At 50.3% G+C, this 57671-nt stretch carries 53 protein-coding genes and 1 pseudogene (1 of these 54 running past the window's edge); 19 read left to right on the top strand and 35 right to left on the bottom strand.

All coding sequences use genetic code 11. The annotated features are described in order from the left end of the window. Window positions 1-66: the beginning of a glycosyltransferase gene (locus tag NXS99_RS06335; RefSeq protein ID WP_259287820.1), read on the bottom strand. It extends 1878 nt beyond the left edge of the window; 66 of the gene's 1944 nt are visible here — the first part of the coding sequence; the start codon lies at window positions 64-66; the stop codon falls past the left edge of the window. A gap of 306 nt (window positions 67-372) precedes the next feature. On the opposite strand from NXS99_RS06335, the gene NXS99_RS06330 reads away from it, so the two are divergent. Beyond that, window positions 373-1734: a DUF5129 domain-containing protein gene (locus NXS99_RS06330; RefSeq protein ID WP_259287819.1), complete on the top strand. Its 1362-nt coding sequence runs from the start codon at window positions 373-375 to the stop codon at window positions 1732-1734. Between the two features lie 235 nt (window positions 1735-1969). On the opposite strand, the gene NXS99_RS06325 is transcribed toward NXS99_RS06330, so the two are convergent. The 3 genes from NXS99_RS06325 to NXS99_RS09190 form a co-directional block, all read right to left on the bottom strand. Further along, a complete protein-coding gene (locus tag NXS99_RS06325) occupies window positions 1970-2488 on the bottom strand; it encodes a phosphatase PAP2 family protein (RefSeq protein WP_259287818.1) in 519 nt (172 codons plus the stop codon). A gap of 12 nt (window positions 2489-2500) precedes the next feature. After that, window positions 2501-3664: a UDP-galactopyranose mutase gene (glf, locus tag NXS99_RS06320; RefSeq protein WP_259287817.1), complete on the bottom strand. Its 1164-nt coding sequence runs from the start codon at window positions 3662-3664 to the stop codon at window positions 2501-2503. A gap of 380 nt (window positions 3665-4044) precedes the next feature. Next, a complete protein-coding gene (locus NXS99_RS09190) occupies window positions 4045-4197 on the bottom strand; it encodes an IS3 family transposase (protein ID WP_396124829.1) in 153 nt (50 codons plus the stop codon). Window positions 4198-4955: 758 nt separating this feature from the next. On the opposite strand from NXS99_RS09190, the gene NXS99_RS06315 reads away from it, so the two are divergent. The 3 genes from NXS99_RS06315 (at window position 4956) to NXS99_RS06305 (ending at window position 9741) form a co-directional block, all read left to right on the top strand. After that, window positions 4956-5096: a hypothetical protein gene (locus NXS99_RS06315; protein ID WP_259287816.1), complete on the top strand. Its 141-nt coding sequence runs from the start codon at window positions 4956-4958 to the stop codon at window positions 5094-5096. Window positions 5097-6555: 1459 nt separating this feature from the next. Beyond that, a complete protein-coding gene (locus NXS99_RS06310; protein ID WP_259287815.1) occupies window positions 6556-7185 on the top strand; it encodes a DM13 domain-containing protein in 630 nt (209 codons plus the stop codon). 600 nt (window positions 7186-7785) lie between these two features. Beyond that, on the top strand, window positions 7786-9741 hold the full coding sequence (locus NXS99_RS06305; RefSeq protein WP_259287814.1) for an N-acetylmuramoyl-L-alanine amidase: 1956 nt from the start codon (window positions 7786-7788) through the stop codon (window positions 9739-9741). A 235-nt stretch (window positions 9742-9976) separates the two neighbouring features. Here the strand turns inward: NXS99_RS06305 and NXS99_RS06300 are convergent, their stop codons facing one another. The 3 genes from NXS99_RS06300 to serS all read right to left on the bottom strand — a co-directional run bounded on the left by NXS99_RS06300 (window position 9977) and on the right by serS (window position 12995). After that, complete coding sequence (locus tag NXS99_RS06300; protein WP_259287813.1) at window positions 9977-10780, bottom strand: HAD family hydrolase; 804 nt, start codon at window positions 10778-10780, stop codon at window positions 9977-9979. Between the two features lie 40 nt (window positions 10781-10820). After that, entirely contained in the window at window positions 10821-11669 is an 849-nt protein-coding gene (locus NXS99_RS06295; protein ID WP_259287896.1) for a 1-acyl-sn-glycerol-3-phosphate acyltransferase, read from the bottom strand. 66 nt (window positions 11670-11735) lie between these two features. Then, on the bottom strand, window positions 11736-12995 hold the full coding sequence (serS, locus tag NXS99_RS06290; protein ID WP_259287812.1) for a serine--tRNA ligase: 1260 nt from the start codon (window positions 12993-12995) through the stop codon (window positions 11736-11738). Window positions 12996-13088: 93 nt separating this feature from the next. Between serS and NXS99_RS06285 the strand changes: the two genes are divergently transcribed. Beyond that, window positions 13089-13838, top strand: coding sequence for a GntR family transcriptional regulator (locus tag NXS99_RS06285; RefSeq protein ID WP_259287811.1), 750 nt, complete (start codon window positions 13089-13091; stop codon window positions 13836-13838). Between the two features lie 7 nt (window positions 13839-13845). Continuing rightward, window positions 13846-14883, top strand: coding sequence for a septum formation family protein (locus tag NXS99_RS06280; RefSeq protein ID WP_259287810.1), 1038 nt, complete (start codon window positions 13846-13848; stop codon window positions 14881-14883). A 320-nt stretch (window positions 14884-15203) separates the two neighbouring features. Here NXS99_RS06280 and NXS99_RS06275 read toward each other — a convergent pair whose 3' ends face one another. After that, a complete protein-coding gene (locus tag NXS99_RS06275) occupies window positions 15204-15890 on the bottom strand; it encodes a histidine phosphatase family protein (RefSeq protein ID WP_259287809.1) in 687 nt (228 codons plus the stop codon). A 60-nt stretch (window positions 15891-15950) separates the two neighbouring features. After that, window positions 15951-17009: a prephenate dehydratase gene (gene pheA, locus NXS99_RS06270; RefSeq protein ID WP_259287808.1), complete on the bottom strand. Its 1059-nt coding sequence runs from the start codon at window positions 17007-17009 to the stop codon at window positions 15951-15953. A gap of 43 nt (window positions 17010-17052) precedes the next feature. Between pheA and NXS99_RS06265 the strand changes: the two genes are divergently transcribed. The 4 genes from NXS99_RS06265 to NXS99_RS06250 all read left to right on the top strand — a co-directional run bounded on the left by NXS99_RS06265 (window position 17053) and on the right by NXS99_RS06250 (window position 20844). Then, window positions 17053-18210: an amidase gene (locus NXS99_RS06265; RefSeq protein ID WP_259287807.1), complete on the top strand. Its 1158-nt coding sequence runs from the start codon at window positions 17053-17055 to the stop codon at window positions 18208-18210. Window positions 18211-18262: 52 nt separating this feature from the next. Continuing rightward, window positions 18263-19561, top strand: a complete 1299-nt coding sequence (locus NXS99_RS06260; RefSeq protein WP_259287806.1) for an LCP family protein — start codon at window positions 18263-18265, stop codon at window positions 19559-19561. A gap of 186 nt (window positions 19562-19747) precedes the next feature. Further along, window positions 19748-20641 (top strand): SPFH domain-containing protein, encoded by an 894-nt coding sequence (locus NXS99_RS06255; RefSeq protein ID WP_259287805.1) that lies wholly within the window; start codon window positions 19748-19750, stop codon window positions 20639-20641. Further along, entirely contained in the window at window positions 20641-20844 is a 204-nt protein-coding gene (locus NXS99_RS06250; RefSeq protein ID WP_259287804.1) for a hypothetical protein, read from the top strand. Before NXS99_RS06255 ends, NXS99_RS06250 begins: the two co-directional genes overlap by 1 nt. A 46-nt stretch (window positions 20845-20890) precedes the next feature. Here NXS99_RS06250 and NXS99_RS06245 read toward each other — a convergent pair whose 3' ends face one another. The 7 genes from NXS99_RS06245 to NXS99_RS06215 all read right to left on the bottom strand — a co-directional run bounded on the left by NXS99_RS06245 (window position 20891) and on the right by NXS99_RS06215 (window position 30532). Then, entirely contained in the window at window positions 20891-22399 is a 1509-nt protein-coding gene (locus tag NXS99_RS06245) for a sodium:alanine symporter family protein (protein WP_259287803.1), read from the bottom strand. Between the two features lie 468 nt (window positions 22400-22867). After that, window positions 22868-23782 carry a DUF5926 family protein gene (locus tag NXS99_RS06240; protein ID WP_259287802.1) on the bottom strand — a complete coding sequence of 305 codons (915 nt, stop codon included), beginning with the start codon at window positions 23780-23782 and terminating at the stop codon, window positions 22868-22870. A 207-nt stretch (window positions 23783-23989) separates the two neighbouring features. After that, entirely contained in the window at window positions 23990-24946 is a 957-nt protein-coding gene (locus NXS99_RS06235; protein WP_259287801.1) for an L-lactate dehydrogenase, read from the bottom strand. A 221-nt stretch (window positions 24947-25167) separates the two neighbouring features. Further along, window positions 25168-28110 carry a type I DNA topoisomerase gene (gene topA / locus NXS99_RS06230; RefSeq protein ID WP_259287800.1) on the bottom strand — a complete coding sequence of 981 codons (2943 nt, stop codon included), beginning with the start codon at window positions 28108-28110 and terminating at the stop codon, window positions 25168-25170. A 633-nt stretch (window positions 28111-28743) separates the two neighbouring features. Next, window positions 28744-28947, bottom strand: a complete 204-nt coding sequence (locus NXS99_RS06225) for a cold-shock protein (protein ID WP_259287799.1) — start codon at window positions 28945-28947, stop codon at window positions 28744-28746. Window positions 28948-29579: 632 nt separating this feature from the next. Further along, on the bottom strand, window positions 29580-29783 hold the full coding sequence (locus tag NXS99_RS06220; RefSeq protein ID WP_259287798.1) for a cold-shock protein: 204 nt from the start codon (window positions 29781-29783) through the stop codon (window positions 29580-29582). 545 nt (window positions 29784-30328) lie between these two features. Next, on the bottom strand, window positions 30329-30532 hold the full coding sequence (locus NXS99_RS06215) for a cold-shock protein (RefSeq protein ID WP_259287797.1): 204 nt from the start codon (window positions 30530-30532) through the stop codon (window positions 30329-30331). Between the two features lie 426 nt (window positions 30533-30958). On the opposite strand from NXS99_RS06215, the gene NXS99_RS06210 reads away from it, so the two are divergent. After that, the gene (locus tag NXS99_RS06210; protein ID WP_259287796.1) at window positions 30959-33346 is read left to right on the top strand and encodes a Zn-binding domain-containing protein; all 2388 of its coding nucleotides are present in this window, start codon (window positions 30959-30961) and stop codon (window positions 33344-33346) included. Window positions 33347-33401: 55 nt separating this feature from the next. Here the strand turns inward: NXS99_RS06210 and NXS99_RS06205 are convergent, their stop codons facing one another. From NXS99_RS06205 to ssd, 7 genes are all read right to left on the bottom strand, one after another. Continuing rightward, entirely contained in the window at window positions 33402-33716 is a 315-nt protein-coding gene (locus tag NXS99_RS06205; RefSeq protein ID WP_259287795.1) for an Rv3654c family TadE-like protein, read from the bottom strand. Next, window positions 33713-34042 carry a hypothetical protein gene (locus NXS99_RS06200; RefSeq protein WP_259287794.1) on the bottom strand — a complete coding sequence of 110 codons (330 nt, stop codon included), beginning with the start codon at window positions 34040-34042 and terminating at the stop codon, window positions 33713-33715. Before NXS99_RS06200 ends, NXS99_RS06205 begins: the two co-directional genes overlap by 4 nt. A 14-nt stretch (window positions 34043-34056) precedes the next feature. Beyond that, the gene (locus NXS99_RS06195) at window positions 34057-34230 is read right to left on the bottom strand and encodes a DUF4244 domain-containing protein (protein ID WP_259287895.1); all 174 of its coding nucleotides are present in this window, start codon (window positions 34228-34230) and stop codon (window positions 34057-34059) included. A 356-nt stretch (window positions 34231-34586) separates the two neighbouring features. Next, on the bottom strand, window positions 34587-35168 hold the full coding sequence (locus NXS99_RS06190; protein WP_259287793.1) for a type II secretion system F family protein: 582 nt from the start codon (window positions 35166-35168) through the stop codon (window positions 34587-34589). 1 nt (window position 35169) lies between these two features. After that, window positions 35170-35991, bottom strand: coding sequence for a type II secretion system F family protein (locus NXS99_RS06185; protein WP_259287792.1), 822 nt, complete (start codon window positions 35989-35991; stop codon window positions 35170-35172). Beyond that, window positions 35988-37130 (bottom strand): TadA family conjugal transfer-associated ATPase, encoded by a 1143-nt coding sequence (locus tag NXS99_RS06180; protein ID WP_259287791.1) that lies wholly within the window; start codon window positions 37128-37130, stop codon window positions 35988-35990. Before NXS99_RS06180 ends, NXS99_RS06185 begins: the two co-directional genes overlap by 4 nt. After that, a complete protein-coding gene (gene ssd, locus NXS99_RS06175; RefSeq protein ID WP_259287790.1) occupies window positions 37127-38194 on the bottom strand; it encodes a septum site-determining protein Ssd in 1068 nt (355 codons plus the stop codon). The genes NXS99_RS06180 and ssd overlap by 4 nt, the downstream gene beginning before the upstream one ends. A 679-nt stretch (window positions 38195-38873) precedes the next feature. Between ssd and NXS99_RS06170 the strand changes: the two genes are divergently transcribed. Next, entirely contained in the window at window positions 38874-39770 is an 897-nt protein-coding gene (locus tag NXS99_RS06170; RefSeq protein WP_259287789.1) for an HAD family phosphatase, read from the top strand. Window positions 39771-39968: 198 nt separating this feature from the next. Here NXS99_RS06170 and NXS99_RS06165 read toward each other — a convergent pair whose 3' ends face one another. Beyond that, a complete protein-coding gene (locus NXS99_RS06165; protein ID WP_259287788.1) occupies window positions 39969-40547 on the bottom strand; it encodes a hypothetical protein in 579 nt (192 codons plus the stop codon). A gap of 221 nt (window positions 40548-40768) precedes the next feature. Between NXS99_RS06165 and NXS99_RS06160 the strand changes: the two genes are divergently transcribed. Continuing rightward, window positions 40769-41269 carry a phage holin family protein gene (locus NXS99_RS06160; RefSeq protein ID WP_259287787.1) on the top strand — a complete coding sequence of 167 codons (501 nt, stop codon included), beginning with the start codon at window positions 40769-40771 and terminating at the stop codon, window positions 41267-41269. A gap of 79 nt (window positions 41270-41348) precedes the next feature. After that, a complete protein-coding gene (locus NXS99_RS06155) occupies window positions 41349-42314 on the top strand; it encodes an alpha/beta fold hydrolase (RefSeq protein WP_259287786.1) in 966 nt (321 codons plus the stop codon). 33 nt (window positions 42315-42347) lie between these two features. Here the strand turns inward: NXS99_RS06155 and NXS99_RS06150 are convergent, their stop codons facing one another. The 4 genes from NXS99_RS06150 to nth are packed head-to-tail and all read right to left on the bottom strand — an operon-like array spanning window position 42348 to window position 45606. Beyond that, window positions 42348-43553, bottom strand: coding sequence for a MarP family serine protease (locus NXS99_RS06150; protein WP_259287785.1), 1206 nt, complete (start codon window positions 43551-43553; stop codon window positions 42348-42350). A gap of 3 nt (window positions 43554-43556) precedes the next feature. Next, on the bottom strand, window positions 43557-44270 hold the full coding sequence (locus NXS99_RS06145; protein WP_259287784.1) for a CoA pyrophosphatase: 714 nt from the start codon (window positions 44268-44270) through the stop codon (window positions 43557-43559). Then, complete coding sequence (locus NXS99_RS06140) at window positions 44257-44850, bottom strand: TlpA disulfide reductase family protein (RefSeq protein WP_259287783.1); 594 nt, start codon at window positions 44848-44850, stop codon at window positions 44257-44259. Before NXS99_RS06140 ends, NXS99_RS06145 begins: the two co-directional genes overlap by 14 nt. A gap of 30 nt (window positions 44851-44880) precedes the next feature. After that, window positions 44881-45606, bottom strand: coding sequence for an endonuclease III (gene nth, locus NXS99_RS06135; protein ID WP_259287782.1), 726 nt, complete (start codon window positions 45604-45606; stop codon window positions 44881-44883). Window positions 45607-46042: 436 nt separating this feature from the next. Here nth and glxR point away from each other — a divergent pair, with 436 nt between their 5' ends. Beyond that, a complete protein-coding gene (glxR, locus tag NXS99_RS06130) occupies window positions 46043-46726 on the top strand; it encodes a CRP-like cAMP-activated global transcriptional regulator GlxR (RefSeq protein ID WP_259287781.1) in 684 nt (227 codons plus the stop codon). Between the two features lie 254 nt (window positions 46727-46980). Here glxR and NXS99_RS06125 read toward each other — a convergent pair whose 3' ends face one another. From NXS99_RS06125 to NXS99_RS06110, 4 genes are all read right to left on the bottom strand, one after another. Then, window positions 46981-47811: an MBL fold metallo-hydrolase gene (locus NXS99_RS06125; protein WP_259287780.1), complete on the bottom strand. Its 831-nt coding sequence runs from the start codon at window positions 47809-47811 to the stop codon at window positions 46981-46983. Between the two features lie 55 nt (window positions 47812-47866). Then, on the bottom strand, window positions 47867-48325 hold the full coding sequence (locus NXS99_RS06120; protein ID WP_259287779.1) for a RidA family protein: 459 nt from the start codon (window positions 48323-48325) through the stop codon (window positions 47867-47869). Continuing rightward, window positions 48326-48487, bottom strand: a complete 162-nt coding sequence (locus NXS99_RS06115; protein ID WP_259287778.1) for a DUF4177 domain-containing protein — start codon at window positions 48485-48487, stop codon at window positions 48326-48328. A 181-nt stretch (window positions 48488-48668) separates the two neighbouring features. Further along, on the bottom strand, window positions 48669-48992 hold the full coding sequence (locus NXS99_RS06110) for a WhiB family transcriptional regulator (protein ID WP_259287894.1): 324 nt from the start codon (window positions 48990-48992) through the stop codon (window positions 48669-48671). A 227-nt stretch (window positions 48993-49219) separates the two neighbouring features. Between NXS99_RS06110 and NXS99_RS06105 the strand changes: the two genes are divergently transcribed. Beyond that, window positions 49220-51631, top strand: a complete 2412-nt coding sequence (locus tag NXS99_RS06105) for a transglycosylase domain-containing protein (RefSeq protein WP_259287777.1) — start codon at window positions 49220-49222, stop codon at window positions 51629-51631. Between the two features lie 83 nt (window positions 51632-51714). On the opposite strand, the gene NXS99_RS06100 is transcribed toward NXS99_RS06105, so the two are convergent. Then, window positions 51715-52176, bottom strand: a complete 462-nt coding sequence (locus NXS99_RS06100) for a GatB/YqeY domain-containing protein (protein ID WP_259287776.1) — start codon at window positions 52174-52176, stop codon at window positions 51715-51717. A 427-nt stretch (window positions 52177-52603) separates the two neighbouring features. Here NXS99_RS06100 and NXS99_RS06095 point away from each other — a divergent pair, with 427 nt between their 5' ends. After that, the gene (locus NXS99_RS06095; RefSeq protein WP_259287775.1) at window positions 52604-53026 is read left to right on the top strand and encodes a hypothetical protein; all 423 of its coding nucleotides are present in this window, start codon (window positions 52604-52606) and stop codon (window positions 53024-53026) included. A 65-nt stretch (window positions 53027-53091) separates the two neighbouring features. Here NXS99_RS06095 and NXS99_RS06090 read toward each other — a convergent pair. Then, window positions 53092-53204: pseudogene (locus NXS99_RS06090) on the bottom strand (IS3 family transposase); the annotation flags it as partial. 730 nt (window positions 53205-53934) lie between these two features. On the opposite strand from NXS99_RS06090, the gene NXS99_RS06085 reads away from it, so the two are divergent. Together NXS99_RS06085 and NXS99_RS06080 are read left to right on the top strand one after the other, a co-directional pair. Further along, window positions 53935-54357, top strand: a complete 423-nt coding sequence (locus tag NXS99_RS06085) for a hypothetical protein (protein ID WP_259287774.1) — start codon at window positions 53935-53937, stop codon at window positions 54355-54357. Window positions 54358-54561: 204 nt separating this feature from the next. Then, a complete protein-coding gene (locus NXS99_RS06080) occupies window positions 54562-57420 on the top strand; it encodes a DNA methyltransferase (protein ID WP_259287773.1) in 2859 nt (952 codons plus the stop codon). A gap of 72 nt (window positions 57421-57492) precedes the next feature. On the opposite strand, the gene NXS99_RS06075 is transcribed toward NXS99_RS06080, so the two are convergent. Then, the coding region (locus NXS99_RS06075) for an integrase core domain-containing protein (protein ID WP_259287893.1) at window positions 57493-57671 on the bottom strand (179 nt) is incomplete at its 5' end.

Below are 57671 nucleotides of genomic sequence, written 5' to 3'. Positions count from 1 at the left end.
CATCCGTACATCATGTGGTTCACCGGCATGTGGTAGCAGAAAACGTTGCAGCTGATTTTCCTTCATAGCGAAAAGATGCCTTTCTAAAAGATGCAAATTGTCCGACCATCTGCACCAATAATCCGAAGATCACTGAGACGTTGGCGCGGCACATAAAGATATCTCTTAAGCGTAGTCAATCCTCGCTTCTTTAGCCTTCTCTGCCACGCATCATCGCAGAGAAGTTATGCCCGAGCGCGAAATGTGTGCCTATTCATCCCATTTCTTTCGCGCATGCTTGACGACGCTGTTCGCAATCACTGCAGTCACACTCACCCACGTACGTGAGGGCTATCGCTACCAAGGCTGGTGCAAAGTCAGTATCATGGGAATATGTCTGTTTCATTGCGTTTTGTACGTCTGCTTGCCTGTGTCGCCGCACTGGGGATGTTGCTACTCACAGCAATATTTCCAAGTTTGGCACACGCAGGTGAACTCTCACTGCACACAGGTCGTGCTGATCTGACAATTGTCGATTCCAATCACGAGCTTGACGCAGCCGCCCAAGCAGATTTGACTACTTTCGTGCAAAACACCCCACTGCCAGCAGTCATTGAACACGTTGTGGTGCTGACCTTCCCAAATGGCGAGGATCCGTTTAATGATTATGTTGCCGGCAAGTTGCGTACTGAGCATCCAGAACTTCTGAACAGCAGCTTGAATACTTTTAAAGAACACTCAATTGTGTTTGCGTTTTCCATGCCAGATCGTTTCTTTGGAGTGTATTCCAGCCACGATGTGGATGATGCCATTCGCAATACCGATGAAATTGACTACTATCTCGCCCCGATGAAGCCGCTGCTGCGCGAAAATAATATTACTGGCGCGATTAAGGTGGCACTTTTAGCATCACAACAGCCACCAAAGCCAACTGATGTACGCCCATTCTTAGCGGTCGCCGGCTTGGTCTCTGTTGCAGGCGTTGGCGCTGCGGGAACCTTGACCCTGCGTCATAGCACGAAAAAAGCGCGTCGTCGCTATGAGACGATCAGAGCTGGCTATGCCGAAATCGTCGAGAAGCTACCGGCCACGAATGTTTATGCACATTCCACAACCAATGTGCTTGTCGACGCTGAACTGCGCAGCCAATGGGACACAGTACGTGAAAATTTTGAAGCGTCGCACGAAAAATTCCAGCGCTTACCAGAGCTTTCCACTAACAAGGATTTCCGCAAGCACGCTCGGCTGATTGGTCAGATTCACAAAGATGTTGAGCACGCGATCACTGCGATTGACAATATTGCCACCTTGCATGATTTTGATGCAGGTGATGTGCAAACTCGTCGAAAGATTCTCAGCGAACTGCGTAGTGATATTGAACAGGCCGCATTATCCAAGAAGTCGGAAGCGTATCGCGACGAATTGCACGAATTAGAGCGTCAAATCAAAGATGCTCTCCTGCACCCAGATGCATCCGATGTTGTGGCAATCTATGCCGAAATATTGCGCAAATATCAAGGCATTGTGACTGCAATTGCAAGACAAGAAGTCACCGATATTGATCCGCAGGAGTATCCACCAACCGCAATCTGGGATGCAAGCTGGCGTCCAGGCTATGGCTATTACGGCTATGTGCCGTATGTGTCGTTAAATAGCTGGCAAACGGAGCAGCATGAAATGCGAAGCTCCAGTTCGAGCAGCTCAACTGGATTCAGTGGCGGCTTTAGTGGCGGCGGTGGATCGAGTAGGTTCTAACTACTCAACGATCACTGTAGGAAGTGGCCCACGTTATGCGTGGGCTGGCGTGATGCATCGGTCATTGCGCGGGCTGCTTGGTGCGCAGGCTAACGTGGGTAGAGCGCGGGCGCAGGTACAGTGTGGACGGTGCGGACGGTGCGGGCTAGCGTGGGTAGAGCGCGGGCTGGCGCGGGCTGGCGTGATGCGCGGGCGCGGCCGGCATAATGCGAGGACAGGCCGCCGCACACCTGCATTATTGCTTCCAGGCGTTTCGCGTCATTATGTGCGTAACGCTCAACGACCACACACTTCCCAGCACCAAGCCAGCACAGACATCAGTTGCCCAATGTATGCCGACATATAAGCGCGATGCAGCAAGCAAAAGTGCAACAGACCAGGCCAATATGTGCACGCTGCGACGAGACCATAACAGCGTAATTGTCATTGCAATTGCGGCAATCGTTGCAGCATGCCCAGATGGGAAGGAATAACTGGTAGCTTCCACTAATTGAAATTCAGCTGGTGGGCGGGCACGTTGCACGACTAATTTCAATAGTTCTACACCAACTGCTGTGCTTGCCGTAGTTACAGCAAGCACAATCCAGCGGCGATGTCGGTTCCACAGTGCGAGTACGCCAATGAGCACCACTAAATTTCGTGGCCGCATGCTCGTCGTCCAGGCTGCAATCCAAGGATCCAGCCCAGCGACTCGCATATGGTAAAACCACTGGTAAATGGTGTCGTCAAAGGCAGAAATACTGCTGGAAACCATAGTGATGAAGGCTTAGGACAATGCGTCGATAAGCTTGTTCTCAAACATGGTTAATGCCGAAGCGATAGCCATGTGCATATCCAAATACTGGTAGGTGCCCAGGCGTCCACCGAAATAGACCTTATGATCGCGGGTTTCTTGCTCGGCAAGCTCGCGATATTTCAGCAGCATTTCACGGTCGCTCGGGGTGTTAATTGGGTAATATGGCTCGTCGGTGTCATCGGCGAAACGCGAATATTCCTTCATAATTACCGTCTTATCCTTTGGATAGCGGTCTTCGCGCTCCGGATGGAAATGACGGAACTCATGGATACGGGTGTATGGATATTCTGCGTCGTTATAGTTCATCACCGAAGTGCCTTGGAAATCGCCCACTGGCAACACTTCAGTTTCAAAATCAAGGGTACGCCAACCCAGCTTGCCCTCGGAATAGTCGAAATAACGATCAAGTGGGCCGGTGTAGACAATCGGCGCAGCTGGATTTTCTGCACGGATTTCATCGCGAACTGCGAACCAGTCAGTGTCGAGGCGCACTTCAATATTTTCATGAGCGGCCATGTTTTCTAGCCACGCAGCGTAGCCGTCGACAGGCAGGCCCTCATAGGTGTCGTTGAAATAGCGGTTGTCGAAGTTGTAGCGCACTGGCAGGCGAGTGATATTGCCAGCTGGGAGCTCTTTTGGATCAGTTTGCCACTGTTTTGCGGTGTAGTCGCGGATGAAGGCTTCGTACAGTGGACGTCCTATTAAGGAAATTGCCTTTTCTTCGAGGTTGGTGGCGTCTTCGCTGTTGATCTCACTTGCTTGCTCAGCGATTAATTCGCGTGCCTCGGTTGGTGAGTAGTAGCGACCAAAGAATTGATTGATCAGACCCAAGCCCATTGGGAATTGGTAGGCAGTGCCTTTATGCATGGCAAACACACGGTGCTGATAGCCGGTGAACTTGGTGAATTGGTTCACATATTCCCATACTCGCTCGTTTGAGGTGTGGAACAAGTGCGCACCGTACTTGTGAATTTCAATACCGGTTTGTGGCTCTGCCTCGGAGTATGCGTTGCCGCCTAGGTGCGAACGACGCTCCACGATGAGCACTTTTTTGCCCAGTTGGGACGCCGCCCGTTCTGCTACTGTGAGGCCAAACAGGCCAGAACCTACCACGATCAGGTCATATTTCGTCATATATAGCAGCCTAATGGCACTTTGAGATTCCTTTGAGCGACACACCCCAGCGAGCTTGTGTTGCTTTTCAGCTCACAGTTCTCGCAACGCCTTACAGAAATCTCGACCAACACTTCATCACAGTTTGTATCCTGCCGCGGCAATGCTTCAGTACACATCGAATCCGATAACGCCCATCCAATAATCCGCCTGGAAAACATATCAGTGACAAAAGGTGTGTACACAAAGCTTTTTACAAGTACGAACATAAGTAATATCAGCAACCCACAACCGATTCGGCCTAAGGTACTTGAATATGCACGGCACACCAAGTCTTAGGCGAGTATTTGGATTCTTGGGTTGGCGAGTTGCTACAACGCACCGACTTTTATCTTTTGCCGCTAATCAGCAAGGCGCATCAAACGAGCGGTTTGCTCATAACCAATGCCGATTCCTTCACGGCAACGTGCATGCCATATCTTCGGAATCGCGTAGACACTGTGGTTATCTTGATGAATCTTAACGATGCGTTCTGCCAGCGCAGCATCGGGCAAGCTACGGAATACTTATGCCACGGGATTTTGATTGGCGGTATCCCAGGGCAATAATACAACCGCCAACACGATAGGTGTTGAATGCCTTGCAGATGCACTCGATAGAGAAACGATTCCAATAGTCATCAATGAACCGGATTATTTCCGACGTTTCAGGTCGAGTTCCTACAAGAAAAAAGCCGATGATGCGGTTGTTGTATCCTGCTCAAATTTCTTTGGCATAGTCTAGATTCTCCCGTCTGAATTAAACGGAACACTCATCTAGCACGCTTCACCCAACCGGATGCGGACGTTATCCCTCGCTACTCGCCACACAGGGTGGGGTCAGACCGGCAGAGGCTTAGGCCCCCACACCCCGGCTGCTGATGGGGCGTGCTCCACACCCCTAACCCGTGAGCGGGCGCGGGCTTTACAGGCGCGGTGATGCGAACATGAAGGCGCTACTGAAGCCCTTGAGAGCACTTAGGAAGGAAAACGGGGGGACACTCCAGGGGTAAATACTTGGATTCGGATGTAGTTAACTGAATATTCTCAATCTTCAACTTACCCCCGTACATATTGTGTTTTAAATTATTATCACATTCGTCTTTAACGGGTAATCAATGGTGAAAGTAGTTAATCGACAGTAGCGAAGGAGACGAGGTACTGGTTTTGTAAAAAATTTGATCTACCCCCTTGTCGGAAGTCGGATTGTCTATTAGTATGTGTGTCAAGTTGCTGTTCAACTTCAACAGCCCAAGCATCAAAAGGAGGAAAACATGAAGATACCAGTTCCTAAAACAGTTATCGCAACTCTGTTTATTACAGTACTAACAACCCTCACCCCACATGCGTATGCGAGCGAAGTAAACGAAGGAGATTTTACGGTTCGAGAAGCTATTGCTCCAGCACCATCCTAGAACTCTGATGGTTACGCTCCGCGCAGTGCAGATGGTGGGTCGTGGGCGCCGGGTGGCACAGGCGCATTCAACTGGCTCTATGTAAAGGGCAAGGGGTTAAATGTAAGGACTGCGGCCGTGTCATACGTCCCGGGTAAAGAGCTCCTAGAGAAAAACGCGTGTGTTGATGAATTTGAGATTGCCTACTATAAAAATGGGCGGCGAATCACCGAAACTGCTAGGGGACGCTGCGCTCCTATTCGAGTTTTACACACGTTTAACATTGGTAAAAATCTAGATGCACACAGTCCCTTCTGTGGCCGAGTTCGTATTGGTGATAGTTGGGGTAACTATGCGTGCGTCGATATTCGTCCGTAGATATACGATTGCTTTAGATACATGATTGGATTTTTGGAAATACTCGCTATTGGGGCTTTTCTTTTAGTCCCTGTTCTTATAATTTTGGTTGCCTTTAAAGTGGGTCAGATTCTGATTAATATTCAAAAAGACGTTAATCACATCTCAAAAGAACTTCGGAACAGAGATACTTAACCAACTTTATAAGTAACGGCGCGGAAGGTATGGCTTATGGCTTCCGCGCCGTTCTAGTATGAGAAAGTACCTGGCATCGAAGCTAAACACCTCCAGGATCACAATGGAATCTATACGGGCGGTGTAGCGTGTTATGTTCTGAGTAGGGGCATTAAAGGCGTGATTTTATGACCAATATTGTGCTTCTGAAGCGTTTAAGGGCATTGCTTACGGCATTCATGTTTTGCGGTTGTGGCTTTGCTGCTGCGAGGCTTCGCACTTTGCTGTGAAGGAATCGGCATTGGCCATGAACAAACCACTCGTTTGATGCGCCTTGCTGGTCAGCAGCAAAAGATAAAAGTCGGTGCGCTATAACAACTCGCAAACCCAAGAAGCCAGATACTCGCCGAAGACTTGGTGTGCCGTGAATGTTCAAGCACCTTAGGCCGAATCGGTTGCAGGTTGCTGATATTACTTATGTTCGTATTTGTAAAAAGGTTTGTGTACACGACTTTTGTCACTGATGTGTTTTCCAGGCGGATTATTGGATGGGCGTTATCGGATTCGATACATACTGAAGCATTGCCGCTGCAGGCATTAAAATCAGGCGATTTTATGCGCGAAGAAAACCACAGGAGATGATTCATCATTTAGACCACGGCTTGATCATAAGCCTCGGTTACCGAACGCCGGTTGAAGTTGAAAAGGAATCTCAAATATCTAACTTTCTCATCAATTCCTATAATCTTCAATCCGTTTGATCTTCAATCTGTTGAATCTATCCACATCAATCAAGATTAAAGACGGCTTGCAAGGAAAACATCGTGCCGGTTTTTAGTGAATCATCTCACATTTCTCACAATTATCGTCATTTCTGCAAACCAATCATCGAAGCACACCGAACTACTTTATGACACCTTAATCTTCCCTCTTTAGAAAGTGAGTCACAATGAAAAAGTCATGGCTGATCGCCGGCGGCGTACTCTTGGCAGTCGTAGTAGCTGCCTCAATTGTGTTGAAACCGTGGTTACTCTTTATTGACACGCGTGTCGATGATGTCATCGCCTATTCCACAACCGCACCAAAGGCAACCTCCGGAACCAACAGTGCTGCACCTGTTTCAGATGCAATGGAATCACCTAGCTCTGATGCTCCGGAAGTTTCTGCATCGGAAACCCCTGCATCGGATGCCCCTGAAACGCCTGCTCCAGAGACTCCTGCATTACCAACATTAGTGTCAAGCGGCCAGTTCATTTCCCACGAGCACCAAACCACCGGTACCGCAAGCATCGTGCGTCAACCCGACGGCAGCCACCAGCTCATTTTGGAGAACCTGGCAACCAGCAACGGTCCTGACGTGCATGTATGGCTTTCACAAGGCCCTGTCGTCGAAGGCACTGCCGGCTGGACCACCGCCAAGGATTATCCACACCTCGATATCGCACCGCTGAAGGGTAATTTGGGCAACCAGGTTTACAACCTTCCACAAGACTTCGATCCAGCGAAATGGCCGACTGTTGATCTATGGTGCGATGATTTCAGCGTGTCCTTCGGCGCCGCTGCTTTGTCCCCACGCTAAATCGCCACATTAGTATTACCTCTACCGTTACAGCCGCGGTGGCTTTGAACGAACGTTCACTTAAGCCATCGCGGCTTTGCTATGCACTCCCCTACGCTTGCTTGACGACGCCACCAGCCGGCAGCATTTCAATTCCACTCACCATTTCTTTCTGTGTGTGCAGCCTGAAACACATGCCAGGCTTTTACTGCCAGTATGTTCTTACAAGGTGTACGGCCGCCGATCTCGTCGCATCTCACCGCATCCGATCTCACAGCACCGTCGCATAGCAACCGCGCAGCCACCGCATCTCGCCGCGCCGCAGCACGACTCACTGCGCCGCCACACCTCGCCACACCTCAAAGCCCACATTTGCACAACACTGACGCACCTTTACCGCATCAATTCCTTAATAGGGTTTTGCGACACGCCGTGTTCAAATAAAGATTTTTTCCTTCATCCCCGCTGTTCACTGCCACTTTCACATAAGTCACATGAGAAACATGCGCTCCAATAGCCTCTTTTTTGCACTATTGTGAACTTAGATTACTGGCTGTATCAGAACTTTCATTCTGTCTCAGCTTAACCAACCTTCACATTTTAATTGTTGGGAGAAATACCGTGAAGCAACGACGTAGCCTGAATAAGGCTCCTACGCGACCTCTGATCGCAACCGGTTTAGCAATTACGCTGACAGCCGGCATGTTAGTCGGTGTGAACAATCAGAATATTTTGTTCACTGAGGGCGAAGGTCCTGCACCAATTGATACTCCACTGGCCACCACCACCTTGGATACTGGTGACAACGTGGTGATCGATGATCCTGAACTTCGTGGCCAAGGCGATGACGAAGCATCTCGCACAGTCAAGCAGTTCAACCGTGCTGAAGAGTTCAATATGTTTGCACTCACCTGGCGCGGCGAGAAAGACATTGCAGCATTCGTACGTTCACAGCGTGCCGATGGATCCTGGTCTGAATGGTTCGACGTTGAGCCACTCGATTATGCCGTTGAAGGCCCGAATACGGTGCAAGGTACCGACCTTGTTTTCGTGGAGCCAACCCGGGCTGTACAGGTCAACCTGACTGGTGTCGATTTGTTCAATGCTGAAGAAGCCCGCACCTTGGACGCTGTCTTCGTTGACGGTGGCAATGCTGGCACCGTTGATACTGAAATCGAATTGGCAAATGATGCAGTTGGCCTGCCAAAGATCATTTCCCGTAAGGGTTGGGGTGCAGATGAGTCTTTGCGCTGCGGTACCCCAGAATTTTTCACCGGTGGTGTGAAGGGTATTTCCATTCACCACACTGCAGGTTCAAATAACTACACTCCTGCACAAGCACCAGGTATTATGCGCGGTATTTTCAAGTACCACGCACGTACCCTGGGTTGGTGCGATATCGGATACCACGCACTTGCTGATAAATACGGCAACCTCTATGAAGGTCGCTTTGGTGGCCTGAACAAGGACGTTATTGGCGCTCACGCAGGTGGTTTCAATAACAACACCTGGGCTATCTCCATGATCGGTGACTATAACAAGGTCGATCCAAGCCCAGAGATGATTAAGTCCGTTGGCGAACTTGCTGGTTGGCGTGCAAAGGTTGCTGGTATTGATCCGCTCGGTTCCAACACTCACGTTTCTGGTGGCACCCGCTTTACGCAGTACAGGCAAGGCACTTCCGTGCGTTTGCCAAATATCTTTGGCCACCGTGACGTTGGTTTAACTGAGTGCCCAGGCGACCTCGGCTATGCCAAGCTCGGCGCGATCCGTACCGTCGCAAAGGCAAAGTACACTTCCATTCAGCTGGGTAACGCAGTTGATACCGGCAAGCAAATGATCGACATCGCTCCAAACGGTGACACGCCAAAGCAAAGTGCGCCTCTGAAGCCAGAAGCCGCTTCCCCTGTGAAACCACAGGCTACTATTTCTGACACCACACAAAATCCAATCTCCGATATTGTGACACTCCTCTCCGCGATTAGTGGCAACAAAAACAGCAAAGACCCTGCAGTTATCGCAACTGCCGCAGTTTCGCTGATCGTTTTGGGAATTGGCGTTGCAACTGCAATGGGTGTTACTCCTGATTCAGTTGCGAAGTTGGGCAATGTCAAGGTCGCAAAGAACCTGAAACTGGAGCAAATTCCACCGATTCTCGACGCCGCAGCTTCAATGTCTTCCGATTCCAAGCTCTCACGTCTGTGGCACCAGCTCTCCCCAGTACTGGGCAAGTTGCGTTCTGGACAGGTGAAATACACCAACGCGAATGGTCGTGAAATCACCTACCAGTTGGCTGAAAACGGCATCCTGCTGGAAACTCCAGAAACCGGTGCGCACGCACTGTGGGGCGCAATTGGTGACGCTTGGGCTGGTCAGGGCTTCGATCTCGGCCCACTTGGCCTGCCACTGAACGAAGAATACCGTGATGGCGACAAGATTCGCGTGGACTTCGAGGGAGGTTTCATCACCTTCGACCCAGCAACTGGTGCTCTTGATATTCAAGCTGCGAATCCTGATGCAATCCCAGGCTTGGAAGAAATCCCAGCAGTTGAATGGGATGGCGTTGTTGGCCACTAAGGGCTAACCACCAACCACTTTCATACTCCCAACACCGTCGCGTACAAGCATTATGCCTGTACGCGACGGTTTTTCTCCTCTTTAACCAACGCGCTTGACGACGTTTCACCGCAATAGCATCAACCACATGTATTCATCCTGCATTGCATGCCTGATAAATATTCCACGCCAAACATGGACACACAACAATTGCTTACCACCGCGTTGTTGTGATCCGTGATAAAGCAGTGCCCGCTTAAAATAAGCGTTCCAAGACGCGGGCAACGCCGTCGTCGTCAAGCGAAGTTGTCACTTCATCCGCGATATCTTTTAATGCTTGCTGCGCATTGCCCATTGCCACACCATGTCCCGCCCATTGCAGCATTTCTTGATCATTGCGCATATCGCCAAAGGCAATCGCGTCGCGTGCAGGTATGCCAAGTATCTTGCTGACTTCCGCCAAACCACTGGCTTTCGTCACCCCAGATGCGGAAACTTCTAGGATGCCTTCGCCCAGCGAATAGGTCAGCTGCCCTAATGAAGGTGGAAGAATCGCGCTAATCTGGTCATAGAGCTGCGCGGAAGTATAGCGATCATTGCGCAAAAAGAGTTTCACCGCTGGCTCAGATACAAGCTCCGCATCGGTTTGCTCGATATGTTCGGTGCTGTCCCACACGTGCTCAAAATCATAGGCAGTTACAAAACAATCCCGTTTATCCTCTGCACGTTGCCCGGCGCGCTCAGCGGCCAGCGTCACTGGAATCTGCGCTCGTACCTTCGCCACGATTTCGCGCATGATATCTGGCTGCAAACTGTGATTGACCAAAATTTTATCTGCAGCCGAGTCATAAATAATTGCGCCATTCGAGCACACGCACAGCGGATGAATCTGCAACTGTTCCAACACCGGAAACACCCAGCGTGCGGGCCTGCCGGTGGCCAGGACAAACGTAGCGCTTTTCGACGCCCGGTGCACAATCTTCCGTAATCGCGGAGTCACGCGCTCTGCGGAGGTCAGAAACGTCCCATCAATATCACTGACGATCAATTTCGGTTTCATATTCCCCCACTTTGCGCGTCTTTATTTGGTGCTGATCATACTACCGCTTCTTTTGTAATGCCTTGGCAAAGTCATACGCTTGCCGTTGTGCTCGCTTGGCGATTCGTGCAGCACGGGCAGCTGCATTTAACGCATCAGCTTCTTCTATCGTAGGTGCAGTTCCGCCCATTGTAGCCGGCAACCACGACTGGCCTGGTTCAAATGGGCCATAGGTTGAGCTGTAGTTTTCCTGCAATTTCCTTAATAGGGATTGCATGGCCGCATACAGCCGCGCCGTATCCTTCTCCGCATCGCCTGTGCACACGATCGGCTCTCCAACTGATACCCACACTGGAATGTGCTTGCGCCCTAAGTTGGCCGCTTGGCCTTTGGTCCAGATGCGCTGCGATCCCCAGATGGCAATTGGGATCAGCGGAACCCCAGCTTGGTGTGCAATACGTGCAGCACCGGTTTTAAATTCGGTCAGTTCTAATGACCTAGAAATCGTGCCTTCGGGGAAAATACCCACCAGGTTGCCTTCTTGTAGCCGCTCAACTGCTTCATGCAGTGCACCTTTTCCTGCGGAACGATCCACGGAAATGTGCTTCATTTTCCGCATGAAAAACGACACACATGGTTTGAACAGTTCTTGTTTACCCATAAAGCGAACCAGTCGCTTGCCACGAACTCGTGCAACCGTGCCTGCGAAAATAAAGTCGTAGTACCCGGTGTGGTTCATAGCAAGCAACCCAGCACCCTGCGCTGGAATATGTTCGGCACCAAACACTGTCACCTTAATACCTTGGGCGCGGAGCAGTGCAATCACAACTTGAATGGCACTGTTATACCAACATTCCCTGGATTCAGGATGGTTATTCAGTGGCTCGAGGCTTTCTTCCACGTAAAACAGTGATTCACTGGGACGAAAGCCTGGAAGCACATATCGCGCGTCGCGGGTGCGGTCGTTGGTATTCACTTACTTCTTCGGCTCCAGAATTTCCTTGCCCACAAATGGACGTAATGCTTCTGGCACAATCACAGAGCCATCAGCTTGCTGATTATTCTCCAAAATAGCGACCAACCAGCGAGTTGTGGCCAACGTACCATTCAGTGTTGCCGCGATTTGTGCTTTGCCGTTTTCATCACGGTAGCGCGTTTGCAGGCGACGTGCCTGGTAGGTGGTGCAGTTCGAGGTCGAGGTGAGCTCACGGTAGGTTTGCTGCGTTGGCACCCACGCCTCAGTATCAAACTTACGTGCTGCCGAGGAGCCTAAATCGCCACCGGCAACATCGATCACGCGGTATGGCACTTCAACGGCTGAAAGCATGGCGCGTTCCATATCAAGCAGTGCTTGGTGCTGCGCTACTGCTTCTTCTGGCTTGCAGTAAACGAACATTTCAAGTTTATCGAATTGGTGCACGCGCAAAATACCGCGAGTGTCTTTACCATAGGATCCTGCTTCACGACGGAAACAGCTCGACCAACCGGCGTATTTCACCGGACCATTGCTAAGATCAATAATTTCATCCTGGTGGTAGCCGGCCAATGCCACTTCCGAGGTACCAACGAGGTAGAGATCATCGCGCTCAAGATAATAAATTTCTTCAGCATGCGCGCCTAAGAAACCAGTACCACTCATCACTTCTGGGCGTACCAGCACTGGTGGGATCATCAGCTGGAAACCGGCCTCGCGTGCCTTTTGTGCTGCTAAGGTCAGCATGCCAAGCTGCAAGAATGCGCCATCACCAGTGAGGTAGTAGAAACGTGCACCACTGACTTTGGTGCCGCGCTTGACATCCAGCAAACCTAACGACTCACCCAAATCGAGGTGGTCTTTTGGCTCAAAATCAAAGGTTGGTGGGGTGCCCACATGCTCTAAGACAACGAAATCGTCTTCGCCACCTGCTGGTGCACCTTCAACAATATTGTCAATGCGCATTTGCAGCTGATAGACCTGCTCTTCAGCAGCTTTTTGAGCATCTTCGGCTGCCTTGACTTTGGTTTTCAGCTCATTGGAACCAGCTAACAGTGCTGGTCGATCTTCTGGCGCGGCTTGGCCAATCTTTTTACCAAAAGTCTTTTGCTCATTACGCAGCTCGTCGGCAGCTTGGATGGCTTGGCGGCGAGTTTCGTCGGCGGCGATGAGGGCGTCGACAAGCTCAGGGTCGGCCCCACGTGTGCGTTGGGACTCGCGGACAATGTCTGGGTTTTCGCGGAGGAACTTTAGATCAATCACCCTTCTTAGGCTACCGTATGAATTGCACAAAAACTCAAATAAATTGCCAAAAACACTACTGGTTATTACCACTATGGCGTTAGAATAGAAGCTATGGGCGACCCGAAGCTGGATGAGACCGCCAGATCCCTGACTGACGGAAAGCAGACTCCGAAACACCAACAACTCAGGGAAATCCTTGATGATCTTGTTGATAACCACCTTAAACCAGGTGATATGCTCCCAGGCGAACGAGCGCTTGAGGAACAATACGGAGTCAGCCGCATTACCGTTCGTCGCGCAATCGGTGATCTTGTTGCCAGCGGCAAACTGCGTCGTGCCCGCGGCAAAGGCACATTTGTGGTACATTCACCGCTGGTGGCACGACTGCACTTAGCCAGTTTTTCCGACGAAATGGCCGCGCAAAACGTCGAATCGACCTCCAAAATCTTGTCTTCTGCCTGGTCTCAAGCACCGCACGATGTCACGCATTTCTTCCACACCAATGAACATGAGTACCACACGCACTTGATTCGCCTGCGGCTTGGCAATAACCAACCACTGTGCATCGATGACGGCTGGTACAACTCCACCTTTGCCCCGAATCTGCTCGAAAACGCCGTATATCAGTCGGTCTACTCAATTCTTGAAAACACCTACAACGTGACCATTGATAATGCCGAGCAAATCATTACTGCGGTTGCGGCAAACCCACACGAAGCGCAACTTCTCGACGTCGAAGTCGGGTGCCCACTTCTGAAAGTAATTCGCCTTGCGACCAGTCACGATCGCCCAATCGAGTGGTGTTCATCGCTCTATCGCACTGATCGCTATGCTTTACGCACCTTAATTACTAAGGCATGATAGAGGAATGAAACGTAGTTCTTGGCGTTCGCCTTTGGTGATTCGCATTTTCTTAGTCGCAATCTTATGTGGAGCAGTTGGTGTTGGATCGTATGTGTATGCACTCCATTCCCAGCCAGCTGACGTCGTTGTGCCAAGCGCCCCAGTTACAACCACCACAGCAGTTGCAAAACCAGCGATTTCTTTTATTTCGGCCGCCAAAGGTGACTGTCTGACATGGGATTATAACGGCGATGTTCCAACAAATGTGCAGCAAACTGACTGCGCTTCACCTCACCGATTTGAAATCACCTCGCGCGAAGACTTAGGACTATTCCCAACCAGTGAATTTGCTGAGCATGCACCATTGCCAACGTTGGGCCGCCAAGCACAGTTACGCGAAGAATTATGCTCAGCGCCGACTCAAGAGTACTTAAACAGTACCTTTGATAGCTTTGGTAAATATTCCATTGCCACGATCTTGCCGCCAGAGGAATTCTGGCAAAATGGCGATCGCACGTTACTCTGCGGTCTGCAGGTCACTGACGGTGAGGGAAAGGTTATTACCACGAAGGGTCGCGCAATTGATCAAGATCAATCTCGCATCTTCGAACAAGGCACCTGTCTTGCACTTGATGCAGCGGCGAATCCAGCAACTGTAGAATGCTCCAAGCCACACCAATTAGAGGTAACGGCAGTATTAGATCTCTTGCCAGTGTTTAGCGACGTCGTACCAACCGTTGAGATGCAAGATGCACATTTGCAAAAAGCCTGTACCGTTGCCGCACGTGAATACTTAGGCAGCGACGACGCTTTGTACTATTCCACCTTAAAGCCATTCTGGACCACGATTACCTCGAACTCTTGGGCAGGTGGTTCGCACTCGGTGAACTGCTTTATTAACTTCCCAATCAACGGCGAGCAAGGTCCAACGCTGGGAGAATTACAAGGATCCGCGAAAGAAACCTTCACCATCAATGGCAATCCACCGGAGCAGCGTCCTGAGCGTCAGCCAATTGTGAATCCGGAGGAACTCGAAAAAGTTGATGCGCCAGCACCGCAGTAATTGCAGGTTGTGAGCGTATAGCGGCTGCACCTCACACTGCCTGCTCGCAGGTATCGCAATACCGCACACGCTCACACTCGCAAGCCGGATGCTTCTCGACGCTTACCAGCAGGCACAACCTCTAGCTGCGCAAACCCACCGATTTCCTTAATAGGGTTTTGATGGGTATGCCTCTGCTCCTAGGATTGATCTTCACCTGCCCGCAGTTTTTTCAGCGCCAATATTTTCCTCATGCATAGAAAAAGGGCAGCGTGTACTTGCTGCCCTTCGAGGGGAATACAGGACGTGGCGGCGTCGTCACGCTCACCCGACATTCTGGCTTATACCCGGCGCTGCCCGTGCTCATCGAGATCAACATCTGCCCAACGTGCGCAATGCCAAGCACCGAAGTCGCCGGTTGGTTCGAAAATTGCGAGAGAACCGTTGGCAATATACAGCGACTGTAAAATCTCATCGGAAATATCGGTGCCGTGTGCGCCTAACATACGAATAGCTGCACCATGGGAGACAACTAAGATATCCCGACCAGTTTCGCGGCAGTACGCAGCGCACTGCTCAAGTACCGGAACTGCTCGTTGTAGCAGATCAGCGCCGGTTTCCCCATCGCCCATCCGTGCGGTTAAGGAACGCTGCAGCCAACCATCAAGCGCTTCCGAATAGTTTGCTTGAGCAGCTGGATCATTACGCTTTTCCAAATTGCCCGCTGCCATCTCGTGGATGCCGGTGACAACTTCCATGTCGGTGTCATAGAGCCCCACACCTGGTGCATCAAGATTGCGGCCTTCATAGGCGGTTACTGCCAACAGCATGGTTTGCTGCGCACGTAACGCGACAGAAGAAATTGCGCGCCCAAGATTCGACGTTAAGGTGGCCAAGGTACGTCCACCTGCGATTGCTTGATCGCGACCAATTACTGTTAATTCAGCTCCTGGCGGCACGGTATCAAAATATGCCCCGGCATTTGAGTGGGTCCTACCATGACGCATCACAAAGATTCGTCCAGTCATTATGTCTCCTTTGGCACAGTGCAGCAAAGCTTCACAGAAGTATTGTTTTATCTTACAGCCCTACGCAATTGGATGAGTGCCTTGGTGGAAACTTACCCACTCCTGGGCGCGTTGATAGCGCTTGTGATCCACTCCTGAAGGCGGTACCACATCATGCGAACCTGCAGGCCAAGACCCTAAAAAGGTCATATTCTCGCAGCGCACATATAACGCTTGCAAAGCTTCCGCTACCAGCGCGTCGTGAATATGACCATGTAAATCAACATGGAATCTATAGGTTCCCAATCCTTGCTGTATTGGGCGAGATTCAATTCGCGAAAGATCAACACCACGGACTGCAAATTCGGTCAGTGCCGTAACGAGCGAACCTGGCTCATTTTTGAGTGTAAATACCACCGCTGTTCGATCATGACCTGTTCGTGGTGGCACTGTTCCAGTCGGACCAACGAGCACAAATCTCGTGCGAGCTTGGGCGTTATCTGCGATCTGATCAGCCAGAATTTCCAAACCATGCAAGTAAGCAGCAGGGGCTGGTGCTGCAGCAATATCGACTTGCCCTTGTGCTACTAATCCAGCTGCTGCCGCATTCGAGGATGCTGGCACAAATTCATGTTCTGGAATATGTTGCGCCAACCAGCCTTTGACCTGCTGATAGGCCACAGGATGGGTGCTGATAGTCCGGCATTGCGCATAGGTAGTGCCTGGGCGAACCATTATCGCAAAGCGAATCTCAAGATCCAATTCTGCATAGATTTGCACGCCGCCGTGGGCTTCCGATGCACCGCCTGGTGCGGCGCCTTGAGATTCTGGTGCCAGAAAACCACTGGCTAAGGCATCAAAAGTAGGCGTAACTGGGCCATCAACAGAGTTTTCAATCGCCACACACGCGTAATCAGCACGCCCATTTCGCACAGCGTCAATCGCTTCCTGCGGGCTAGTCACCGGCACCGGCACGACGATCGCGGCAGCATCACGACCAGCACCACCGTCAGCGTCGTCAAGCACGCATATACCATCAACATGTTTGCGCGCCTGGATTCCCCCTTGCGACACAAACTGCCAGAGTGCAGCTTCCGTAAACGTTCCTTGCGGGCCTAAATATGCAATGCGAGTGCTCATAGGCTTCAAGCTTAACCGCTTTGGCAGGTATTCTTAAGGCATCATGGACGTCGACGTTTCCACTTTCTGGCATCGCATCTTACAACTGAGCCCTGCTGAGCACGGATTTAGCTACCTCGATCCAACCGCGCAGCCACCTCAAACCGGCAGACTCAGCGGCTGGATTATTCCTGCCAAAGACCTCAGCGATGTTGCCGGCATGCCAACCAGCTTTGGCAATGCTTCTCGACGCCGCCTGGCCCACAAAACTGACCCATTCATCGCTGCGTACCAGCAACAAGGTGCGTATGTCCCAGGGAAAACGGCCACTTCCGAGCTTGGGCTTTCTGCCTACACCGAACCCGTTGGGCAGGCTCATCCAGAAAATCCCTTGTGGCCAGGGCATACTCCTGGTGGATCATCCGGTGGTGCAGCAGTTGCGGTTGCCCGAGGGCTCGTGCGAGCAGCACATGCCTCTGATGGTGGAGGATCAATTCGAGTTCCTGCTGCGTGCACCGGCATGATCGGTTTTAAGCCGGCTCACGATACTACCGGTGCGAATCCCGTTGCCCAAGGCTTTATTACCGCCACGCTTGCCGATGCCGCGTTCTTGCACACTATTACCCCACCTGCCAAGCTTCGACCACTTCGCATCGGAGTCCTCGCAACTCCAGTCCATGCCCCGGTTGAAGTTGCCACCCATTATCTTGATGCCCTGGAATATGCCGCCACCACATTAGCGGCTCATGGCCATACCATTACCACCGTGCAGCCACCGTACGGACCAGCGCCGTTTGCAGCGTTCCATACACTCTTGGCGTATCGTGCGCGCAAGATTTCTGGAGAAGCATCTCCGCTGGTTGATTGGTTACGCGAGACTGGCCGCCGGTTGCGTCCACATCAGGTTGCAACTGCAATGGAAGAATTCTTCAGTGTGCACGCGCAATTGCGTGCTGCCTGGGATTGTGATGTGCTGCTCTGCCCAACATTAGCCTTCGATCCGCCACCAATTGGCTATTTCTCGTCCCTGGATCCTGCCGAAGATTTTTATACCCAAACCCAATGGACTCCCTGGGCCACCATGTTTAATATGTCTGGCGATGCCGCGCTGAGCATGCCTGTGAGCTCGCCATATACCTCGATCCAGCTCGCGGCCTTGCGTATCGACAGCGCAGAATTATTTGCCTTAGCCACCTGCTTGGATGCTCCGCTTCAAAAGTAAAATCCTGCCGTTGCACTGTCTGAATACTCCAAGACCTACTACGCTTGAGGGCATGAGTTCGAAAGACCCGTTTCGTGACGACAATTTGCTTTACGACGCACACGGCAATCCCATTGTCGATAAACTCGGCAGGCCGATCCGCCGCGATCGTATTGCCCGTTCGCGACGCACCCCGCGTCGTGAAGCATCAGCTGTGCAGCCGCGCCAACAACCACCGCGAACGCATGCGCCACAGTCACATCTTTCGCAGCAGCAGCCACAGCCACAGCCGCGTTCACCACAACCGAGCAGCAACCAACTGCGCTGGGAGCCTTTCCAGCAATCAGATACGCAGTCTGCTGCAGCGCAGTCCTATGCACCGCAACCGCGTACTTCACAGCGCAGTGCTTCACAGCGCAGTGCCCGTGGTCAGCAACGAGCGGGCGTGCCAACTCCGAAGACACGCAAACATCCCTTCAAACGGTTGTTGCTCGTACTCACCAGCTTGTTTGTCGTATTCCTGCTGGCAGCAGGTGTGATTCTGGTACTTGTCGATACCGCTTTTCCACGCGTTGCCGCCTTTCCAGAGCAGCAGATTGCAGCTACTCGTGGCACCAACTGGTTGTTGGTGGGTTCTGATTCGCGTGAGGGTTTATCGGAAGATGAGGCCGCGCGCCTTGGTACCGGTGGTGATTTAGGATCCAAGCGCACCGATACCATTATGGTGTTGCATATGCCGCTCACGGGCCAAGCAACATTGATTTCTTTGCCGCGCGATTCTTATGTTGAGATTCCAGGCTTTGGCATGAACAAGATCAACGCTGCCTTTACCTTTGGTGGTGCGCCATTGCTGGTCAGCACTGTGGAACAAGCAACAGGCATCCATATTGATCACTATGCTGAAATTGGCATGGGCGGGTTAGCAAATGTTGTTGATGCGGTCGGTGGTATTGAGGTTTGCCCACCTGAGCCGCTGGAAGATCCACTGGCAAATCTGTTTATTGGCGCTGGATGCCAACAGGTTAATGGGCCAACAGCACTTGGGTATGTGCGCACGCGCGCTACTCCATTAGGGGATTTAGATCGCGTGCAGCGCCAGCGTGAGTTCTTATCCGCCCTGGTAGATGCCGCAACTCGGCCAAGTACGTTGCTGAATCCGTTCCGCGCGTTCCCAATGGCATTTGCTGGTGCGAAAAGCGTGATTGTTGGCGAACATGATCACAGCTGGCATCTGCTGCGTGTGCTATTTGCAATGCGTCATGGTTTGCGCACTGAAACTGTACCAATTGCTGGATTCGAGACCTATGACGTTGGCAGCGTGGTGCTGTGGGATGAAGCTGGCAGTACTGCACTTTTTGATTCCATCCGCTAAGCACGTGTTGAGCAGGTGCGCTATGGCACAGCACTACCTGCCATAAGCCTTGCGGCTTCTTGGCTGAACACTCTTGAAAACTGATATCACTTTATGTTAATGTGATATCAGTTTTTTATTGCGTGTATTCGGGCATCAACCAGCCACAACGCAGAAATGGTCATGCTTACCCAAAGGAGGAATATAATGACCACCACCGAGCAATCAACCACATCCATTCACGAAACCAGCACCTGGGCACGTGGCGGATCACTGCCATATATTGGACTTGGAATCTTTTTACTCGCCTTAATAGGACTGATCCCACTTGTAATCACATCCCCAATCTATGTTGTCGCGATCGGCATCTGGGGACTCGCATTTGGCTTCTATACTTCGATGCTGCGTATCGTCGGGCCTGGCCAAAGCTTGGTCATTCAACTATTCGGCAAATACGAAGGTACGGTTCGCACAGAAGGCTTACTGCTTATTAAGCCATTCCGTTCCTCAACGAAGACCAGCCTGCGCGTTCGTAACTTCGAAACCGGCACGTTAAAGGTCAATGACCTCAACGGCAATCCGATTCATATCGGCTCAATTATTGTGTGGCGCATTTTTGATACCGCCAAGGCAACTTTCGCCGTCGAAGACGTCAATGAGTTCATCCAATCCCAAGCAGAATCGGCATTACGCCAGGTCGCAACCACTCACCCATATGATTCCAACGATGCAAACCAAGCTCCATCATTAAGCGGCAGCACGGATATTGTCAGTGCCGCACTGGAATCAGCGGTTGCAGAACGCGTAGAACTGGCAGGTATTGAGATTCTTGAAGCACGCATTTCCTCGCTGTCCTATGCCCCTGAAATTGCACAGGCAATGCTCCAACGCCAGCAGGCAGCCGCGATTGTCAACGCTCGTGAAACCATTGTGGAAGGTGCAGTCACAATGGTTGAAAGCGCACTTGAGCAGCTTGAGCGCCGCGAAATTGTCGATCTCGATCCTGAACGTCGCGCAGCAATGGTGTCGAACCTACTGGTGGTCTTATGCTCGGATAATGCCGCGCAACCAGTGCTCAATACTGGTAGTCTTTACGCCTAATGGCACGCAAAAATATTCCACTGCGCATTGATCCTGTGCTTTACGACGCCATTGCGCGTCTCGCGGCAGAAAATCTCTTAAGTGTGAACGCCCAGATTGAGCTGCTCCTACGGGACAACCTGCGTGCACAAGGACGCCTGCCAAAGGATCTTGGTCAATTACCCAAACGCGGACGACCACGCAAGACCACCTCAGCCGAATAGCAGAACATTCCCACACATTTTCGTGCGGGAATGTTCCTACATTTCCTTACAACTCCTGCTCACGATGCCGAGTGGCATAGGTTTCCCAAAACTCTGCATTGCGAATACCAAGCGCAACCGGATCAAAGACTGGGTCTTCTCCAGCACGCTTTTGGCGTTGATAATCCCGTAATGCTTTGTGTGCTGGAATTTGCAAGAACAAGATGGCAAGAATATTCAGCCACGCTGTCATACCAACACCAATATCACCTAGTGCCCAGGCGGTACCAGGGGTGGTGGTCGCACCTACTAAGACCGAGATAATAATCAACACACGCAAGCCCCAAATCACTGCCCGACGTGCCGTGCGGTTGTGAATCCACCGGTTAAAATACGCAAGGTTCGTTTCAGCCATGTAGTAATACGCGATAATCGTCGTAAAGGCGAACAACAGAATTGCCAACGCCACAAAGCTTGGGCCAATCCCTGCTGCAACGGTATTTAAACCAGCCTGCACAAAGCCTGGTCCTACTGCCACGTCAGCGTCTAAGGAGCCGGCATATAGCACCGCGCCTGTTTCAGATTCGCCGGCAAAGACTTTGTACATATCGGTGGAAATGATAATGAACGCCGTAGCTGAGCAAACGAACAAGGTATCGATATACACCGCAAAGGCTTGGACAAAGCCTTGTTTTGCAGGGTGTGAAACTTCTGCGGCGGCAGCGGATTGCGGACCTGTGCCCTGACCTGCTTCATTGGAATAAATGCCGCGTTTCACGCCCCACATAATTGCTACACCCAGCATGCCGGAAAAGGCCGATTCCATATCGAATGCAGAACGGAAGATCAGCAAGAATACATCATCGACGCGATCATAGTGCACAATCAAAATCACAATTGCGGCAATGATATACAGCACCGCCATAAATGGCACAATCATCGATGCAAAGTTCGCAATGCGCTTAATACCACCGATCACAATTGCGGCAAGCACAATTGACAGGACCACACCTGTGATTCGAACATCAACATTCCACGCGTTTTCTACTGCCGCTGCGACACCATTGGCCTGAATACCAGGAAGGAAATACGAGGTGGCAAGTACCATCGCCACGGCAAATACGATGCCATAGACCTTCATAAATGGGCCAGCTTTGGTGTGTCGATAAGCCTTTTCAATATAGTAGGCCGGACCGCCGCGATATTCGCCGGTATCGCGATCTTGCTCTTTATAAATCTGGGCAAGGGTACATTCGACAAAGCTCGTTGCAGAACCAAGAAGGGCAACAACCCACATCCAAAACACTGCACCTGGGCCACCAAAGGCAATTGCGGTGGCAACGCCTGCGATATTACCCACGCCAACGCGGCCTGCCAATGAGATCATTAAGGACTCAAATGAGGAAACACCGTTGTCGGATTTTTCACCATCTCGTAATTGCCGCAGCATATCTGGAATGCAGCGGATCTGGAGAAACCCTGTTGCAAGCGTGAAATACACACCTGCCGCCAGGCATAAAAAGACCAGTGCCGGTGACCAGATGATTGATGTGAAGGTATGAATGATATCTGCCATAGCCTTGAACCTTCCTGTTCGACGAGAAGCAATGGCATCCATGATGTGATTACCATCACGAACAATGGATGAATGTTATTAATTTTGCATGATTTTGCAGCAGAAAGCGATTTTCAGGCTTGGAATTTATGCAAAATGGTAGAAATTTTTATGTGTGAGATAGTCTACACGCTGGGTAAATAACATTTTGATAACGAATTGTCCAAAATAGTATGAAATTGGCGAGAATGGCCAGAATTTCTACTCAGCGATAGAAAATCGTGGAAGAAGAAAACTGCGAATACCGGTGCCCAATAACAAACGGTATTCGCAGTCCCAATCCCTATTAAGGAAAGTCAGCGGATACATGCAGGTACCCGCCAACAACACGTGCGCAGAAGTCTCTAGCCGCGAACAAGTGCTATCAGCACAACGCTTGCGGGCACATTCTGCGCACGCTTTTCAGCAGCATCGCTGCCAGACTCTGTCTTAGCGTAAGGTCACCTGACGCGACTTAATGCTTTCCAACTGACGACGCTCATCGGCGGTCAAGGCAGCGTCATTGTCCAGTTCAGCAATAATCTGTGCATCCAATGCCTGCAGATCAGCAGCGTATTCTTGTGCCTGACGACCTCCGAAAAGATCCCACACTGGAACGACAATGCCGTGGGTGCGGAATACACCAGCAAACTTGGTATCCTCACCAAGCTTCAGCTCACCGCGTGCTGCAATACGAGCAAGTGCCTGTAGTACCTTATCTTCGTGTTCTGGACGTACCCAGCGGATATGTGCCTTCTCACCTGGATCAATCCACCATGCGGTACCGGTAATTTCAGCCTCAACGCGCTCGGAAGGCAAGACGGTTTCATTCGCAGCTTCAATTGCACGAGCATATTCTGCACTGAGTTGCGTACCTTCTGGTAGCCACCAGTTGAAGTTATCGAACTCGGTGAATGCCAGCTTGGTGGTGACGTCGAAAAGCTCAGCCAATGCTGGCTCCGTGCCGTCAGCAGCACCGTTTTCCAAGGTCTCACCTGGCTTTGCGCTGAGCAACCATTTGAAGGCAAATGCCAAGTCACGGTTTGGATTGCGCGATGGGAAGCGCTGCTGCAATGCCACGAATGCTTGGCCACCGGCGGATTCTTCGCGGACCAATGCAGCGACGCCACCTGGCAGCACGGTGCACAGGAAAACTTCACCCTCGTAGCCTTTGACCTCAATCTTTGCCAGCGCAGAAGGTACGAATTCCTGCACAGCAATCAAATCAGTTTCGGATGCCAGCTCGCCATATGGTCGTGGGTCGCGCTCAAATGCAGCGCGCTCAGCAGCACGGGCCGCCAATTTTGCTTGACGACGACTCATGCCCTCAGGAAGTTGTTCCTTATTCTTATTCTTTTTAGCCATGCCCTCTAACTTACCCTACAACTGGCAGCTCAGAGAAACATTCTTCGCCCATTGTGGCAGATCGTCATGAATTGAGGTGCAAGCAGAACCGGCTAATGCGCAACACACGCTCTCGGTTGTTTTTTTGAAACTGTGTGCATACGAAAGTACCCACGTTGAAGATTGCTCCAAAGTGGGTACGTGACTGATGCTTAATACTTGAAACGTTTAGCTTTGTGGTGGGAAGAATTCTTCTTGAATGCCACGCAGCACGTTGCAGGAATGGGTGAAGCGTTCCATCTCGTGATCGGAAAGCTCCAGCTCAACAACGCGACGAATACCGCGGCGATGAATAATAGCTGGGGTACCGATGTAGATATTTTCTTGGCCGTACTCGCCATGCAGCAGTGCCGAAACAGGCAATGCGACATCTTGATTGTGCAGGACAGCGCGGGTAATACGTGCTAAGCCCATACCGATGCCATAGGAGGTAGAGCCCTTGGCGTCGATAATCTTATAGGCAGCGTCGCGAGTATTTTCGAAGATTTGCTCAAGTTCTGCGTCCAGACCTGGGGTCTTCTCCAGCTGCTTGCGCATGGATACACCGGCAACCGTTGCAGAGGACAGCACTGGAAGTTCCGTATCGCCGTGTTCACCGATGATATATGCGTGAATCGAGGTTGGGGCAACTTCGTAGCGCTCGCCAAGCATATAGCGGAAACGTGCGGAATCCAGCACGGTGCCGGAACCAATGACGCGGTTCCACTCGAAACCGGAGTACTTCCATACCGCGTAGGTCAAAATATCAACTGGGTTCGAGGCAACCAAGAAAATGCCATCGAAGCCAGCGGCCATCACGTTGTCCACGATGGACTTCATGATCTTCATATTCTTATCGACCAGCTGCAGGCGAGTCTCGCCTGGTTTTTGTGCAGCGCCTGCGCAAATGACCACCATAGCGGCATTTTCGCAATCTGCGTAGGTACCCTTGGTCACCTTGGTACGGGAGGACGCCCACACCACACCGTGGTTGAGGTCCATGACGTTACCTTCAAGCTTCTTTTCATCGATATCAATGATCGCGAGATGATCACAAGTACCTTGGTTCACAAGTGCATATGCATACGCGACTCCGACGTCACCTGCACCAATGAGAACAATTTTGTTTCCGACAATTTCCTTCATGATGAACCTTTGGGTGAAACCTTCCTGTCGCTCACACGTATGTGAACGGCACCAATGTGGCAAATAATACTTGCGAGTGCGCTTGGCGAAAACCATCGCTGTTCACTATTAAGTATGCCCGATGCGCGCGCGAAATGCCCGCTTTTCTGGGATTATGTGGCAAATATCGCATGATTTCCCACACAACCCCACACACTCAAAATCTCTCGTGCCGCCTGTTGCTACTTCCCACGCGTGGCTTTTACTACGCGTTTGGTTGTTGCCGCAGGTCGTTTCGCAGCCTTTTTAGTGGTTTTCTTTGTAGTTTTCTTCGTGGTTTTCTTAGCAGCCGTCGATTCACCACCATCAGCAGCAATCTTGGCACGACGTTCCGATAGCAATTCATTGGCACGCGCATCGGTCAACGTCAACGGATCATCACCACGACGCAGCGACGCATTCGTCTCACCGTCGGTCACATATGGACCAAAGCGACCATCTTTCACCGACATTGGCTTACCCGAAACGTCATTATCACCCAAGACCTTCAACGCTTGAGTGCTGGTTGCACCACGACCGCGACGTTTTGGTTCAGCATAAATGCGGCGCGCTTCATCCAAGGTGATGCTAAAAATCTGTGCTTCGCTCGCCAAGGATCGCGAATCCGTACCCTTCTTCAGATACGGACCATAGCGACCATTTTGGGCTGTGATCATTTCCCCATCGCTGGTATCAATACCAACTTCGCGCGGCAAGGACAATAACTGCAACGCTTCTTCCAACGTCAGCACGGAAGAATCCATAGTGCTAAACAAAGACGCAGTGGCCGGCTTCAGCGTTTCTTCAATAATTTGCTGAATCCGCTTTTCCTTCGCAGCAAGAGCGGTCTTGGTCTCCCAGTTCTTCGGACGTTTACCTTCTGCAGCACGCTGCGCATCTTCTGCTTCACGCTCAGCTGCAACAATTGATTCTGCCTGCTGGGCAGCAATCTCGGTTTCATCCGCACTTAAGATCTCAGTGACATACGGACCAAAACGTCCTTCTTTGACCACAATCACACGATTATTTGCAGGATTATGCCCCAGTTCGCGACCCGACTGTGGAGTTGCAAAAAGTTTTTCTGCAAACTCCAACGTCAATTCATCTGGAGTAGTGGTATCGGCGAGATTGGCTCGCTGATATTCTGGTTCACCATCGCGCATACCAACCTGGCGCTCCAGATATGGACCATAGCGGCCAACGCGCACATAGATTGGCCGACCTTCGGTGTCGTCGAAAAGCGGCAAGGAGTTCACGCTACGTGCATCAATGAGCTCTAAGTTATCGCCGACAAGTGCTTTCAGGCCACCGTGGCGCGCAATTGATTCAGCGGTAGCGTCAGAGGCGTTGGCATCACCAAAGTAGAAGCCTTGCAGCCACACACTGCCGCGCTGACGACCAGCTGCGATTTCATCGAGTTCATCTTCCATCGAAGAGGTGAAATCATAATCGACGAGCGAGCTAAACGACTTCTCCAGCAACCCAACAACCGCGAACGCAACCCAGCTTGGGACCAAAGCGTTGCCGCGAGAATACACATACCCGCGATCTTGAATTGTCTTAATAATAGAAGCGTAGGTAGACGGACGACCAATACCAAGATCTTCCATCTTTTTCACCAACGAAGCTTCTGTATAGCGTGCTGGTGGATGCGTGGCATGGCCATCGGCTTCACAAGCAGTGATATCTAAGGATTCACCCTCATGCAACACCGGTAGGTGACGCTCGGCGTTATCAGCCACCACGCGACCGTCGGCAAGCTTGGAGGATTCGACATAGGCGCGCAAGAAACCCTGGAATGTAATGGTGCGCCCCGTAGCAGAGAACTCAACTGCGCTGCCATCTTGTGCATGACCTGCAATGGTCACCTTCATGGAAGTGCCTTTAGCGTCTGTCATCTGAGATGCCACAGTGCGCTGCCAGATGAGTTCATAGAGGCGGAATTCTTCTGCGTCTAACACCTTCGAGAGCTCACCTGGCGTGGCGAAATGCTCACCAGCTGGGCGAATTGCCTCGTGCGCTTCCTGGGAGTTTTTCACCTTGCGGTCATAGCGACGTGGACTACTTGCAACGTATTCCGGACCGTAGAGCTCCAAGGCCTGCTCGCGTGCGGCAGATAAACCCTGCTCAGAAAGGGTCGTGGAGTCGGTACGCATGTAGGTGATATGACCGTTTTCATACAGGCGCTGCGCAATGCGCATCGTGCGCTCTGAGGTGTAATGCAGTTTACGGCCGGCTTCTTGCTGCAGCGTAGAAGTCATAAATGGCGCATATGGGCGGCGCGTATATGGCTTTTCTTCCACCGAAGCAACCTGCATATCTTGTGCTTCGAGGCCTTCAGCCAAGCGCTTCGCGCGCTGCTCGTCGATGACCACTCCATCGCCGATAAGTTCGCCTTGATCATTAAAATCGCGGCCAGTTGCCACGCGTTTCCCATCGACAGCACTCAAGCGGCCATCAAAGCCGGTTGGCGCATCATCAACGGATGGACGTCCGGTATCGAAAAATGCTTTGAGATCCCAATATTCAGCGGATTTAAACGCCATGCGCTCGCGTTCGCGCTCAACAATGACTCGGGTTGCAACAGATTGCACGCGACCTGCCGAAAGCCGTGGCATCACTTTCTTCCACAACACCGGTGAAACTTCGTAGCCGTAGAGGCGATCGAGAATACGGCGGGTTTCCTGGGCATCAACTAGGTTTTCGTCCAGCTCACGGGTGTTTTCCGCAGCGGCAAGAATAGCAGGCTTGGTAATTTCGTTAAAGACCATGCGACGAACTGGAACTTTCGGTTTCAGCGTCTCGAGCAAATGCCATGCAATCGCCTCACCTTCACGGTCGGGGTCGGTTGCCAGCAGCAGTTCGTCGACAGTTTTCAGCTTGGCTTTGAGATCAGCAACTTTGCGCTTCTTATCGGCGCTGACAACGTACAGCGGGGTAAAGTCATCGTCAACATTGACACCAAGGCGTGCCCACGGCTCTTTCTTGTACTTGGTAGGCACATCAGCTGCACCTTTTGGCAGGTCACGAATATGACCAACCGAGGCTTCGACAATATAGTCGGAACCTAAATAAGGGGCAATCTTTTTTGCCTTCGTCGCTGACTCGACGATGACCAGACGCTTAATACCGCTGGATGCAGCCATAGAACGAAAGAACCTCAATTTCTCACTGTAGGGATACTTCAGGCTGACCTACAACCTCAAGCTACTTTTGCAAACAAGCAATCGTGCGTTGCTGTCACGAAAACAGCGCAGCACCAAAACCCGTGCGACTATCTATCAGCACACCATACAGTACAAGGTACATTCCATGAGCCGGTACACAGTCCGTTCCTTATAATACGGGTCACCTACGCACATTTGTCCAATATTTCGAAAAAATAGCAGGAAAATACTCTTTCCCTTTTATATAAGGAACGTTTTTCTTTCAGATTTTCTTCACTGTTTTCGATTCGACGTGGCTGGTATTGGGCAAGCTGTGGTGTAGGTTTGTGGGTTTGAGTGGTGGGTGCGGCTGCGGAGCGATGCGGGTTGGCGCAGCGGCGTGAGGTGGAGCACAACGCGAGCAGGGCAACGTCGTAAGGCAGTGCGGCACGGCGACTGCGGCAGTTCCGGACGCATGCAACGTCGACAAGCATTAGACAACAGCAACAACGCAGCACAGCGGTACCAACGCACTCCCAGGTACCCCATAGCAAAAACCCAGAGCCATACTCATCATGAGTAAGAACTCTGGGGAAACGCGATGTGAAGAATTCACATCAAGGTTTGCAGGCTTTAGATAACGCGAACGCCAAGTGCCTGTGGACCCTTTGCACCATCGCCAACTTCAAATTCAACGTGCTGGTTCTCTTCGAGGGAACGGAAGCCGGAGCTATCGATCTCAGAATAGTGCACGAAAACGTCGTCAGATCCATCTTCAGAAGAGATGAAGCCGAAGCCCTTTTCAGCGTTGAACCATTTAACAGTGCCTCTAGCCATGTTGCTATTTCCTTAAAACTTAAATCTTGATGCCACGCATTCGCATCAATCACAATCAAAGCTTCACGCTGGTTCACTTTTTAAAGTGCGCTCACAGCGGTGTTGAATGTCAAGATTGACCCGTACACGTAACGTTTACTCAAATGGCCTTGGACTGAAATGCTATACAACTGTCCACTTTTGGCGGCAAGGGAATCAAAATTCTAAAAAACGTTGCCGCTTGAAGAAGGTTTACTACCATGTTGCAAAAAGTCTGCGAGAATATTTCCTCGCTGACGACCTCCTGTAAGTGTGACACACTTCGCCGCAGAAAGATACTCGCAGCTAAAACCACCCCCATATGTCGTGTCTCAGCACAACGCCACCTACCAAACATTGACGTTTCCTTCGCCTGCTTCTCGACGCCGCATCTCCTCCACCGCATGCCAAATCCATATAATGTTTGTCATCCACATCAAGTCGCGTCACAGCGCCCTCATAGAACGCTTGCTTGGAGTTCAACCATGATCTTGCTTCACGACGTCTGCGTTGATGCGTCGCTTTTGCATAGCAAAAACCCAGAGCATGTACTCATCATGAGTAACATCTCTGGGATATTTGATTTGTGACTATGTCACATATAAGCCATGAACTTAGGCAACTTTTACGCCAAGTGCCTGTGGACCCTTTGCGCCTTCGCCAACTTCGTAGTCAACGTACTGGTTCTCTTCGAGGGAACGGTAGCCGGAGCTATCGATCTCGGAATAATGAACGAAAACGTCAGCTGAGCCGTCTTCTGGAGAGATGAAGCCGAAACCTTTTTCAGCGTTGAACCATTTAACAGTGCCTTTAGCCATGTTGTATATCCTTAAAACTTCAAACTTTGTGTCGCATCTTCTCATTCTGAACAATCAGGTGTTTGTCCCTGATTCAGAATGTGTTCATCAACTGTGCCCAATGAGCATGTTCGAGAAACATATATCTTGACCTTTGAAGATCAACAATAAAGATGCCACTTTTATAAATTGGCCTTGGGCAAATAACTCTGCTCAAATTCGACGCTTTGGAAATGAAAGGCTTCTAAAAAAAATAACGTAACCGTTATTAAGAAGGTTTTACTACCGTGTTGCAAAAAATCTCTAAGATAATTCTTAGGCGATGACCTATCAATAACTATATCACACTTTTGACATGGATGTCATATACCACCACGCACAGCGCTGTCACCTAGTACTATTTATATTCACCTGGATGTGCTAGATATTTTTAATACAAAAAACTTTTCAATCAAGGCTTTGGGTAATCAGGATCGTCGCTAAGCAAAAACCCCAGAATCACTGCTTCAAACGAAACAATAATTCTAGGGATTTTTCTGATGCGTACTTACATCGGGGTGAAAACTTTAGAGAGCTTTCACGCCAAGCGCCTGTGGACCCTTGTCGCCTTCACCAATCTCGAATTCAACATACTGGTTGTCTTCGAGGGAACGGAAACCGTTGCCTTGAATTTCAGAGTAGTGAACGAAAACATCAGCAGATCCATCTTCTGGGGAGATGAAGCCGAAGCCTTTTTCAGCGTTGAACCACTTAACAGTGCCCTTAGCCATGGTGATACATCCTTAAAACTTAAATTCTTGCGTTGCATCGCTTCTCATTGAAATATCCGGCTTACACTGGACGATCTCAACGCGCCCGAATCGCCAGCGCATCTTCCGAAAGCAGCCAAAGACCCTAAGCAGTTCTTCATATGATGAAAAAGAACCGAGCAACTTTTACTCAATTGGTCTTGAACTGGGATAAAGCCCCGCTCACTTTCGGCGATTAGGCGATTAATGACTCCCCTAATTCGCGTTGCCGCTGGTCTTAAGGAAGGTTTCACTACCGTGTTGCAAAAAGTCTCTAAGATACATTCTTAAGAGACGACCTACATACCAGTGTCTCATACTTACGCGAAAGACGGTAGTGTCCCTGCTCACCTACCCTACCGATCGCGAGCAATTATATTCACGCTTCAGATAAAGGACGAGCGCCGCATGGATTCAACACAGACTTCTCGCCAGGCATCTGCGACGCCATCACCACAACCTCATGCGATCGACCGCTTTGGCGACGAACTCCTGCAAACCTTAACTGAAGAACTTACCAATTCAACATGCACCCACGTAAGCCACATTCCCCCACGTCAAGCGCAGTATCTTCCATGGCCTACCTGGGTGGAGGCAACCTTACGCGAACGCCTCATCGACCGTGGCATTCAGCAACCCTATAGCCACCAAGTCGCCTTAGCCGAATCAGCCTGGAACCAGCACCATAGCATCATTGCTACCGGCACATCCTCAGGTAAATCTTTAGGCTATCTCCTGCCCATTTTGACCACTCTGAGCAATCAGCCCCGCGCCACAGCGCTCTATCTCACACCCAACAAAGCACTCGGCAATGACCAACTCCTTGCACTCAGCTCGCTTCTCGACGGCTTGGAACAATACGCCACGATTCATCCAGCTCCCTATGATGGCGATACTCCAGTAGAAGCACGCCAAATCATCCGCGAGCAGAGCCGCTTTTTGATGAGCAATCCAGACATGCTACATGCCGGCATTTTGCCGAACCATCAGCGCTGGCAGCGTTTTTTCCGCAACCTGCACTACCTTGTCATCGACGAATGCCATACCTATCGAGGCGTATTCGGTGCACATGTCTCCCTCGTACTGCGTCGCTTTTTGCGCATTGCACGCCATTATGGCGCCAACCCGACTGTTATTTTCGCATCTGCTACCAATACCTACCCAGCACAGCATGCCGAAAACCTCATCGGTGAACCTGTGCAAGCAATTACAGAAGACGGCTCACCCCAAGGACCACGCACTGTCTTACTTTGGGAACCAGGATTTGTCGAAGGTATCACTGGTGAACACGACGCACCAGTACGTCGTGCAAGTACCACCGAAGCCGCCAATGCAATGGCCACCTTAGTCGCAGAAGGTGCGCGTACCTTGAGTTTTGTTACTTCACGGCGTAATGCCGAGCTTGTGGCTCAAAAGTGCAAAGAATTATTGCATAGCCACGGACGAATGGATCTTGGTGCGCGTATTGCCTCCTATCGTGCAGGATATCTTGCTGAAGACCGTCGCCGCTTAGAACGTGGTCTGGATAATGGTGAATTACTTGGCGTTGCCAGTACCAATGCCTTAGAACTGGGCATTGATGTCGGCGGTCTCGATGCTGTCATTTGTGCAGGTTTCCCAGGAACATTGGCAAGTTTTTGGCAACAGGCAGGTCGCGCTGGCAGACGTGGCCAAAGCTCAATCGTGATGTTCATTGCTCGCGATGAACCCCTTGATACCTATCTCGTCCACCACCCAGCAGCATTATTAGAACGACCAGTTGAAAGCATTGTGTTCGACCCTACGAATCCATATATCTTGCGTGGACATCTGCTCTGTGCAGCGTTAGAGCTCCCCCTTCAACTCACCGAAGTTGCAGCACTACGCGCTGAAACACTTGCCAATCGCATGCTTGAACGCGGATTGCTGCGCAAACGTGGTGCATTGTTATACGCAAAACCTACAACCCAAGCAGGCGGAGCACATCAACATGTCAGCTTGCGTGGCAGTGGGCATACCATCAATATTGTGGACGGTAGCGATGGCCGGCTCCTTGGCACTGTTGATTACGCACAAGCGTGTAGCCAATTACATCCCGGCGCGGTCTATCTGCATTTGGGCGAAAGCTATATTGTCGATGAGCTGAACCTCACTGAGCACATTGCCATTGTGCATGCCGAAGCACCTGATTATCTCACCTTTTCACAATCGGTCACTGATATTGCGATTATTGATGAGCCCGATGCCAGTTTGGCCCTTGGTCCTGGTATTTGGGTAAGCAATATTCCAGTTGCCTTAACACAACGAGTGATCGGCTATACCCAAAAAGGCAGTGATGGCACGATCCTTGCCCAGATACCACTGCAGTTACCAGAACAAACCCTTGAGACACGAGCAGTTGCATACACCATTGATCCGCAACTGCTCACAGAAATTGGCATTGTTGATATTCCAGGTGCACTACATGCCGCTGAACATGCCGCTATTGGACTCCTACCATTATTTGCCACTTGTGATCGCTGGGATATTGGCGGAGTTTCGACAGCAGTTCATGCAGACACCTTATTACCAACAGTCTTTGTCTACGATGGCCATCCTGGTGGTGCAGGTTTTGCCGATCGCGGATACCAATTATTTGCACAGTGGATAGAGGCAACGTATCACGCGGTACAGTCATGTGCGTGTGAAAGTGGTTGCCCTTCTTGTGTGCAATCTCCAAAGTGCGGCAATGGCAATAACCCCTTGGATAAACAAGGAGCTATTGCTATCTTGCAGCTCTTATGTTCCAGGCTGCAGCAGGCAGGCGAACTTTACTAGTCCACTTTACGCACGCTCACGCACACTCACTACTCATGCGCAGCACCTATGCTCGTTACAGTGGACCTGCACGAGCGTGTGCTGTTGCACGTCGAAGCTGGACAGTTACCACAACATCTTCATCAACAATTGTGCATTGCACCATTGCTGCTTGATGCAGCTGAATAATTTTTTCTGCCTGGTGGCATGCATCAACGTCTGTGTAGAACGCGTAGGCACCTGCCACTGCTCCGAGATTGGCGGCATTCGTTGCCACATGCACGTCAATGGTATTGCGTAGCATCATTAGCAGCATGCTGCTGATCAAGGCCATCACGAAGATCAGCCCTGCTGCATACACACTGGCTGATCCTTCATCATCGTCAATCATGGCTGTGCTGTACCAGTTTCTGTTTCAAGTGCGAAGGTACTACTTGCGTGAAGTGTGCCAATTGGTGTGCTGACTTGTACTGTTGCTGTAGCAAGTTCGCCATGTTCGCTGATGGTCACTGTGCCAATGTCTGGTTCGTATGACACTCCGATCACATGCGCTCGTGCCGCAGCACCAGCAGCATCGATTGCTGAAAGGTATCGTCCAGCGGTCACAAATCCTGCCAACATAAGACTAAAAACCACGGTAACTGCAGTTAAGCTCAGTGCAGCTTCGACGGTGATCGACCCTTGATCATTCTCCAAAGATCGCAACTGACTGATCATCTTTGAAACATCGATTATTTGCCAGGTCCGCTTTGGAGTGCATTTGTAATTAATGCTTCCAATGCATTTGAAACTGCACCAGACGAAACCACCAGATATAATGCACCGGCAAGTGCTGCAGCCGCCAACGCACCCATGGCATATTCAATGGTGGTCATGCCTGCGTCATCTTCATGAAAACGCTGCATATTTGCAAGACACTGCTGGAAAAATGGGTGGCGCATCTGTGCAGATGTCGGCTCTGGTTCAAGTATTTCAGCGTTCTGTGCTGATTCATCGTGCATCATTCCCGTTGGATCGTCTGTCAATGTATCTCCTTTTGCTTGCGTCATGGCAGCTTCTCGTCCATGAAGCGGACATACATCGGTCGAAGCAGCATCCATGCGTGCAGCGAGCTTCGAGGTGTTGATATGTGCTGGTAGTTGATCAGTTTCTGGAGTACTGAGCTGTGTGGCAGCGGCAAGGGAATCTGGATTGATTGTCAAAGTGGTGGTCATGCTGACTCCTTCATATTTGGTAGTGATGGAAATATAAAAACACTGCATTATGAACCAAAAATTGTCAGTCCCATACTCATCACAACCGGAAGTAATCCTGTCAGGATGAATGCGGGGAGAAAACACAGTGTCAGTGGCAACGTGATAAATACGCCTGCTCGTTCCGCCTGTTCTTGGCCTGTGTGCATAACGGTGCTGCGCAAATTTGTTGCAATTCTGCGACAGCTCGTCGCAAGTGCTGCTCCTGAATGCATCGAATGACGTACAACAATGAGCAGTTCCGCAAGCGTCGGCTCCTCACGCATCGCTTGCCAAGCTCGTTCATCGGCAATACCCATTCGTAGCAGCGCTGCGACTTGTTGCCATGCTGGTATTGCTGCATGCTCTGCGACTGCACTTGCAGCATGTGCTTGGCTTAAACCAGCATCTAAACAAACTGCAAACAGATCAAGATCGGCAGCAGTGTCCAACTGAGTCGTAATCGGCGTGTGTGTGCCAGGACGCAGACGTTGCAGTATCGTAGGCCCGTCACGACTCCGTGGCTGCACCCGTGTATGCAACGGATATGTTGGCAACAATGTTGCAAGCGAAAGCAGGCCAATACCTGTCATTGTTAATATGCCTGTCATCTCAACTGGCCTTCATAATAATTCTGTGCGACCACAACAACCCAAGTGCTTCAAGGCACAGGCCAGCGCAAAGAATCACTGCACCTAACGTGGTTCCGGATAGGAACGACAACACATCAACGCCTAAGCCGTATCCTAAACCGATGCCTGCAAGAGGCAACGCCGCTAGCATCCAAGAGGAAACAGTAGCTGCCTGTAAATGTGCATGAACATTACGGTAATGCTGCTGTTGTGCTTCGACTCGCGCACGAACTTCTTTCGTTAATGCTGCCAGCGAAATGCCGTGTCGTTGTGCGATTGCAAGTCCATGCGCAAGATGCGCAAATCCTGCGATATTACTGCATGCTAATTCTGCAGCTGGCTGTGAAACTCCTGTTGCACTTCGCCATGCACACGCTCGCAAGAGCGCCTGCAATTGTGCATGATGACAATGCTGTGCTCCAGCTTCTAATGCTTTTGCCAAGGAAGCGCCTGCACATAATTCTCCTTCAATCACGCTTAAGGCCTGCATTGCAATAGTTTCACGTTGATGCTGAACTTTTTGCTGATGATGTGCTTGGATTCGGATACCAATCGCCAGTAAGAGCAGGGTTGTTGCGACGGCAATTGCCAGACTGTCCGAATACGCCCACACCAATAGCACTGCAATACCAGCGCACATCATGCCGAAATGATCCTGCGCATACTGTAAACCATGCTGTAAGCTGCGATGCCGCGTATCAGCACCTGCTGGTTGCACAGTGTGCAGTCGTAAGAGTTGGCGTGGCTGCAAAATCATGAAAGCGGCTGCACATAACAAACTTGCGATTCCTACCGTCATCATGCCAGCACCTTCATAAGCTGCGATGTTGGTCCCGTCTTATGACTCCACACCACTTGTACTTGCGGCGGAAATGAGTCAATCATGCCAATTTGATGTAAACGACGTCCGGTTGCAGTACGTTTCATCACGAGAATAAGGGGTGCTGCAGCAGCAAGCTGCGCTAAGACAGTTTCTCGGCCCATATTTCCAAGAGCTGCTAATGCTTCAATGCGGGCTGGAACTTCTCGCACATCGTTGGCATGCAATGTACCTGCACAACCTTCATGGCCGGTATTTAATGCAGTGAGCAAATCAATAACTTCCGGACCGCGAATCTCACCAACAATAATGCGATCAGGTCGCATACGCAGTGACTGCTGCAATAAATCCGACAGAACAATTGCACCTTTACCTTCAGTATTTGCACCTCGAGTGACCATTGTCAGCACATGCGGATGATTCGGTTGTAATTCAGCCGTATCTTCTAACACAATCAAGCGTTCTTGCGCAGGTACTTCTCCAAGCATGGCGGATAATAACGTGGTTTTCCCGCTACCAGTACCACCAATGATCAAAAATGAATGCCGCTTTGCAATGATTCTGCGTAATAGTGCAACTGTGTCCTGCTGAAATGTCTGCTGCTGCGCTAACTCCTCTAACGACACGCTCACTTGACGTAACACACGCAACGACAAGCATGTTCCTGCTTGTGCCGGTGGACTCAAAACGGCATGAATACGAATATTTGTCCCATCCAGGCGTTCGAGTACGCCATTAGCAAAACATTGCGATTCATCAAGGCGCGAACCAGCAGAAAGGATCAATCGCGTGGCTAGTCGACGCACATCTTCTTCAGTTTCAAAATGCAGAGGAAATCGTTCCATCCCCTGGCCACGATCATAAAAGATATGGTCCTTCCCATTCACAACCACATCAGTTAATCCTGGGATACTAAAAATGGGTTCCAGAATACCCACACCTTGCACGTCGTGACGCAATTTGCGCAAGATCCGTAACACTTCCACATCACTTAAAACAGTCGCCGACTTTTTCCGAATAGCAGCTGCTATTGCTTGTGGATCAGACTCACGTAACTCACCAGCGGCAATCGCATGCTGCAGGTACTCAAGGATCTCTTGCACGCGTTCGTCGTATTTCATGCTGCATCCTGTTCCATGCGTAATGCTTGCACGCAGGTGCGCATACTTTTTGGTAATTTGCTAAATCCAGCTGCTGCTAAACCGGTAGTTTCGATGCGTTTCGCAAGTGCCAGGTCTTGAAATATTTCACCTGTAACATGCCATCCCACCAACCGCGTGAGATCAGCAATTCTTAATCCTGACCAGCCACGATGTCTGGCAACTACATCGCGACGCACACCAAACCGTTGCAATTGCTGTCCCAATTGTGCGCAAGCTGCTGCAGCATGTACTTCCACTGGTGTAACCAGCACCAGTTGATCTGCAAGTTCAGCAAGTTGTACGCGATAATCGGCATATCGTGGTACGTCAACTACCACGGTGTAGCGTTCTTGAAGTGCACGAATAGCCATGCTGACGGATTCCACGCTCAGCCCAGTATTTGCAAGTACGCGTGAGGGAGAAAGCACTGCCAATCCAGTGGTGGTTCTTGGTAAAGATTCATACAGTTCTTGAGCCACAAGTTCACCTGATCGAAAATTCACATCACTCCACCGCACGCCGACGGTTTCTTCTATGCCGATGCATAAGTCGAGTCCTGCCGAATGCGGGTCAGCGTCGACCAGCACTGTGGGATGCTCTTGTGCGCAATATAAACTCAACGCTGCCGCAACAGTAGAAGCACCGCATCCACCAACTGCACCGGTTACCATGATGGCAGTACCTTGTCCGTGGTCACGATGTACTAACCGTTGCCCCGTTACTGTACTGATGTCATGTAAGAGATCTTGTGTTTGCCGCGGAATCAGGTACGCATTTTGCGCATGCCATTGCACGACTTGTTGCCAGTCGATTGTGTGCGTATCTGCATAGACCACAAATAGCGAGGTATTGGGGGCAATTCGTGCTAAATACGGAGCAATTGCGGCATCACTAATACACACACGCGCATGTGCAACGTGGCGTTGAAGTACGCGTGGATCCGTAGTATCCAAAACTTCGTATCCGGTGGCCGCAGCTAAGGCGATAATCTCTGCATGTACCACTGGATCTGAAACTGCGACAAGAAGGTGGAAATGTTGCATGCCCAGATTGTGAACGAGAGTTATCTGCAGTTCCACTGAACTTCAAAAATAATTTTGAATCTGTGGAATTATCGCGAGTTTTTGTAACTCGCATTACATTCTTCTCACAGTTATCCACAACTTTGGAAAAATTCGCTCTTTCCCTTGCATACCTGCAAGATACCTGCTAAATGGTTTGCTGCAGAGGCAACAAATCGCCACAGATCACAACCAAGAACAGCACGATCGTGAAAAACATCGCCGCGCCCGCAAACTATATTCCCGAAGCACAGCCATCCGCTGGAATGGCGTCGCAAAGCCTAAGGAATGCATGCTCATCTATCGTCGCACAGCCCCCTAGGCAGCGCGTTATATTGGATGCGTCGAGCGAGCACCGCGGTATCCGCATAAACAGCAACTACATGCCTTCATTTAGAGGTCATTATTGCTCGACGCCGTCACCTGAGGCAGATATGCAAGCGACCCGTGTCACAGGGGGTGGGGGGACACGGGTCGCGATCAACTGAGGGGTATCAGTTGATATAGGCCACACAAATTAAGGGGCCATACACCAAAAGTATCACACACTTTCTGCTCTTCATGCAAGAGTTTTGAAAAAATAATTGCAAATCCCCCTCTTTCGGGTAGCAGGCTCTACACTTAAGGAAGAAGACTACAGCGATATGAGGCATATTCATCCATGAGTCACTCACCTGCACACCAACCCCAGCATTCATCACGGCATCAGCCCACACACGCTGTGCAACCACGCACACACAATGCTCCCAAGACCAGTTTGGCGCGCAAAAACAGCACCGTAGCTGCATTTTTCGATCTAGACAAAACCATCATCGCCACTTCGTCGGCCTACGTATACGGCAAAGAATTTCTCAACTCTGGCCTCATTTCCCCAACCACGGCCCTCTATTTATCATTAGCCAAAGCCTCCTACATGTTCACGGGTCACACCAGCGAACAACTCGACAACACCCGCGACCAGCTCGCCGCCATAATCCGAGGCTGGGACGTTGCACAGATTTCTCAAATTGCCAGAGAAGCGTTATCAACTACTGTCACTCCCACGATTTATGCCGAAGCACGTGAGCTCATTCAAGGACATCTCACGTTAGGGCACGACGTCATTATCGTCTCCGCTTCTGCAACCGTCATCATCGCCCCAATCGCTGAAGAACTTGGTGTGACCACCGTTATCGGCACAATTTTGAGCGAAAAGGACGGAAAGTTCACTGGCGAGATTGAGTTTTATTGCAAAGGTGAAGCCAAAGCGACGGCTCTCCAACACCTCGCCATTGAACGTGGCTACGACTTGCAGCAAAGCTACGCCTATTCCGATTCGATCACCGATCTCCCCATGCTAGAAGCCGTTGCGCACCCAGTTGCGGTCAATCCCGACCGCGCACTTCGCAAATACGCCCAAGAGCACGGTTTTGAGATTCGTTCCTTCCGCAACCCTGTGCCGCTGATTACCTTGCCAAGCAGCCGAGATCTTACTGTCGGCACTGGTGTAATTGCCGGTCTTGCTGCACTTACCGCTGCTACGATGTGGTGGCTGAAACGCCCTCCAACATCCGCCTAGGCTGCGCTGCTACTGATCGTCTTGTGTGATGTACCGCGCGAGACTTCCAGTGATCCCGGCGCGCTCACGTCCTAACCCAACTGCCCCGGCGCGCTCACTACCCGGCGCACCCGTGCCCAACAGCGTCGTCACGCCCCACTCCCCAGCATCCAACCGCCCCGGCGCGTCCGATACACCTCACCAACAATCAACAATTCCTCACGATAAACCCACGACCTGCGCAATACCACGCGCTTCTTGGGCTCCCGCTCGCATGGCCGCCAACCAAAAATCACTAAACATCTCTGGCTCGTAGTTGTCCATACACGCCGCATACTCCTGCGCATGTCGCGGAATATAGATTTCTGGCACACACAGATTCTTCGGATCAAAACCGGTCGCCATCGCCGCAATTCTGCCGCAGATCGCCCCAATATTTCGACTCCGCTGTTCCCCTAATAGGTTTCCTTGCGCAATCTCGTAATGCACCATCACCACCAACGCCGCATCACTCACGCGCTGCTGTTGTATTTCGCGTCCGAGCGCCATCAGCCGTTTCGCTTGTGCTGGCCCTGCCGGTTGCCCGTTCCCACCTAAAAGTACGTCTAACCGTGCAATCAGCTGCATAGGTGCGCGTCGAAACAATCGCGCGGTCTGCTCACGACTATGTGGGGCAAGCACACTCCATGCGCTTAACGACGCTTCTTGGCTCACCTTCTGCTTCTCAATCTGCGCCATAATCACTGCGGCACGCGCAATTGATGCCGAGCTTGTCGCACCTGCGTCACGCAGATTCACGGGAAGTCGATGAACACTGTGAATGTCAGAAACAACCTCGCGCAGTGTTCTCGCTCGTTCTGTTTGGGTGAAAGATTGATCATAGTTATGCATTATTCCAGCGAGAATACAGCTTCTCTACAACAAATTTGCAACAAACACTTAAGTTTATTCCCATTTTTGTACAATTCATGGCACGATAAAGAGTAACTCGTTTTAAATATTGGAAAAGGAACACTCACGTGAGTAACGACAATGGCATGTTCACCGACACCCCGGAAACTTTTGACGCAAAGGTGAACTCTATTCCTCTGTCCGATGTCGATTCTTCAACCCAAGGATCCATTGGTGAATTGGTCGGTAACGCTACCGAACAGATTTCCCTGTTAGTACGTTCTGAAATCGAACTCGCAAAAGCTGAAATCGGTGGCGAGGTGAAAAAAGGCGTCCTCGGTGGCGGCCTCTTTGCCGTTGCTGGCGTGATCGCGCTATATAGCTCCTTCTTCTTCTTTTTCTTCGCTGCAGAATTGCTCAGCATTTGGTTGCCACGCTGGGCAGCGTTCTTAATCGTCTTCCTCGGCATGCTGGTGTTCGCAGTCCTGCTGGTCATTGTTGGTGTTCGCAAGCTCAAGAAGATCAGTTCCCCAAAGAAAACGATCAACTCTGTTTCCGAACTGAAAACACTAGTCCCAGGTAAAGCTAAGAAAGCTCTCGACTCGAAGTCAACAGGGATGTTCAGTTAATCGCTCGTCCATCACATTGCACTGTACCCTCGTTGTGTTTGCACGAGGGTCTTTCATTTTCTCAGCACCATCTGCGTGCATGTCATTATTTTCATACTTCACTGCATCAAGGATTCTCGTGTTCCCCGATTCACCACCAAGTGTCGTCGCGTATGAGGGTGAGTTCACCCACCGCGATCTTCATACGCGTGGCATCCGCCTACACGCAGTGAGTGCTGGAAACCCGCAACACCCGCTCGTCCTTTTCCTTCACGACGCATTAACCTGCTGGGCCGACTATGCCGATATTCTTGCCCCGCTCGCCGCTCAAGGATGGCACGCCGTCGCCCTTGACCTGCGTGGTTATGGCATGTCAGATAAGCCGCCGCACGGCTATTCCGTCCGCCACATCGTTGGTGATCTCGCAGGTGCAATCCGGACCTTAGGCTACGATCATGCGCATGTGTACGGCAGTGGGGTGGGTGCTCATCTGGCCGTGCTACTTGCAACCGCTTATCCGAACGTGGTGGCGTCGATAAGCTTCAGCGACGGCGGCCACCCAAGCGATCTACGAGCACTTATGCTGCGACACCCGTGGGCTTTACGACGCCACTGGCGCAGCGCCTGTGTGTCCTATATCAGCCCTGCTGTCGTCGGCGGCACAGTACTGCCATGGCCAAAGTTGATTCAATGTAATCTGCGACGAGTCACCACTGAACAGTTTCACATGAGCCAGGCCTATCAGATCAACCTTGAGCGTCGCGTGCAAGCAGCCTCGATTTCGCATGTGCCGCAAGCTATGCTGAAGGTCGTCAAGCTTGCATTTGCCACGGTCCCAGCCAAATGGCAGCACGCCAATCTCGTGCAACCAGTGTTGCAGTTCCAGTCGCCGGCAGCGCACACTAATCTGTTATTTCGTGCATTACAACGCCGCGCACCCGATTGCCAGCAGATACGTCTGCCAGAGACGAATCTTCGGCCGCATCTGGAAAATCCCATTGCGTTTTGCCAGGCGCTTCACACCTTCATGGCAGCGCACACTGCTGAAAACGGCGCACAAGCCTAAAAAACGGCGCAGGCCTCACAAGGCGCAGCTCGTTTATGAATGCACAATGCATTCCTTCGTGCCAACTGGCTGCGTCAACGCGCTCAAATCGCCAATGGCTGCTTGCACAGATTCTGCAGTAAGTGCATAGCCAATATCTGAATTTTGATGAGCATCGGCACCAAAGACCACGCCGATAACTTCGCCTTGCAGGTTAATCATCGGACCGCCAGAATTGCCTTGCCGAATTGTGCCGCGCACCGTATACGCTTCACGCTCAATACGGCCTTGCGCATAAATGTCCGTACCTGAAATTAGCAACGATTCACGCACGCGTGCCGGCGCTGCTTCAAACGGTCCACCAGCTGGGAATCCCATCACGACCGCATCTTGTCCACTTGTGGCAGGTCGAGTTGCCCACGGCAATGGCGGAATATTCATGTCCTTGGCGTACAGCACCGCAATATCAAGTTGTGGATCATAGAACACAACCTCAGCAGGGAACGTACCCACCACGCTTTCTAACGAAACCTCATCGGTACCTGCCACAACGTGAGCATTCGTAATCACGTGATGATTATCAACCACGAAACCAGAGCCCATGAGGCGCTTGGCGCAGGTTGGAGCTGAGCCAACCACGTGCACCACGGCTGGACGCAATCTTTCTATTAAGGCCACGTCTTCAACTTCAATGGCAGGCGCTGCCACAGCAATATTATCGTGGCGGTTAAATGGCGAGATCAGCGGTGGTAAGCCAGAGTCGGAAAGCATGGCCGAAATTTTTGCCGGAAACTCACCCAGCTTGGTCGGCACCGCGCGATCAACAAATCCCAACACCCGAGAACTTTGAATACCTTGCGCTAATGGGCCTGGTAAGCCTGTCACCACTGGAATTGAGACCAACCACAAAACAGTCAACGTCGCGAATGCCTGAAACATCGCACCGGCAATAGAATCCAGCACTAGACTTTGACGCCATTTCATCTGTTCACGCACGTTCGCGCCTAATGCCCCACCAATGAGATTGCCAACACCCACGAGCATGACCATCACTCCAAGCGCCAGCAAAAACCTTAAGGCAACGTGCTCAGTCAAAGACATCATCAATGGCGCAACCGCAGCACCACAGATCAATCCAGCTAGCACACCGATCATCGACAAAATTGACGCAAACGCGCCTTGACGCCAACCTAAGTACACGCTCAAGCACACGGCTACAGCTATGCACAGGTCGACAATAAGATCTACACTAAAATCCACGTGCTAGCCTTTGTCTTCGTGTCGGTGATTATTGCGTGAACGGGCAATACTTTCCGCTAAATCGTAGTGGGTTGTCGTATCCCATGGTTGCTCCCAACCCGCGTGGCGAATAATTCCAGCTAAAATTCTGGCGGTAAAACCCCAAATCAAATAATCCCGAATATGAAATGCCGGGCCACTCCAAGCTTCACGACGCACCACAAATCGGCGCGCAGGGTCAATCAATTCATGCACGTTGCAATAAAACACTTCATCAACTTCTTCAGGGCTCGCCTGATACACCGCTGGACGGTTCGGTGCGTAGGCCAACACCGGCGTGACAGGATACCCAGTTGCTTGTACCATCACAGGTTCTAACTCTGCCAAAGGCGTGACCGCACTTGCCACTAGACCAACTTCTTCTTCAGCTTCCCGCAACGCGGTATGGGTATAGGTAGTATCGGTGACATCAACACGCCCACCGGGAAACGCAATTTGCCCACTGTGCGAACGCATTGTCACAGAACGATGAGTGAGTAACACTGCAGCATCACGTGGCAGCGTCGTCGCAGCTGGAGTTCCACAAATGGCGACCAGCACGGCTGCGTGGCGATCACTTTTTGGTCGTATACGCTCAGGTAAAACTACATGCAAATCTCGTTCCAAGGCTCCAGAACGAACCGCCCCTATTAAGGAATCCAACCATACAGGTGCCGCTGCCAGATTATGCTCCTGCACCGGCATGCTCCTTGAGTGCAGTATCAATCGCTGTTTCTAATTCCTCATAGGTGCGAAATGCTTGCGGCAGCGCTGTGAGCATATCGTCTCCCCGGAAAACCACAGTAATTGGCACTACCTGCGGCAAAGCAAAATGACTTGCGAAATCATTATGGTCATCTTGATAAGACGGTACGTTTACCTTCAGCTCGGTGAGCATATTCGCACCGGTTGCTGCGTTGGTATCCGCATGCAAACCGACGACATTCCACTCTGGATGCGCAGTAGCCAACATCTCAAACAGTGGCAGTTCTTCTCTACAAGGTGCACACCACCAGGCCCATACATTCACCACCGTGATCGTTTCTGCAGAAGTTGCAGCAGGTGTGTCCGAAAGAATTGTGGCATCGCCTAAACATGGAAGTTCAAGGGATGCGAACGGCACTCCTGGGCAGTTCGGACGTGGTGGAAGCGCCACATTCGCCGTTTCTGAGGTGGTATTGGCAGCAGAATCGTGCTTGGTCAATCCATCAAGCTGGATAAGAATAAACACTAAAATTGCTGCAAACACAACACCAGAGATGAACATGAGGCGGCGCATACATTCTCCTTAGCTGCGAAATCGTGCAATCTAGTTCAATAATGACACAAGATGATCTTTTTCTGCAGGCTCTGCTTTCATCATGCGCAATGCCTGGATTGGATCCTGCTCGCCTGTTTTCGAGCTCGGACACATCGGCGCAAGATAGCATGCTGCACACGCAGGTTTGCGACTATGGCAAATCCGGCGCCCATGAAAAATAATGCGATGGCTAAAAATCGTCCAATCAGCTGGCGGGATAATGACTGCGAGTTCACGTTCGACAACTACTGGATCTTCACTGTCGGTTAATGCGAAACGACGCACCAAACGACCAAAATGGGTATCAACAGTCAAGCCCGGAATATCAAAAGCATTGCCACGCACCACATGGGCGGTTTTCCTGCCTACTCCTGGCAATCGAACCAGTGCATCAAGATCTGTCGGAACGTCACCGTCATAATCAGCCATCAAAATTTGCCCAATCCCAATCAGATGTTGCGCTTTGGCTTTATAAAAACCTGTTGGGCGGATAATTTCTTGTAATTCTTCTATATTTGCAGTGGCATATGCCGCAGCCGTTGGATAGCGCTGGAACAATGTCGGTGTCACACTATTGACACGAACATCGGTGCATTGTGCCGATAGCACCGTAGCAATCAGTAGTTCCAGCGGCGTTGTGAAATCGAGTTCGCAGTGCGCATCAGGATAGCCTTCGGCTAATTGTCGATTCAATTTGCGACCACGACGCACCCGCGCCAACTGTGTGTGCTTCATGCTCTAAGGGTATCCCGCCTTGAAGATTTGCTCTAACCGTCTGCCAATTGCCACTCGTAATGAGAGACGCTTGCTATGTCTGTAGCTTCGGAGACAATAACAAAAATCATCGATATTTTTGTTACCCCCGACCATACACAGCCCACCGTATATATCAACCAGCAGAAATATCTCCTCGAATAGATCACACTTAACGATTAGAAGTGAAATATTACACTTTCACCCCCTTTATTACCCCCACTGTCCACCCATTCGCCCATTTCAGTGACTGACGTGCGAAGATCAACATCAAAGTAGTAAAGTGGTCTATGACACTATCTGTCTGTAGCATCTCTGATGCGGCCAGATTTTCTTTAGTGTGGAGATGTGTGGTGTAGCTCCATGGTTTAAGAAAAGCCTGGTATGGATCCCACACAAACATGAGGAGTATTTTTACATGGAAGGCGTACAAGACATTCTTTCGCGCTCTGGCATTTTCCAGGGCGTCGATCCAATCGCCGTCGCAAATCTCATTGGGGAACTCGAATCTGTTCGATATCCTCGCGGATCCACAATCTTCGAAGAAGGCGAACCTGGTGACCGGCTGTACATCATCACTTCCGGCAAGGTGAAGCTGGCTCGTCACGCTCCAGATGGTCGTGAAAACCTGCTCACTGTTATGGGTCCATCTGATATGTTCGGCGAACTGTCAATCTTCGACCCAGGCCCACGTACTTCCTCTGCAATTTGCGTAACTGAAGTACAAGCAGCAACCATGAACTCTGAGATGCTGCGTCAGTGGATCGCAGATCATCCTGAAATTTCCGAGCAATTATTGCGTGTACTTGCACGTCGTTTGCGTCGCACGAACTCTGCTCTGGGCGATCTTATCTTCACCGACGTGCCAGGCCGTGTGGCAAAAACTCTGCTCCAGCTAGCCAATCGTTTCGGCACACAAGAAGGCGCTGCACTTCGCGTGAACCACGATCTGACCCAGGAAGAAATCGCACAACTTGTTGGCGCTTCCCGCGAAACCGTCAATAAGGCGCTTGCTACCTTTGCACATCGTGGCTGGATTCGTCTCGAAGGCAAGTCCGTACTCATTGTTGATACAGAGCATTTGGCAAAGCGCGCCCGCTAAGACCTCTTGTAACTCCTCTGATGGCTGCTACCAATGAGTCATCAGAGGAGTTTTTGTATGCTTACCCGGCGCCACCACGCGACACATTAGGCACCCGCGCACCTCGCCACGCACCCGCGCAGCGCAGCTGGCAACGCACCAAACACCAACGCACCCACACGAGGCAGCCGCCCGGCGCCGCACCTTCTCCATCGTTCCTACAGGAAAACCACCTGCACGTTTCCGCAACAGGTGGTTCTCACTCTCACAAGCTTTTAGGCTTCTTCCGTGGTCTCAGCATGTGTTGCCAAATACCGCAGAGCTACGCGGGTGGATTGTTCCGCAGCACCGCGCAACACCGGATCCACATTGTCATAGACCTCGTCAATAATAGTTTTCAGCGGCGCGTCTGCCCCGAACTTCGCAAGCGCTTCACGCAGTTGCTCTAGACGCTGCTCACGACGTTGAATATACCAACGCGCAAAACTGGTCACATCACTGCCATCTGGCCCATGCCCAGGCAATAAACGCACATCAGCACCGCGACGTTCCAGCATCGACAAGGTTTCGAGGTAATCACCCAAATCACCATCGGTTTCTGAAATCATAGTGGTGTGGCGCCCAGCGATAGTATCGCCGGTGACAATACCTTCCAGCGTGGATTCACCAGGCACGCCCGACCAAATAAAGAAACACACGGAATCTTTCGTGTGTCCTGGGGTGTGCACCACCTCGACCTGCGGGGTCACGCCATCGATGGCGATGATCTCACCGTCGACAAGCGCCTCGCCGCCGAAGCAATAAGCTTTATCAAATGCACGCACCGCCGCTCCGGTCAGCTGGCGGAATCGGTGTGCGCCATCGGCGTGATCGTAATGACGATGTGTCAGTAGCACCAATCCGACTTCGGCGGCTTTGGTGTGCAGCACATTAAGGTGGCCTTCATCGGCAGGACCTGGATCAATGACGATGCTATGAGTATCCTCAGGCGCGCGAATCACCCATGAATTTGTACCTTCGAGGGCGGCATAGCCTGGGTTCGGACAAAGAACGACGGACGCCGACGGGGTTACCGGACGTAGCTGGCTGTAAGCAGGATGCTCCATAGTGTTTAACTCTAGCCTATGAAATGAACTGACTCTACTTAAATTCAAGGGGAACTTATGCCGAAACTTCGACAATAATTTCAATTTCCACTGGTGAATCTAGTGGCAATTCTGCCACGCCAACTGCCGAACGAGCATGCTGACCTGCATCTCCAAAGATTTCAGTCATCAACTCAGACGCACCATTGACAACTGCCGGCTGGCCGCCAAATCCTGGAGCAGAGGCCACAAATCCAACAATTTTCAACACGCGGACCACATTATCCAGGCCCACTTCAGCATCAATCGCCGCAAGCGCATTCAGCGCAGCCGTCCGTGCCAGCTCATAGGCTTGCTCTGGGCTCACATTCGCGCCAACTTTGCCGGTGAGCGGCAATTGCTTGTCGACGAATGGTAGCTGGCCGGAAGTCCAAACTTGATTGCCTGTGCGAATTGCCGGTACATAACTTGCAACCGGTGCAGCTACCGCTGGCAACGTCAGGCCGAGTTCTGCAAAACGATGATGAATAGACATTTATGCTTCTACTACTTCGCGCTTCATATATGCCACAACATTTTCAGGGTTCATACCTGGGACAACGGTGACAAGTTCCCAGCCATCTTCACCCCATGAATCCAAAATCTGCTTGGTCGCATGGACAAGGACTGGCACGGTAACATATTCCCATTTCTTCATGCTTCACACTGTACCCAATGACATCTTTACTGGAAAGTACAACGAAGCTTCTTCCCAGCAGTATTTCTCATCACGATGTTCTGCCGACTTCCGGCGTCTGCCACAAATTCCAGTTGAGTGCAATTATTCTCAAGACACAACCATCACTAGAGCTCCGCGCATCACGCACAATATGCTACCGCTATAAATTGCCAGTATGATCATGGCCGTTGTGATAAAACTCGGCCCATGATGTGATTTCTGGATAATTGCGAAGAAGTGCTCGTCGTTCTCGCTCGGTCAGGCCACCCCAGACCCCAAACTCCACCTTATTATCTAAGGCATCAGCGCGACAGTGCAGAATCACTGGACATCGTTGACAAATCAGCGCCGCTCGTCGTTGCGCAGCCCCACTGACAAATAAGGCATCTGGATCACCTTTACGACACTTCGCAGATGTCACCCATTCAACTCGAATCGACGCATGAATATTTCTATTTTTAACGCCTCTTACACCTTTCCTCATCGCCAAAGATGCAGCCATTCGATGACGCCCTCCTGTCATGCATTCACTCGCTGAAGGCTCATCTCCAAACGTAAAAATTGAGCTGATGTGTGATTGCCCTCAAAGTATTTTACACAATCTTTTGGCTGTAAGTGTATTCACATAAATGAGATAAAGTCGAATGAGTCACACATTTTGGGGTACTGTTATATACCCCTTTCACAACAATCATGGCTAGGCTAGTAGATGTGCCTGTATTAAAACCTTTGTCAAAGATCTTCACTGCCACTCTCACAGCAGGTGTGGCAAGTGCAATTGCGCTGACGCCACTGGCTGCACTTGGCAGTGTCGCAATTGCACGCACCGATGAAACTATGCAGTCGAACCTGCAAGATCTCACATCATCGACCACTCCTGGGGTCACCACCATTACCGATAAAAATGGTCAACCATTTGCATGGCTCTACGATCAGCGTCGATATGAAGTCCCTGCTGATGCAATTGCTCAATCGATGAAAGACGCCATTGTTGCAATTGAAGATCGCCGCTTTTATGAACATAACGGTGTCGATATTCAGGGCAATGTTCGTGCGATGCTGCGCAATATTTTAGCTGGTGGTGTGGAACAAGGCGCATCCACAATCAACCAGCAGTATGTCAAAAATTATCTCTTGCTTGTTTCATCAACGACAAAGGACGAACAACAAGCTGCAATTGAAACCTCAATTCCACGAAAACTGCGCGAAATGCGCATGGCTTCCGGACTTGATAAAACGCTCACCAAAGATGCGATTTTAACGCGATACCTCAATATCATCCCCTTTGGCAATGGCGCCTATGGCATTGAAGCAGCCGCCCAAACATATTTCGGCATTCCAGCATCACAGCTGAATATTCCCCAATCGGCCATGCTCGCAGGCATTGTGCAATCATCAAGCTATTTCAACCCTTATACAAATCCAGAAGCAGTGCTGACAAAACGTGGAATTGTCTTACAAGCGATGGCTGATAACGGGGTGATTTCCCAACAAGAGGCTGATGCTTTCCAGCTAGAACCGCTTGGTGTACTAGAACAGCCGATTATTCCACCAAACGGTTGCATTACGACTGGTAATCGTGGATTCTTCTGCGATTACGTGCTGCAGTATCTTGAGAAAAAAGGGCTTAGCCTTGAAAAACTGCATCGCGGCGCCTATACGATTCACACAACGTTGGACCCAGAAGTACAAGAAGCTGCCCATAATGGAGTAACCAGCCAGGTTGATTCGCATACTGCAGGTGCTGCAGCGGTCATGAACATTATTGAACCAGGCAAAGACACACGTCGCATTCTCGCAATGACATCTTCTCGCGACTATGGCTTGGATCTCGATGCAGGTCAAACTGTTTTGAATCAGCCAGCGACGTTAGTCGGTAGTGGTGCAGGATCGATTTTTAAGATCTTCACCGCTGCCGCTGCGCTCGAGCAAGGGTTCGGTCTTGACTCGGTCTTTAGCGTGCCACCTCGTGTCGAACTTCAGGGCATGGGTGCCGGTGGTGCTGCGAACTGTCCACCAAATACATACTGCGTGGAAAACGCTGGTAGCTACGCACCTCAAATGTCACTTCAAGACGCCTTGGCGTATTCGCCAAACACATTATTCGTCAATCTTATTCGCGATGTCACAGTGCCAAGTGTGGTGGATCTTTCCGTTCGTCTAGGATTGCGTTCATACGGCGAAAAAGGCAGTTGGGATGCAGAAACTGCGATCGCTGATGTGATGAAGAAGCAAAATCTTGGTTCCTATACGCTTGGCCCAACTGCGGTGAATCCGTTGGAGTTATCGAATGTTGCGGCCACCATCGCCTCTGATGGTACGTGGTGTGAACCGACTCCAATCGAACGCATGGTAGATCAGGCAGGCCACGAAGTATTCTTGGAAAAGCCTGTCTGCGAACAAGCCACCAGCGTTGAAGTCGCTCGCGCCCTTGCCCACGGCATGAGCGCTGACATCATCAAAGGCACTGCAAAAGACGCGGCAGCAGCAGCTGGCTGGTCGTCACCACTTGCCGCCAAGACTGGTACCACGGAATCGCACCAATCTGCAGCTTTTATGGGCTTTAATGATCGTTTTGCAGCAATCACGTATATCTATAACGATGGCACCACCGTTGCACCACTGTGTACTGCTCCATTACAGCAATGTGAAAACGGCAACCTCTTCGGTGGCTATGAGCCAGCACGCAGCTGGTTTGCTGCAGCGCAACACACTTACGCCAGCGAGGGCGGATTGGCACCATTGAATCATGAATATCTCGGTGGCATTGCTGACCGTTTGACTCATGAGTTTGCCGGTCAACCTTATGATCGAGTGAAGCACACCCTTGAAGATCGTAAGTTCGTTGTCGTTCAGCAAATCACTGCTGGAAATGGCATACCGAAGGAAACCGTGATGCGTATCGACGCACAAGCGCCATTGCGTGAAGGCAGTCGCGTTGTCGTGGTGGTTTCTGACGGTACCGCACCACCAGTGCGCCTACAAGAACCTCCAGCAGAACCAGACGATACGGTCGAAGTCGACGAGCTCACTCCGGAGGAGGAAGAAGAAATTCAACGTCAGCAAATTGCACAGCTGCAAGAATATTTCCGTCAATTACAACAACAGGCTCGAACCCCTTAAAGCCTCGTGATAAGAAAAAACTTCCGGTGATTCCTCTGCAAAGGATCATCGGAAGTTTTTGTTATGCACAGTTCTTAAAACGCTTAGGCAAGCGCCGCCCGAACTGCCGTTGATAAGCGCTTACCATCAGCTGCACCTGCAGCAAGTTCGGTTGCAGCTTTCATCACTTGGCCCATTTGCTTCATGGTTGCTTCACCGGCTTCTGCCACAACTTGAGCAATAGCTTTTTCCACGACGCTTGCCAGGGCTGCGTCGTCAAGCTGCTGCGGCTGGTATCCACTTAACACCTCAGCTTCGGCAAGTTCGGTATCAGCTAATTCTTGGCGACCATTTGCCGCATAAACCTCAGCCGACTCTTTACGTTTTTTCACCTCACGAGCAATCACCTTCAAGATCTCCTGATCGGTGAGCTCATGCTTGGATCCTGCAGTTTCCTCGGTTTGAATCGCAGCAACCAGCATGCGCAAAGCGCCCGTGCGAGTTTTGTCACGAGCCTTCAACGCGGCTTTCATATCGTCACGGATTTGTTGTTTTAAGTCACTCATAGTTTTCTATCTTACGCCGCTTGTGCAGTTTCGGCTCGCGCGTTGTTACAGGTGACCGGCTCTTATCTTTTGCCCCCGACTCCAGCACGGCGCATCACACGAGCGGTTTGCGCACAACCAATGCCGTTTTCTTTGCGACGCAACCTTGCAATTTCGGCTTTTACTTTCCCTCTCGTTCACTTTTTGTTTGTGCATGAAGTGGCGTTCGTTTAGGCAGATAACTTTCCACTAGATTTTCTCGTGCAGTCTCAATCACAACACTGGCGAGAAAATAGATTCAGATCACAGAAAAAACTTTTTCCCTTTCCCAAATAAACATTAGTTTGATATAGTCGCGTGATACGGTTCGACGGAAGTCCCGTATCCCTCAACCCTTTATCTCTGCTGGTTATTCCGACGAGTCAGAGTATTTCGTTAAGGAGAAAATATGCCGTTCAACATTCATGCCATCGCTCAGAAGTTTGCTCCTGTTGCAGGAGCTATTGCACTCGTTGTCTCTATTGTGTTGGGTTTTATGACTCATTTTGGATATTTGGACAACACTTCCTCCTCTGCCTCTACACGTGGCAAAAATCTGGTTGTCCGGGTCACTGACCAGCATGGATTACCACGTTGGTGCTCTGTTAAGGAGTTAGGTCCGGGACCTCATCTGGCTATAGCAAAGCATGTTACTCGTGGTATTTATGTCGACTCCTTCGCTCCAGGAACAACAGTACCTATCCGCTTTGATTGTGGGAAAACTCCGGGCACTCAAGTTATGGATGTAGAATTTTCTATTCCTGAGACTGGAGTGGCACGGGAGTATATAACCATTCCGAATCCTGATTCACTGCTGTCTAGCTCGGAATAAAAGCGTTCTACTTAAAAAATCTCTCTGATTCTGAACTAGCCTCCGAAAGTTGGACTGGTGTAATTCTAGGAGACTTTGTTCCCAAGGGTCTGATTCCGATATTGCATCGAGGTCAGACCCTTGAGACGTTGTTGTAAACGTTCATTGTTGTACCACAAATATAGTCGTCGAAAGCTTGCAGAACCCGATAAACTCGACAAAGAAACGATTCCGATATTCATCAATGAACCGAATTATTTCCGGCGTTTCGAGTCGAGTATTGACACGAAAAAACCGACGCAGCTTTCAACAACTCATTGGTGTCGCGAAGCTGTTGGTTTTCACACCGTAGCCTTGCAATTTTCAGTTTCCAAGTGCTCTGTCATGCGTTTAATAACGCGTCCTTCACGGCGAGCTATCTATACCCATTGCCCGGCAGTATGCCATGAAACACCGAGTTTCGATGCCTCAATCTTGCATGCATCTTGCAGGGAAACGTTTTCCGCTAGAATTTGCTCTTCTCTTAAGCCAATAATGCTGTCTTTAAACTTCTGCTTAAATTTCTTTGACCTAGTCCAGAGTATGCTTATCTATCGAACAGAGACCAAGCTCAACCCACTTCACTGTTGTCGTAAACAATAGGATTTCTGCTACTTCTTTTTCCCTTTTCTCTTTCTTTTTTATTTGTGTGCGGATTTACCCTCCCAGCCACACAGATAATTTTCCACTGATTTTTCTCGCACAGAGTCAGTTATAACACTGGTGAGGAAATAGATTTAAATCACACAAAGAAAAACTTTTGTCCATTCCAAACTAAACTTTAGTTTGATACAGTTGCGCTATACGGTTCTATGGAAGTCCCGTATCCCTGTATCCATTATCTCTAATGTTTATTCCGAACTCGTGAGATTTTTTCTTTAAGGAAAAATATGCCGTTCAACATTCATGCCATCGCTCAGAAGTTTGCTCCTATTGCAGGAGCTATTGCACTCGTTGTCTCTATTGTGTTGGGTTTTATGACTCATTTTGGATATTTGGACAACACTTCCTCCTCTGCCTCTACGCGTGACAATAATCTGGTTATCAGGGTTACTGACCAGCATGGATTACCACGTTTGTGCGCTGTTGACTATTTAGGTCCGGGACCTCATCTGGATATTGCAACCCCTCCTATTCGTGGTATTTATGCCGACTCCTTCACTCCAGGAATAACAGTAACTCTCCGCTTTGATTGTGGGAAAACTCCGGGCACTCAAGTTATGGATGTAGAAGTTTCTATTCCTGAGACTGGAGTGGCCCGGAAAGATATAACCATTCCGAATCCTGATTCACTGCTGTCTAGCTCGGAATAAAGGCGTTCTACTGAAAAAATCTCTTTCATTCATGAAAGAGATTTTTTTTAAGTTTTATGTCCAAAGGAAAACGAGTGCAGGTCCCTATTCCATTCTGAACTAGCAGATTGAGATCTTTAGCTCTTTTAATCGTAATAAGTTGGGTTAAAGGCAGTAGTTTTAAGGATAGATAAAATTTGTCCGGCCATTAAAAGATTGGTTCCTATGTCTGCCCATGCACCAGTTCTAGATCGCACTACGATCCGCCATAACCTCACCGAGTTTAAGATCCGATGGCTTGAGAAAATCGAGGAATGGAAAACCGAAAATCGACAAGCCACTGAATCGAGCCATGACCAGCAATTTTGGGCAGGTCTTTTGGGATGCTTCGGTATCAATGCGCAAGAGCTGTATATCTATCAGCGTTCGGCTAAACGTGCTTCTACTGGCCGTATTGGCAAGATTGATATGTTTATTCCTGGCAAGGTTATTGGTGAAGCAAAGTCACTCGGAAAAGGCGTCGAAAGTGCGTATAGCCAGGCATTGGATTACTTGCAAGGTGGTACGATTCCGAATTCGCAAATGCCTGCCTATGTGTTGTGTAGTGATTTTGAGACTATTCGCGTTACCCGTCTAGGCCGCGCTGAGGACGCAGGACAATCGACTTGGGATGAGAGGTTTCCGCTGTCAGAAATTGATGAGCATGTAGAGCAACTAGTTTTCCTAGCCGATTATGAAACAACGGCCTATCGCGAAGAAGAAGCAGCTTCCTTGGAAGCATCTCGCTTGATGGTGGAGTTATTCCGCGCAATGAATGGCGACGATGTAGACGAAAAAGTCGGCAATGAAGCTCCGATTAACCCAGAAGATGAAGACGCACGCGTTCAGCAGACCTCGATGTATTTGACGCGTATTTTGTTCTTGCTGTTTGGCGATGATTCTGGACTGTGGGAACCAAAACATCTGTTTGCGGATTTCGTGACTAATGAGACGACTCCAGAAAACTTAGGCGTGCAACTAAACGCATTGTTTGATGTGCTTAACACTCCAGAAAATAAGCGCTCACCGAGGCTTCCTGGCACGTTAGCGAAGTTCCCATATGTCAATGGAGCATTGTTTGCTGAACCTTTAAACCTTGAATATTTCGATGTAAGTATGCGAGACGCTTTATTAGCAGCGTGTGCATTTGACTGGTCGAAAATTAGCGTGGCCACGTTTGGTTCTTTGTTCCAATTGGTGAAGTCTAAGCAAGCACGACGAGGCGATGGCGAGCACTATACGAGCGAGAAAAATATTCTTAAGACGCTAAACCCACTGTTTCTAAACGAGCTAAGAGAGCAAGCGAACAAACTGGTGGCCAGCCCGTCTACACCTGTTCGCAAGCTAGAGGAATTCCGAGATTCCTTAGCCGAGATGGTGTTCTGTGACCCCGCGTGTGGTGCTGGAAACTTCCTTATCGTGGCGTATCGTGAGCTTCGTAAGATTGAGACTGACCTTATTGTGGCGATTCGTCAGCGTCGTGGGGAAACTGGCATGGCGTTAGATATTTCCTGGGAGCAGAAGTTATCTATTGGCCAGTTCTATGGTTTTGAGATTAACTGGTGGCCTGCCAAGATTGCCGAGACTGCGATGTTCTTGGTTGATCATCAGTCCAATAAAGAGCTTGCCAATGCAGTGGGACGCCCACCAGAGCGCCTACCGATTACGATCACCGCACATATTCATCACGGGAATGCTTTAGCCCTTGATTGGGCGCAGATTCTCCCGAAGCTGCAGGGGATGACGTATGTGTTTGGTAACCCGCCATTTATTGGTCAGTATTCTAAGACTGGTAATCAAAAAGCGGATATGAAGCGGATTTGGGGTAAAGACTATGACGGTTATCTTGATTACGTCACAGGTTGGCATGCCCAAGCCATGCACTTATATAAAGATCGATCAGGCGAGTTCGCGTATGTAACCACGAACTCAATTACGCAAGGACAGCCAGTGCCTGCGTTATTTGGCACGTTAGCAAAGCAAGACTGGCGGATTAAGTTCGCACACCGTACGTTCGCATGGGACTCAGAAGCTCCTGGTAAAGCAGCGGTACATTGCGTCATCGTTGGGTTTAGTCGTGATCGTGGTGTCAAGCAACGACTATGGGACTATCCAGATGCTAAAGGTGATCCGGTAGAACAACCCGTTGAACAAGGAATTAACGCCTACCTTGTAGACGGTCCATGGATATTATCCGAAAAAAGGATGCGGCCATTATCTAATGTTATTTCGAAAGCTACGCGAGGTGCACAGTCAACTGATAATGGCCACCTTCTTGTGAAAGCAAAAGACTATGAAGAAGTCGCAGCTGATCCAATAGCAGCAAAATATTTACGACGATTCCGCGGCAGTGAAGAGATCGTGAATAATTTGGATCGTTGGTGTCTATGGATGGCAGGAGATGATTTTCAACCAAGTGATATCGCTAAATCACCTGTGTTACGAGAACGTGTTCAACTCGTAAAAAAATTCCGTGAAGAAGCAAAGCCAACCGGAGATGCGTATAAATTGCGGAATACACCACATTTGTTCCGTGGAGCTAAAATGCCGCAAGGAAAGTACTTAATCATACCTAGGGTTGTGAGTGAGACACGAAAGTTTTTCACGGTAGCGTTTTATGATGAAACGATAGTGCCCTCAGACGCTGCTTTTTGGTTACCGTATGAAGATGAATTTGCGTTTTCGTTGTTCTCTTCTTCGATGTTTATTACATGGCTGAGAACTGTAGGCGGACGAATGAAGTCTGATTTGCGATTTTCTAATACTCTCGTGTGGAACACTTTCCCAGTGCCAGATATTGATGACGCAACACGGGAGAAAATTATCAAAGCGGGTAAAAAAGTCTTGGAAGCACGAGCACTATATCCGAATCGTTCGCTAGCGGATCTTTACAATCCGTTGGCAATGTCTCCAGAACTTTTACGTGCGCATGATGCGTTGGATCGCGAAGTTGATAAAGCGATGGGAGCGCCCCGCAAATTGACGAGCGCACGGCAGCGTCAAGAGATTCTGTTTGCGAACTACGCGAGACTCACGAAGTCCTAGCGACCCCAATCCCTAACATAAGCGCCTCGGCACGGCTATGAACTAGCCTCCAAAAGTTGGACTGGTGTAATTCTAAGCGACTTTGTTCCCAAGGGCCTGATTCCGATATTGCATCGGGGTCATGCCCTTGAAACGCTGTTGTAAACGTTCGTAGTTGTACCACACGATGTAGTCGTCAACGGCTTGAGAAAACTGCTCAACGCTGGCGTAGTGTTCACCATGATACATTTCAGTTTTACAATGACCGAAGA

This window comes from Corynebacterium sp. HS2168-gen11 (genome assembly GCF_024834075.1).
Classification (GTDB): domain Bacteria; phylum Actinomycetota; class Actinomycetes; order Mycobacteriales; family Mycobacteriaceae; genus Corynebacterium.
Note: the sequence above shows the minus strand (reverse complement) of the source record. Positions and strands in the feature narration are given on the sequence as shown.

Bases quoted from the DNA above. Each gene is read 5' to 3' on its own strand.
- NXS99_RS06190 (WP_259287793.1), bottom strand. From the start codon at position 35,168: ATGACAGGCATATTAACAATGACAGGTATTGGCCTGCTTTCGCTTGCA.
- NXS99_RS06100 (WP_259287776.1), bottom strand. From the start codon at position 52,176: ATGAGTGACTTAAAACAACAAATCCGTGACGATATGAAAGCCGCGTTG.
- NXS99_RS06225 (WP_259287799.1), bottom strand. From the start codon at position 28,947: ATGGCTAGAGGCACTGTTAAATGGTTCAACGCTGAAAAGGGCTTCGGC.
- NXS99_RS06110 (WP_259287894.1), bottom strand. From the start codon at position 48,992: ATGAGGAAAGGTGTAAGAGGCGTTAAAAATAGAAATATTCATGCGTCG.
- NXS99_RS06120 (WP_259287779.1), bottom strand. From the start codon at position 48,325: ATGTCTATTCATCATCGTTTTGCAGAACTCGGCCTGACGTTGCCAGCG.
- NXS99_RS06260 (WP_259287806.1), top strand. From the start codon at position 18,263: ATGAGTTCGAAAGACCCGTTTCGTGACGACAATTTGCTTTACGACGCA.
- NXS99_RS06240 (WP_259287802.1), bottom strand. From the start codon at position 23,782: ATGGCTAAAAAGAATAAGAATAAGGAACAACTTCCTGAGGGCATGAGT.
- pheA (WP_259287808.1), bottom strand. From the start codon at position 17,009: ATGAGCACTCGCATTGCATATTTAGGCCCGCAAGGAACGTTTACGGAA.
- NXS99_RS06315 (WP_259287816.1), top strand. From the start codon at position 4,956: ATGAAGATACCAGTTCCTAAAACAGTTATCGCAACTCTGTTTATTACA.
- NXS99_RS06185 (WP_259287792.1), bottom strand. From the start codon at position 35,991: ATGATGACGGTAGGAATCGCAAGTTTGTTATGTGCAGCCGCTTTCATG.
- NXS99_RS06310 (WP_259287815.1), top strand. From the start codon at position 6,556: ATGAAAAAGTCATGGCTGATCGCCGGCGGCGTACTCTTGGCAGTCGTA.
- topA (WP_259287800.1), bottom strand. From the start codon at position 28,110: ATGGCTGCATCCAGCGGTATTAAGCGTCTGGTCATCGTCGAGTCAGCG.
- NXS99_RS06215 (WP_259287797.1), bottom strand. From the start codon at position 30,532: ATGGCTAAGGGCACTGTTAAGTGGTTCAACGCTGAAAAAGGCTTCGGC.
- nth (WP_259287782.1), bottom strand. From the start codon at position 45,606: ATGAAGCACACACAGTTGGCGCGGGTGCGTCGTGGTCGCAAATTGAAT.
- NXS99_RS06255 (WP_259287805.1), top strand. From the start codon at position 19,748: ATGACCACCACCGAGCAATCAACCACATCCATTCACGAAACCAGCACC.
- NXS99_RS06210 (WP_259287796.1), top strand. From the start codon at position 30,959: ATGGATTCAACACAGACTTCTCGCCAGGCATCTGCGACGCCATCACCA.
- NXS99_RS06325 (WP_259287818.1), bottom strand. From the start codon at position 2,488: ATGGTTTCCAGCAGTATTTCTGCCTTTGACGACACCATTTACCAGTGG.
- NXS99_RS06205 (WP_259287795.1), bottom strand. From the start codon at position 33,716: ATGATTGACGATGATGAAGGATCAGCCAGTGTGTATGCAGCAGGGCTG.
- NXS99_RS06280 (WP_259287810.1), top strand. From the start codon at position 13,846: ATGAAACGTAGTTCTTGGCGTTCGCCTTTGGTGATTCGCATTTTCTTA.
- NXS99_RS06300 (WP_259287813.1), bottom strand. From the start codon at position 10,780: ATGAAACCGAAATTGATCGTCAGTGATATTGATGGGACGTTTCTGACC.
- glf (WP_259287817.1), bottom strand. From the start codon at position 3,664: ATGACGAAATATGACCTGATCGTGGTAGGTTCTGGCCTGTTTGGCCTC.
- NXS99_RS06250 (WP_259287804.1), top strand. From the start codon at position 20,641: ATGGCACGCAAAAATATTCCACTGCGCATTGATCCTGTGCTTTACGAC.
- NXS99_RS06235 (WP_259287801.1), bottom strand. From the start codon at position 24,946: ATGAAGGAAATTGTCGGAAACAAAATTGTTCTCATTGGTGCAGGTGAC.
- ssd (WP_259287790.1), bottom strand. From the start codon at position 38,194: ATGCAACATTTCCACCTTCTTGTCGCAGTTTCAGATCCAGTGGTACAT.
- NXS99_RS06125 (WP_259287780.1), bottom strand. From the start codon at position 47,811: ATGGAGCATCCTGCTTACAGCCAGCTACGTCCGGTAACCCCGTCGGCG.
- NXS99_RS06095 (WP_259287775.1), top strand. From the start codon at position 52,604: ATGCCGTTCAACATTCATGCCATCGCTCAGAAGTTTGCTCCTGTTGCA.
- NXS99_RS06200 (WP_259287794.1), bottom strand. From the start codon at position 34,042: ATGATCAGTCAGTTGCGATCTTTGGAGAATGATCAAGGGTCGATCACC.
- glxR (WP_259287781.1), top strand. From the start codon at position 46,043: ATGGAAGGCGTACAAGACATTCTTTCGCGCTCTGGCATTTTCCAGGGC.
- NXS99_RS06155 (WP_259287786.1), top strand. From the start codon at position 41,349: ATGTCATTATTTTCATACTTCACTGCATCAAGGATTCTCGTGTTCCCC.
- NXS99_RS06170 (WP_259287789.1), top strand. From the start codon at position 38,874: ATGAGTCACTCACCTGCACACCAACCCCAGCATTCATCACGGCATCAG.
- NXS99_RS06180 (WP_259287791.1), bottom strand. From the start codon at position 37,130: ATGAAATACGACGAACGCGTGCAAGAGATCCTTGAGTACCTGCAGCAT.
- NXS99_RS06285 (WP_259287811.1), top strand. From the start codon at position 13,089: ATGGGCGACCCGAAGCTGGATGAGACCGCCAGATCCCTGACTGACGGA.
- NXS99_RS06265 (WP_259287807.1), top strand. From the start codon at position 17,053: ATGGACGTCGACGTTTCCACTTTCTGGCATCGCATCTTACAACTGAGC.
- NXS99_RS06115 (WP_259287778.1), bottom strand. From the start codon at position 48,487: ATGAAGAAATGGGAATATGTTACCGTGCCAGTCCTTGTCCATGCGACC.
- NXS99_RS06085 (WP_259287774.1), top strand. From the start codon at position 53,935: ATGCCGTTCAACATTCATGCCATCGCTCAGAAGTTTGCTCCTATTGCA.
- NXS99_RS06245 (WP_259287803.1), bottom strand. From the start codon at position 22,399: ATGGCAGATATCATTCATACCTTCACATCAATCATCTGGTCACCGGCA.
- NXS99_RS06275 (WP_259287809.1), bottom strand. From the start codon at position 15,890: ATGACTGGACGAATCTTTGTGATGCGTCATGGTAGGACCCACTCAAAT.
- NXS99_RS06140 (WP_259287783.1), bottom strand. From the start codon at position 44,850: ATGCGCCGCCTCATGTTCATCTCTGGTGTTGTGTTTGCAGCAATTTTA.
- NXS99_RS06080 (WP_259287773.1), top strand. From the start codon at position 54,562: ATGTCTGCCCATGCACCAGTTCTAGATCGCACTACGATCCGCCATAAC.
- NXS99_RS06195 (WP_259287895.1), bottom strand. From the start codon at position 34,230: ATGCAGCGTTTTCATGAAGATGACGCAGGCATGACCACCATTGAATAT.
- NXS99_RS06220 (WP_259287798.1), bottom strand. From the start codon at position 29,783: ATGGCTAAAGGCACTGTTAAATGGTTCAACGCTGAAAAAGGTTTCGGC.
- NXS99_RS06330 (WP_259287819.1), top strand. From the start codon at position 373: ATGTCTGTTTCATTGCGTTTTGTACGTCTGCTTGCCTGTGTCGCCGCA.